This window comes from Paenibacillus agilis (genome assembly GCF_007786455.1).
Taxonomy (GTDB): domain Bacteria; phylum Bacillota; class Bacilli; order Paenibacillales; family Paenibacillaceae; genus Paenibacillus_B; species Paenibacillus_B agilis.
Genome location: NZ_VNJK01000001.1, coordinates 706016 through 763686, shown reverse-complemented (window position 1 = coordinate 763686; position 57671 = coordinate 706016). Strand labels below are relative to the sequence as shown.

At 45.4% G+C, this 57671-nt stretch carries 38 protein-coding genes, 1 pseudogene, 1 riboswitch and 1 other annotated feature (2 of these 41 running past the window's edge); of the genes and pseudogenes, 4 read left to right on the top strand and 35 right to left on the bottom strand.

Features of this window, described 5'->3' with window-relative positions; genetic code table 11:
• The 5 genes and pseudogenes from FPZ44_RS03295 to FPZ44_RS03275 all read right to left on the bottom strand — a co-directional run.
• Positions 1–4934: pseudogene (locus FPZ44_RS03295) on the bottom strand (SDR family NAD(P)-dependent oxidoreductase) (its annotated part extends 2788 nt beyond the left edge of the window); the annotation flags it as partial.
• A gap of 24 nt (positions 4935–4958) precedes the next feature.
• Positions 4959–11192 (bottom strand): beta-ketoacyl synthase N-terminal-like domain-containing protein, encoded by a 6234-nt coding sequence (locus tag FPZ44_RS03290; RefSeq protein WP_186785896.1) that lies wholly within the window; start codon positions 11190–11192, stop codon positions 4959–4961.
• Positions 11193–11345: 153 nt separating this feature from the next.
• The gene (gene hisC, locus FPZ44_RS03285) at positions 11346–12410 is read right to left on the bottom strand and encodes a histidinol-phosphate transaminase (RefSeq protein ID WP_144987358.1); all 1065 of its coding nucleotides are present in this window, start codon (positions 12408–12410) and stop codon (positions 11346–11348) included.
• An 82-nt stretch (positions 12411–12492) separates the two neighbouring features.
• Positions 12493–15786, bottom strand: coding sequence for an ACP S-malonyltransferase (gene fabD, locus FPZ44_RS03280; protein ID WP_144987356.1), 3294 nt, complete (start codon positions 15784–15786; stop codon positions 12493–12495).
• Entirely contained in the window at positions 15783–16640 is an 858-nt protein-coding gene (locus tag FPZ44_RS03275) for a 4'-phosphopantetheinyl transferase family protein (protein ID WP_144987354.1), read from the bottom strand. Before FPZ44_RS03275 ends, fabD begins: the two co-directional genes overlap by 4 nt.
• A gap of 396 nt (positions 16641–17036) precedes the next feature.
• On the opposite strand from FPZ44_RS03275, the gene loaP reads away from it, so the two are divergent.
• The gene (gene loaP, locus FPZ44_RS03270; protein WP_186785895.1) at positions 17037–17579 is read left to right on the top strand and encodes an antiterminator LoaP; all 543 of its coding nucleotides are present in this window, start codon (positions 17037–17039) and stop codon (positions 17577–17579) included.
• Positions 17580–17614: 35 nt separating this feature from the next.
• Here loaP and FPZ44_RS03265 read toward each other — a convergent pair whose 3' ends face one another.
• From FPZ44_RS03265 to FPZ44_RS03225, 9 genes are read right to left on the bottom strand one after another with little or no spacing between them, the layout of a single operon-like run.
• Positions 17615–19210: an amino acid adenylation domain-containing protein gene (locus FPZ44_RS03265; RefSeq protein WP_144987351.1), complete on the bottom strand. Its 1596-nt coding sequence runs from the start codon at positions 19208–19210 to the stop codon at positions 17615–17617.
• A gap of 19 nt (positions 19211–19229) precedes the next feature.
• Positions 19230–20192, bottom strand: a complete 963-nt coding sequence (locus FPZ44_RS03260) for a hypothetical protein (RefSeq protein WP_144987349.1) — start codon at positions 20190–20192, stop codon at positions 19230–19232.
• A gap of 20 nt (positions 20193–20212) precedes the next feature.
• On the bottom strand, positions 20213–20476 hold the full coding sequence (locus FPZ44_RS03255; RefSeq protein WP_144987347.1) for an acyl carrier protein: 264 nt from the start codon (positions 20474–20476) through the stop codon (positions 20213–20215).
• A gap of 46 nt (positions 20477–20522) precedes the next feature.
• A complete protein-coding gene (locus tag FPZ44_RS03250) occupies positions 20523–21749 on the bottom strand; it encodes a DUF6421 family protein (RefSeq protein ID WP_144987345.1) in 1227 nt (408 codons plus the stop codon).
• A 30-nt stretch (positions 21750–21779) separates the two neighbouring features.
• Positions 21780–22577, bottom strand: a complete 798-nt coding sequence (locus FPZ44_RS03245) for an ABC transporter permease (protein ID WP_144987343.1) — start codon at positions 22575–22577, stop codon at positions 21780–21782.
• Between the two features lie 3 nt (positions 22578–22580).
• Complete coding sequence (locus FPZ44_RS03240) at positions 22581–23375, bottom strand: ABC transporter permease (RefSeq protein WP_186785894.1); 795 nt, start codon at positions 23373–23375, stop codon at positions 22581–22583.
• Complete coding sequence (locus FPZ44_RS03235; protein WP_144987340.1) at positions 23347–24366, bottom strand: ABC transporter ATP-binding protein; 1020 nt, start codon at positions 24364–24366, stop codon at positions 23347–23349. The genes FPZ44_RS03240 and FPZ44_RS03235 overlap by 29 nt, the downstream gene beginning before the upstream one ends.
• A 54-nt stretch (positions 24367–24420) precedes the next feature.
• Entirely contained in the window at positions 24421–25707 is a 1287-nt protein-coding gene (locus tag FPZ44_RS03230) for a valine--pyruvate transaminase (protein ID WP_144987338.1), read from the bottom strand.
• Between the two features lie 14 nt (positions 25708–25721).
• Entirely contained in the window at positions 25722–26294 is a 573-nt protein-coding gene (locus FPZ44_RS03225) for a type 2 periplasmic-binding domain-containing protein (protein WP_144991659.1), read from the bottom strand.
• Positions 26295–26617: 323 nt separating this feature from the next.
• Positions 26618–26833 (top strand) — a binding site (T-box leader).
• 78 nt (positions 26834–26911) lie between these two features.
• On the opposite strand from FPZ44_RS03225, the gene FPZ44_RS03220 reads away from it, so the two are divergent.
• Positions 26912–28093 (top strand): aminotransferase class I/II-fold pyridoxal phosphate-dependent enzyme, encoded by a 1182-nt coding sequence (locus FPZ44_RS03220; RefSeq protein ID WP_418789119.1) that lies wholly within the window; start codon positions 26912–26914, stop codon positions 28091–28093.
• A gap of 307 nt (positions 28094–28400) precedes the next feature.
• Here the strand turns inward: FPZ44_RS03220 and FPZ44_RS03215 are convergent, their stop codons facing one another.
• The 19 genes from FPZ44_RS03215 to metA all read right to left on the bottom strand — a co-directional run bounded on the left by FPZ44_RS03215 (position 28401) and on the right by metA (position 53543).
• Positions 28401–30857: an S-layer homology domain-containing protein gene (locus tag FPZ44_RS03215; protein WP_144987336.1), complete on the bottom strand. Its 2457-nt coding sequence runs from the start codon at positions 30855–30857 to the stop codon at positions 28401–28403.
• 344 nt (positions 30858–31201) lie between these two features.
• Complete coding sequence (gene serC / locus FPZ44_RS03210; protein ID WP_144987334.1) at positions 31202–32296, bottom strand: 3-phosphoserine/phosphohydroxythreonine transaminase; 1095 nt, start codon at positions 32294–32296, stop codon at positions 31202–31204.
• A gap of 328 nt (positions 32297–32624) precedes the next feature.
• Positions 32625–34049, bottom strand: a complete 1425-nt coding sequence (gene glnA, locus FPZ44_RS03205) for a type I glutamate--ammonia ligase (RefSeq protein WP_144987332.1) — start codon at positions 34047–34049, stop codon at positions 32625–32627.
• Positions 34050–34386: 337 nt separating this feature from the next.
• A complete protein-coding gene (gene aroF / locus FPZ44_RS03200; RefSeq protein ID WP_144991657.1) occupies positions 34387–35436 on the bottom strand; it encodes a 3-deoxy-7-phosphoheptulonate synthase in 1050 nt (349 codons plus the stop codon).
• Between the two features lie 240 nt (positions 35437–35676).
• Entirely contained in the window at positions 35677–36630 is a 954-nt protein-coding gene (locus tag FPZ44_RS03195) for a 4-hydroxy-3-methylbut-2-enyl diphosphate reductase (RefSeq protein ID WP_144987330.1), read from the bottom strand.
• A 71-nt stretch (positions 36631–36701) separates the two neighbouring features.
• Positions 36702–38207, bottom strand: a complete 1506-nt coding sequence (locus FPZ44_RS03190) for a sensor histidine kinase (protein ID WP_144987328.1) — start codon at positions 38205–38207, stop codon at positions 36702–36704.
• Between the two features lie 3 nt (positions 38208–38210).
• Entirely contained in the window at positions 38211–38894 is a 684-nt protein-coding gene (locus FPZ44_RS03185; protein ID WP_028593010.1) for a response regulator transcription factor, read from the bottom strand.
• 213 nt (positions 38895–39107) lie between these two features.
• Positions 39108–40730: a S1C family serine protease gene (locus tag FPZ44_RS03180; protein WP_144987326.1), complete on the bottom strand. Its 1623-nt coding sequence runs from the start codon at positions 40728–40730 to the stop codon at positions 39108–39110.
• A gap of 302 nt (positions 40731–41032) precedes the next feature.
• Complete coding sequence (locus FPZ44_RS03175; protein WP_144987324.1) at positions 41033–41677, bottom strand: response regulator; 645 nt, start codon at positions 41675–41677, stop codon at positions 41033–41035.
• A complete protein-coding gene (locus tag FPZ44_RS03170) occupies positions 41646–42725 on the bottom strand; it encodes a HAMP domain-containing sensor histidine kinase (RefSeq protein WP_144987322.1) in 1080 nt (359 codons plus the stop codon). The genes FPZ44_RS03175 and FPZ44_RS03170 overlap by 32 nt, the downstream gene beginning before the upstream one ends.
• 3 nt (positions 42726–42728) lie before the next feature.
• On the bottom strand, positions 42729–43835 hold the full coding sequence (gene liaF / locus FPZ44_RS03165) for a cell wall-active antibiotics response protein LiaF (protein ID WP_144987320.1): 1107 nt from the start codon (positions 43833–43835) through the stop codon (positions 42729–42731).
• Positions 43836–44073: 238 nt separating this feature from the next.
• The gene (locus tag FPZ44_RS03160; RefSeq protein ID WP_144987317.1) at positions 44074–44247 is read right to left on the bottom strand and encodes a gamma-type small acid-soluble spore protein; all 174 of its coding nucleotides are present in this window, start codon (positions 44245–44247) and stop codon (positions 44074–44076) included.
• Positions 44248–44385: 138 nt separating this feature from the next.
• Positions 44386–45132 carry a 3D domain-containing protein gene (locus FPZ44_RS03155; protein ID WP_261378187.1) on the bottom strand — a complete coding sequence of 249 codons (747 nt, stop codon included), beginning with the start codon at positions 45130–45132 and terminating at the stop codon, positions 44386–44388.
• A 201-nt stretch (positions 45133–45333) separates the two neighbouring features.
• A complete protein-coding gene (thrS, locus tag FPZ44_RS03150) occupies positions 45334–47298 on the bottom strand; it encodes a threonine--tRNA ligase (RefSeq protein WP_144987316.1) in 1965 nt (654 codons plus the stop codon).
• A 443-nt stretch (positions 47299–47741) separates the two neighbouring features.
• Complete coding sequence (gene ytxC / locus FPZ44_RS03145; protein ID WP_144987314.1) at positions 47742–48668, bottom strand: putative sporulation protein YtxC; 927 nt, start codon at positions 48666–48668, stop codon at positions 47742–47744.
• Positions 48669–48813: 145 nt separating this feature from the next.
• Complete coding sequence (gene mqnC, locus FPZ44_RS03140) at positions 48814–49956, bottom strand: cyclic dehypoxanthinyl futalosine synthase (protein ID WP_144987312.1); 1143 nt, start codon at positions 49954–49956, stop codon at positions 48814–48816.
• A 256-nt stretch (positions 49957–50212) separates the two neighbouring features.
• On the bottom strand, positions 50213–51370 hold the full coding sequence (locus FPZ44_RS03135) for a trans-sulfuration enzyme family protein (protein ID WP_144987310.1): 1158 nt from the start codon (positions 51368–51370) through the stop codon (positions 50213–50215).
• A gap of 2 nt (positions 51371–51372) precedes the next feature.
• Positions 51373–52602 (bottom strand): aminotransferase class I/II-fold pyridoxal phosphate-dependent enzyme, encoded by a 1230-nt coding sequence (locus FPZ44_RS03130; protein ID WP_144987308.1) that lies wholly within the window; start codon positions 52600–52602, stop codon positions 51373–51375.
• Positions 52599–53543: a homoserine O-acetyltransferase MetA gene (gene metA, locus FPZ44_RS03125; RefSeq protein WP_144987306.1), complete on the bottom strand. Its 945-nt coding sequence runs from the start codon at positions 53541–53543 to the stop codon at positions 52599–52601. Before metA ends, FPZ44_RS03130 begins: the two co-directional genes overlap by 4 nt.
• Before the next feature lie 148 nt (positions 53544–53691).
• Positions 53692–53825: riboswitch (SAM riboswitch) on the bottom strand.
• Positions 53826–54371: 546 nt separating this feature from the next.
• Here metA and corA point away from each other — a divergent pair.
• On the top strand, positions 54372–55307 hold the full coding sequence (gene corA / locus FPZ44_RS03120; RefSeq protein WP_144991655.1) for a magnesium/cobalt transporter CorA: 936 nt from the start codon (positions 54372–54374) through the stop codon (positions 55305–55307).
• A 128-nt stretch (positions 55308–55435) separates the two neighbouring features.
• Here the strand turns inward: corA and FPZ44_RS03115 are convergent, their stop codons facing one another.
• The gene (locus FPZ44_RS03115; protein ID WP_144987304.1) at positions 55436–56512 is read right to left on the bottom strand and encodes an HRDC domain-containing protein; all 1077 of its coding nucleotides are present in this window, start codon (positions 56510–56512) and stop codon (positions 55436–55438) included.
• A gap of 262 nt (positions 56513–56774) precedes the next feature.
• On the opposite strand from FPZ44_RS03115, the gene FPZ44_RS03110 reads away from it, so the two are divergent.
• Entirely contained in the window at positions 56775–57071 is a 297-nt protein-coding gene (locus FPZ44_RS03110) for a DUF3055 domain-containing protein (protein ID WP_144987302.1), read from the top strand.
• Positions 57072–57227: 156 nt separating this feature from the next.
• Here the strand turns inward: FPZ44_RS03110 and FPZ44_RS03105 are convergent, their stop codons facing one another.
• Positions 57228–57671, bottom strand: partial view of a phosphodiester glycosidase family protein gene (locus FPZ44_RS03105; RefSeq protein WP_144987300.1) — the end only. It continues 723 nt past the right edge of the window; only the last 444 of its 1167 coding nucleotides appear in the window; the start codon falls outside the window, past its right edge; it ends in the stop codon at positions 57228–57230.

Sequence of the window (57671 nt, the reverse complement as noted above, 5' to 3'; positions counted from 1 at the left end):
CCTTCGCTTCGATAGCTGCTGGAAAATACTTGTCCTGCTATCAGCTCTGTCAGCTTGTTGGTCAGTTCATCTAAAGAGCTGACAACACACGCATAGCGCACTGCCATGGCTTCCCTTCCAACCTGCAGCGTATAAGCCAGCTCAGACAAGTTAACGGAAGGATGTTGTACGATGTTCTCCACGTTATCAATTGAAGGTGCCTTAGCAGTTCCATTAGAGGCGCCCGAAGACGCATAGATAACAGCAAGCGTATCCCGCTCATGCTCGAGCAACAGGTCTACCAACTCAATAACAGAGCTGGCTTGATACGTATATGCCTCCCAATCTGACATCTCCCATAATTCCTCAAGCCGCTCGTACAAACGATGGCGCAGCAGATGGTCCACGTTCTGCTCTACGAAATAATGTGTAGCATCCAGCTCACCTGCGGATACATGAAGCAGTTCACCTAACTGGTGCAAAATATCCGTTTTGACCTGTTCACGCAATTCAGCCGTTGGCGCATGATCGATACTAGCCGTTTTTTCCGTTAAAAAGTAAAGCAGCTGCTTGGCGCTTACCAACAGTCTATCTTCACTACGCGCAGATAGTGGAATGATTACTGCACCTGGTTCTCTCCCCGCACCGTCCCATTTATCGGATTGACTACTACTTAAATTGGGCACATATTCTTCAACAATTAGATGGGCATTGCTTCCAAAAGCACCAAAGGAACTTAGTCCAGCCCGTCTTGAATACATTTTCAATTCACCGTCGAGCGCCAACTCAGGCCGCTGCCATGGTCCTCCATCACGCTCCAGATAAAATGGAGTATCCGTGAACGGTATAAACGGATTCGCCTCCTCGGCATGAAGAGACGGGAACAACTCACCACGCTTCAGCTGCAGCAGCAGCTTCGTTAATCCAGCAATGCCCGCTGCCGCCTCCAAATGCCCAATGTTAGACTTGGAAGAGCCGATTGCACAAAATTGCTTATCCTTCGTCCAGGCAGAATAGGCACGGTTTAACCCTTGAATTTCAATCGGATCGCCAAGCGAAGTACCCGTTCCATGTGCTTCTACATAACTGATCGTTCGTGGATCAACGTTAGACTTGCCAAGCGCCTCCTTGATGACTTCAGACTGTGCAATAGGATCAGGCACTGTTGCACCAGACGTCTTGCCGACATGATTAATAGCAGAACCCTTGATAATACCGTAGATCGGATACCCTTCACGCTCTGCCCGAGCAACCGTCGTTAACAGGACAACTCCTATCCCTTCGCCTGGCACATAACCATCGCCGCCTTCACCGAAACTGCGGCAGCGTCCGTCCGAGGACAGAAATTGTGCCTGCTTCAGGAACATATATTTGTGCGGATGCGTGACTAGATTGACGCCCCCCGCAAGAGCAAAGTGACATTCCCCGTTGCGAATACTTTCACGTGCCAGGTGGATTGCAGTTAGCGAGGACGAACACATCGTATCCACCGCCATGGATGGCCCGTGCAGATTAAGGTTGTAGGATACCAGATTAGCAATTGCCGCAGGGCTGTTTCCAAAAGACATAGGAACCCCTTGATGGGCCAAATCGGCGCCAAACAGCTCATAATGACTCCAAAATACACCTGCAAATACACCAACCGTATGTTCCCCGGCAGATACGTAATGATGCTCAGCTCGGTCCTGATAATAACCAGCATCCTCACATGCCTCCCAAGCCGCTTGCAAAAATAACCGGGCCTGTGGATCTGTTGTCTCCGCCTGACGAGGTGACATATTAAAGAACAACGGATCAAACTTGTCGATGTCATCCACAAATCCGCCGAATTTATAAAATTGATCGACCTCATAGCCGAACGAATGCCCTTCCCATCTATCCTGTGGAAATCCTGTTACGCAATCACGCTTGGCGCGAAGGTTACGCTCGAATTGTTCCACATTGCCGGCAAGCGGATACCGTCCAGACAACCCGATAACAGCTATATCGTCGGGTCCGTAGCTAACCTCAATCTCGCTCGTTTCCGCAGTAAAGGAAGATGACTGACGGCTCTCGATTTTACCCATAAAAGTATCTTGGATTACGCCCGCTGCTCCATACAGCACTACTGCTTGTGCTTTACCTGCCGCAAGCGCCGCATCCAACGCCTGTAAGCCTGCTTCGTTGGGCAGTGGTCGCAACCCGGAAGATGCAAACAGCATCCGCTCCATCTGAGCGTCAATCTGCATGCCTCCATTTACCCATAATGGCCAGTTAAAAGAAACGGTCGTTCCCTGTCGTGCTCCAGCTTGTACTTGCGCATTTCGGCGCACTGCAAACACATCCATAATCGCGTTGGCGCTTGCATAGTCAGCTTGGCCGATATTTCCAATAACAGCAGAGATGGAAGAGAACAGCGCAAAGAAATCTAATCGTTCTTCGCGACTTGCCTGATCAAGCGCATACAAGCCATGTACCTTAGGGTGAAATACTGCGCTTAGCTCTTCTATATTTTTGCGTACAATATACTCGTCCTTAATGACACCTGCACTATGAATGATCCCGTTAACTGTACCGAACTGATCCTTTATACGGCTAAAAGCAGCAGTTACCTCTGCTTCATCACCCATATCCGCCTGCAGCACAATCACTTCGGTCCCTTGTTCTCGCAGCCGCCTGATACGTTCCTCCTGTGCAGGACGTACGGTAGAACGACCTATTAATGCCAGTTTAACGGGAAATTGTGCCGCAATATGTTCCGCTACCAATAATCCTAGTCCGCCTAACCCTCCAGTAATTATGTACGTGCCATTAGGCTTGTACGCTAATTCTGAGAGTTCAGATCTTTCTAGAGAGAGTGCGAGTTTGTGACTGCGGTTATTTTGCGGTATAGTCACCCATTGTCTTACATAGCGTTCTCTCGATGCGCCTTGATAAAGCACTGTCTCTTCCCCTGGGCTAAACGAGCTGGACTCCTGCTGCAGCAGCTTGATGATCTGAGGAGTGGACATTTTCAACAGACCGTCTACCAAAATTACTTTGCCGCCAATACGCGGCTGTTCTAGACTGGCGGTTTTTAACATTGCCTCCAATGCCGCAGCATAGTGTCCAAGCTCATCATCTGTATCCGCTACGATCAAATAGCGTACTTGCTCCGTTGTACGCTGCTGAAGCTCTTGCTGAATATGCTCGAGTGCCTGCTTGAACATAAGCTCAAGACGTGCAGGCACTGTCGTGAGCTCTGAATCCAGCGCAGCCACGTCAGCAGCAGCTTCGGCAGATAACACCGACTGCAGATTTGTCTGTAGTCGGGAAGCAGCTCCGAACAACCATAACTTCTGCCGCGCTCCAAGCTTAGCCGATGCAAAGCTCCCTAAGTCGCCCAAGTAGCTATTCGTCTCATCCCAGCCAACAGATTCGCTGCTAGGGATATGCTGCCACTGGCGCTCGTACAATAAGAGCTCGTCGTCCGCATCCTCAATCTGTCTTGATGCGCTATCTTCTTCCGCACGCTTGTGATTCATCAAAGAAGTCCCGATCCGTGAGGCACCCGCTGCTGAAGCGGTTTCTTGTATACGTTCACCCCGCATACTTGCTGCACTGGCTGTATCAGTCTTCGTATTCATGTCAGTCGCAGCCATGCTAGGATTGGCCGCCATCTCTACATGGCTGCTTTCTGGGCGGCCATCACGCTCATCATACAATTGTAGAAAAGCAGTAGCGTACTGTTCCGCCAAATATTCGGATAAGCGTTCAATCGTCGCATATTCAAACAAAAGCGTCGGATACAACTGTGCTTCTAACCGTCGTTCCAGCAATTTTACAAGTCCAAGCAGCTCCGTGGAATCCAGTCCTAGGTCGTAAAAGCCAGTCTGTGCATTCAAAGTTGCCGGTGGGGTATTAAGGACAAGGCCAATCTGTTCCCGTAAATAAGCTTCAGCGAGGAGCACAGGCTCTTGTTCCTCATGTTCTTCTTGTTCTTCTGCCTGACGTGCATCACCTGCACCTGGATCAACTAGTACAGATGACTGCTCTTTGTCTACAGTAACAGAAAGTGTTTCTCTGTTCGAAGATACCGTCCGATCCTGCTCCAGCTCCACCAAACGTTGTATCGATTGCAGTTCTCGAATGCGCTTTAAGGTTAAGCGTTCAAATTCAACCAACAGTTCCCCTGACTCGTCACGAATTTCCAAGTTAGTAGAAAACACATCCAGCGCTCCCGACACACTGGCCTCATCGTCAGTTGATCGATGTGTATACGTATAAATCGTAGCGGGCAACGACTTATAGATGCAGAAGCGACCAATCATAAAAGGAATGTATGCTTTTCCTTCATCAAAATAATGACTGCGTTCACCACTCAAACGGAACGAGTAGCCTGCAAAGGTTGAACCGTCAAGGAAGGCCGGATGAGCATAGAACTTTGAGCGATATTTTTCAGCCAGCTCACCTAACCGCAGCTCCATAACCTCTTCTTGTTCATGACGATAAACCTTTCCTAAGGTCTTCATAAATGTGTAGTGGTTAATGTCTGCTTCCCGTGCCACGCCATAGATATCATCCATATCCCATTTTTGATCAGCCTGACTGATCAAAGATGAGATATCCCTGAACTTATTCGTCGGATGCGTCTCCTGCCTGAGGAATAAAGTACATTCCATATTAGCCTGCCATTCAGGCTCTACGACTTGGTCGCCGCGTACCTTCCTGCTCGTCACTCTTACTTGAACATGCGTTGGTTCTGGAGTAAACGTAACGTTGACTTCCTGATCGAATTGGGGTGATGTCACTACAGGCTGAATAAACAAAATATTACGCAGTTCAATAGCCTGTGTGCCCAAATAGGGCAGGGACAGGCGATATACCATATCTAGAAGCGTAACTCCTGGCAGCGTGCGGATCTGATGGACCAGGTGGTCCCGAACGATAAAGTTGCCATGCGTAACTCGCTGCAAGTAACTCTCTTGCTTTTGCATTTGACTAATCATTAGCAATGCTCCTTACCTCGTAATCTGGACAGGCTCAAAAAATCCTGCAAATCCATCCTCTTCCACTGTCTCCTGCTCTCGCTGCAGGTCTTCTTCAACAAGCAAAGGTTGTGGCCAGAATCTCCGTCGGTTAAATTCCACCCTGCCTGCCTTTGGAACCAGCGTTGCGCGCAGTGAGTCAGGAATCCCTTCATCGCTGACAATAATGTGTGCATTGTTGCCGCCTAGTCCGAAGGAGCTAATACCTGCTCTCAGCACTTGATGCTCTGTTTTCCAAGGCCTCGCTTCCCTCACTAAATAGAATGGAGAATCATCAAAATTAAACCTTGGGTTCGGATGACTGCAATTGAGCGTAGGAGGCAATTCCCCTGCCGTCATGGAGAGCAGTACTTTAATCATGCTGGCCGCGCCAGCTGCGCTCAAAAGATGGCCCAGGTTGGTCTTGACGCTGCCGACCCCGCAATATTGCTTATTTGAAGTGTATTTGCCAAAGACTTGCGTAAGTGCCTTCAATTCAATAGGATCTCCAATCAAAGTTCCTGTCCCATGCGCCTCGACATAAGTAATGGTGTCTGGATGAATGCCTCCATCTTCGATGGCCGCCTCTATCAGTTCACGCTGTGCCTCCGGGTTCGGTGTGGTCACACCCATCGTATTGCCGTCATTGTTAATCGCCGTACCGTCAATGACACCATATATTTTGTCACCATCCTCAATAGCAGCTTGTAACGGCTTCAATACAAGCACACCGCAGCCTTCGCCCAAGCCAATGCCGTTTGCCGCAGAATCGAACGTGCGGCAGCGCCCTTCTGGCGACAATATTTTGGCTGCGCTCAAATCCAAATACATTGACTCATCAAGCAATATTTCCACGCCACCTGCAAGTGCCATCTCTGCTTCACCACTCTGGATGCTGCGTACAGCTAAATGAATCGCGGTCAACGAGCTTGCACACGCTGCATCAACAACCATATTCGGGCCCTTGAAGTTATAAATGTGGGACAAGTGGGCCGCAATAAAGTTTTGTCCTGTCGCAACGAGCACATCCTTCGAGGTAGCACAGTATTTACTACCGAAATTGCTCGTTCGGGTACCCGTAAATACACCCACTCGTTTGCCCCACAGGTCCCGTTTTCCAAATCCCGCGTCTGCAAGTGCTTCTGCGCTGACCTCAAGCCATTGTCGCTGTAATGGATCAATTTGCTCCGCCAGTGCCTCCGAAATATGAAAATAACCGGGGTCAAAATATTCGATCTGCTCCAGAAATGCGCCCCATTTGCTAAGACTCTTGCCTGTCTTGTGCCCGCTCGGCTCGTAATGGTCCCGCCAATTCCAGCGCGATAACGGGACCTCGCCGATGCTGTCTTTGCCAAGAAGAAGATTTTCCCAATATGATTCTAGACTAGATGCCTGTGGAAAGTGGCACGCCATGCCGATAACGGCAATTTTGTCGCGATTGGCGGTTTCCCTTTGTGATTCAGATGGCACGCTGCGATTCCGTATGGAGTTTACGGATTTTTTTGTACCTAGCTTACTATCGGACTGAATATTTAATTCTGTTTTTAAGTCTTTAGGTGTGTTTATGTTTGGTTTAATGTCTGTATGAAGGCTAGGGTGTGCTTCAGTATTTAAGGTTGTATCTGCGGTTGTGTTTGCTAATAAGGCCTCGCGATGATGTTCGATTAAATATTGTGTCATGCTCGCTATCGTTCCTTGTTCGATAAACGCAGCCGGATCCACAGCTACCCCCTGCAAGCTTCGATCCATCTGCCGTACAATTTGGGCCAGCATAATCGAGTCTATACCGAAGTCCTGAAATGGCACTTCACTTGCGAGCTTCGCTGGCTCTGTCTTTAATTCCTTGGCCAGCAAGGACGTAAGCCACGCTTCCGTATGCTTCAGCAGATCGGTATCTGATTCGCATGTCTGTAAAGGTTTTGTACGAGACAGCTTCGTCTTGTTGACTTCTTCATCTAGTCCAGTAGAAGCCTCAACCATGTAACGATCCAGCAATCGTGCAGGATTCCACTTATCCGGCTGGATAACCACTGGCATAACAACAGGTCCGATACCGCTTGTTACGATCGTGTCCAACCAATGCAGCCCTTCCTTGTTCGTCAAGCTGTACAGGCCTGTATCATCGTAGGCTTTATTTTTTACCTCGCCTAGACCTGTCTCTTTCCAGCTCGGCCATTGAATGCTGACGATTGGGCAAGCAGTGCGATAAGCCTCGGCGGCATAATCCAAATATGCATTCGCCATGGCATAGTCACTTCTTCCTGCACCTAGCGTCGGGATGATGGCTGATACGGAGGAGAACAGCACAAAAAATCTTAAAGGCTCTGCCTTTAAGCACGCTAGTAATACTTCGAAGCCGGTCGTCTTCGGTTCAGCCACCTGCATAAATACATCGAGAGGCTTGCGAATAAAGGCTGGATTATCCAGGTCCCAGCTTCCTGCACAATGAATAACACCCGCAATCGGACCCCACTCGGCACGAATCGCCTGTACATGCTGCTCTACAAGTTCCTGCTCTGACAACAGCAAAGCTAGCACTTTGACTTGTGCTCCAAGATCCTCAAGCTGACGAATAGCATCAACTTTCGCTTTAGCGGATGCCGTCAAGTCCGTATCCCATAGTTCACGTGGGGGAAGCTCTTCTCTACCGGTCAGCACAAGACGTTTAACGCCGTGCTGCTCGACATAATGCCGTGCGCAGAGGTAGCCTAATCCGCGTGTTCCACCGGTAATCCACAACACTTCCTCCTTGGCAAAAGCAAAAGAGCGATTACTTTCATCTCCGTCATGAAGAGTTGCTACACGTTGAGCATTAGCATCTAGCTCTGCTGCCTGAGCGATATCAATCGCTTGCAGTTCTGCCTTGTACCGTACATTCTCCCGATAGCATACTTCTACCGCTTCCCCGCCAGCTTCCAGTTCGGCAGCGATGACTTCTGCAATATGCTCTGCTGTCGCCAGCGCATCTACATCGACGTGGCGCGAGACCAAATGTCTATATTCACTTTGCAGCATCCGGTACAATGCTGCACGAGCGGCACCTGCACGATGGATAGACTCGTTATGCAGTACCTCAAGCCCTTGCGTGACGCCTAAAAGAATGAGCCCCTTCTCACGGCTTTGTTCGACGGCTTGCTGCAGCAGCGGAATCCCCTCCCATGAAGGGTGAGTCTCTACCTCCCCACAGCCTGTTATGTCAATCCAGGCGCGGAATGTACTCCAATCCTGCTCCTGTTGACCCGCTTGCGCTTGTAATGTACCCTCATGCAGCAGTACCATTTGATGAATCGCCAGCTTTTGACTAAGTGCTGACGCAATATGTTCGGTAGCTGGACTCGTTAATACCGCAATTGCCCCTTCATACAGCTTCTCTCTAACCAGAGGCTGCGGCGACCACCTCTTTTGCAGGCAGCTCCATTCTCGTTTCTCGGCCGTTGCCGAACCTTCATTCCCTGTCTGTTCTACCTGTACTAATTTAAGCTGGAGTCCTCTTACGGCAAGCTGACAGTTCCCTGCTGAGTCATACACCATCATGTCGATCTCAAGTAAATCTTCCTGCTCTTCCTTGTCACGCCGCTGCACCATAACCCACATATCAGAAGTACACGCCCCGTAAATGTCCAGTTCATGCAGGGCTACAGGTAAACCGCCTCCACGCCAAGTAAATTGGCCGGATAGTGCAGTGTCGACTTCAATCACATTCTCAATCGCCGTCTCCAACAATATGGGATGGAGATTAAATAAGTCAGATGTTCCGGATGTCAACGGTAGTTGAATACGAACGAGATATGCGTCTTCTTGAGCATAAGACTCCTTTATATAAGGTAGATGTGCAGGAATACTTGCCGTCTTCCAGCTTAAATTCAGCTCCGGCACGAGTAAGGCTTCTATTTTTTCAGCCGTCCGATCTAGCCACTGCAGTTGCCCCTGACAGTAAATAATATCCTGCCCACTCGCCACCGCATCCCGATATATTTCGTACCCGATTTTCCCATCTGCGAATGGCACTAGTGCAGTATGCACCTCATGCTGCTCTGCAGCAGCACTGATCCATTCAGGCCATAGCACATCCTGCAGCCGAATATAAAATGAATTGGATTTGTACGCCGCCCTCGTATCCGACAGTGCCAGTGCTGCACGAGCCATTTCAAGACACGATAGCGCAGTGAAGCTTGGACTATTGCATTCAGTTACGTCCGTCTGTAAACCGCCCGCCTGTCCTGTCCATATTGAACTGTAGCGATGCTCGTGCAAATTAGAAGTGTTGCGATGTAAGTAGGGATGGAGATATTCGTGTTTTGGAGGCCCATCAATTGTAGTGGAATGCTGCGCTTCGTGTGCTTGTTCAGGGCGTGGCAGCCAATGTCTTTCTTTTGCGAATGGATATGTCGGCAATGCCAACCGCCTGTAAACGGCATGTTCAAACAAAGCAGTTATGTCCAAATTTTCGCCTTCTACATATTGCTTCGCTAGTCGAATCAGCTTATCTTTGTAGGCGACACTGCTGCTTCCTTTGACGGATATCCTTTTGCGAACATGTATCTCAGTGCTGCTTTTCACTGTTGTATGTACATCTTCAGGCCCTGCATAGTATCCTTCCGTATCTTCTCCATCCATAATTTGTGCTAACTTTTGTCTAAGTTCTTCGATACTGGAGACAACAAGTGCCGCTCTTACTCCGAAATGCTCTCTGCCGGCAAGCAATGTCGCACTTATATCCAGCAACTTTGCCTCCTCTGTCCCCTGTTTCAGCCAAGCTGCTAATGCGATCTGCTTCGCCTTTAGCGCCTCTGCCGTCTTCGCCGACAAGCAAATCAGGTAATACGGATAGCTGCTCTTTCGCCCTTTCTTATGCTGTTGCTCTGGAGCTTCTTCTAGTAAAATATGCGCGTTGGTGCCGCCGAACCCAAACGAGCTGACTCCTGCACGCCGCGGCATCGCATTTCCTTCTTTGTCCCTGAGCGCTTTCCATGGCTTGTGTGTATCAAGCATATAAAATGGGGTATGTCGAAGCTTAATTCGATGATTCAGACGTTGAAAATGGTGGATCTTAGGCAATTGCTTATGTTGAAAGGCAAGCAGCGTCTTAATAACCCCTGCCATGCCGGCGGCCGCTTCTAGATGTCCAATGTTGGACTTCACTGCACCTAGTCCGCAATAGCCCTTCTTAGGTACTGCCCCTTCCTCTGTTGCAAGCTGTTTAAACGCCGTGCACAAACCCTGAAACTCAAGAGGGTCCCCTTTAGGTGTGCCTGTTCCATGAGTCTCAATATAACTAATACTTAATGGAGACACACCTGCTCGGCGATAAGCCTCACAAATGACCTCTGCTTGCGCTTCCGGATTCGGATACGTTAATGTATGCGTCTTACCGTTATGATTTATGGCGCTCCCTTTGACAATTCCGTAAATTCGGTCTCCGTCAGCGAGAGCCTGAGCTAATGGTTTGAGTACCACCATGCCTGCGCCTTCACTGCGAACGTAGCCGTCTGCACTGTCATCAAACGTCTTGCAGGAGCCTGTTGGAGACAGCATACCTGTCTTAGCGAACGAGATATGACGAGTCGGTGTCAGCAGCAAGTTGACGCCGCCTGCAAGCGCTACTTTGCACTCGCCCGCTTGCAGCGACTGAACAGCTGCATGAATAGCATTCAATGAGCTGGAACAAGCAGTATCGATCGGAAGGCTTGGTCCCTTAAAATTAAAAATGTAGGAGATGCGATTGGCGATAACCGCGGATGCAGTTCCTGTGGAATGATACGTTTGGATGACTAACGAAGGCTGTTCCTGAAGTTCCTTGTAATCGTAATTAAATACGCCGATGTATACGCCCACATTAGAACCTGATAAGCGAGAAGGAGGGATACCCGCATCCTCAAAGCTGTTCCAAGCCAGCTCCAGCATGACGCGCTGCTGAGGGTCCATCGTCTCTGCTTCTCGGGCTGACAGGCCAAAAAATTGAGGGTCGAAAGCATCCACATCGTCTATGAATCCCCCCCATTTACTGTAGCTGGTATTTCCTTCGCCATCCTGTCCTCCCCAATAAGATGCCCAATCCCAACGCTCACGCGGTATCTCATTTACACTGGAGCGATCTTCTGCGAGTAATTCCCAGAATGCATCGTAATGCTCGGCTCCCGGGAATCGACAAGACATGCCAACGATAGCAATTTCCTTTCTATCCACTACTTGCTCTGGCGCATCAACTTCGCCACTTATATGGTCCATACTGTACATTCGCCTCCTGAACAGAATTAAGACACGCCAAACAGACTGAACAGAAAAAGACGTTCAGTCTGTGCTATTCCTTGCTTTCGCATTCCGATGTGAGTGTAACCTGCTCATCCTGTCTTACCTAGATCCATCCCACCCACTGCTTCGTTATACCGACTTTACTCCAGTAAACTCATGCAAATATTTCAGCAGCACATCCATTTCTGCATCGGTACCGATCGTAATTCTCAGTTTGTCTGAGAGACGCGGAGAGTCAAAATAGCGCACGTAAACATGTCTGGCCTTCAAAAATTCGTAAATATCAATTGCGCTGCCGTGCACAGGCTTGCATAACACAAAATTGGCCTCTGAAGGCAGCACTTCAAAGCCAAGGTCAGTCAACGCCGCCGTTACCCGCTCGCGAGTTGCCACTATTTTTTTGACGGTGCTTTGTAAGTAAGCTTGATCTTCAAAAGCTGCTTCCGCCAGCAATTGGCTTAGATGACTGACATTATAGGAGTCTCTGCATTTGTCCAATGCATGCACAAGAACAGGATTAGCCAAGCTGTAGCCTACACGAATACCGCATAAAGAATAGGATTTAGAAAAAGTGCGCAGTACAACCAGATTCGGATATCGCGCTACAAGCTCGCATGCCGAGGCTGTTGCGGGTGCGAACTCTATATAGGCTTCATCAATGACAACAAGCCCGTCATATTGCTTAAGCAACTCCTCGATTTCGGTCAAAGACAAAAGCAATCCGGTCTGCGCGTTAGGATTGGCAATAAATAGACCCTTCGCTCCTGTCTGTGCTAGTGCCTGTGTATCGATGGTGAAATCATCTCGCGTGGGTACATATACGGTATGAACGCGATGGATATCAGCAATAGTTTTGTATAACGTATACGTAGGGTAAGGCGTAGCAATCGTATCCTGTTCCTCAAAACAGACTTGGAAAAGATAAGAAATAATTTCATCTGAACCATTGCCACAAAATAGATGATCAGAGGACAACTGATAATGTGCTGCAATCAATTTCCGCAAACGTTGGCTCGTTGCATCAGGATAATAACGGAGCTGAGCAAAATCAAACCCGCTCAGCAGTTGTTGCACTTGAGGTGAAGGAGGATAAGGATTCTCGTTGGCGTTGATCTTGATGACATGGCCGTCCATCTGAGGTTGAATTCCCGGCACATAGGGTGCAAGCTGCTCTATCGATTGTTTAATATACATAGTCTACCTCCAAGCCTGCAAATTGAGATGCTCCCAAAATCATAGCAATCATTGGTAAACATTTCAATTCAAATCCTATGATTTATGTCGCATACTGCAAGACTTGTCTACGAAGCAGTTCAGCCGTCTCGTCACATAGTTTACGTCCAATCTCATCTACATGACGCTGCTGCCAATGCTCCAGATGAGTGCCCCTCACCCATTGATTAAAGGCGCCCAGCGCTGGGCCGCAATGAATCTGATAGTTTACACGCTGTGCCGGATCTCCTTGAATTGCTGCTAAATTCGTCATAGCAAAATACCATTTAAAAATAAGCGCCATCTTGTACTTCGAATCCCGTTCCGCTTTTTCCAATTCTGCCTCCGACTTGTAAGCTCGAACCTCAGCGTACACCTCTTCAAACGTCTTCTGAAAAAACTTCTCCTCGATCATGTCACGTGTGCGCTCATCAATCTGTTCAATCGAATCAAAATTACGATAAAGCTCATATAATTTATTCGCCCGAGCAGAAAAGAATCCGCCCTTCTTTAATACTTGAACCTTTGCCCCAAGCTCAAACATATCACCTGCCGGAGCATAATCCATATCTTGAATATCCGCCTGCTGCAGCAGCTCTTTAACCGACTCGCTAGTATTTGCCTCTACCGTGCATTGATTGATCGACCCAGTTACGAAGTAGTCTGCTCCCATTATGTAAGCCGCGAGTGCTGCCTCAGGGGTTCCTATGCCTCCAGCCGCTCCTATCCGGATTCGCTTGCTGTAGCCGTAGCGCTTCATGCAGTCGTCCCGCAAACGGATCATAGCTGGCAGCAATGTATAAGGAGAACGGTGATCTGTATGTCCACCAGAATCAGCCTCTACCGAAATGTCATCCGCCATCGGAACTTCTCTTAGAAGTTCCGCCGACTCTGACGTGATGCTGCCTGCAAGCAATAGCTTGGATATAATTCGTTCTGGAGCGGCACTTAGAAATGAAGTCGCCACTTCCGGCCGCGAGACTTTTGCAATGAGACGATTGCCAATGTGCACACTTCCGTCTGGATGACGACTCAGCCCACGAGCGCGGTAGCGAACTAAAGCAGCATTTACCCCCATATAAGCAGAAGCCTCGACAATTTTTACACCATATTGTAAATACAGATCAACCAATTGCTCTTCCTTCTCCGGATGCTCTGGATCATGCAGTAGATTGATCCCATAAGACTCTCCGCCTGACAATTGCTGTTGAATGGTGCGAATCGCCGCTTCGACTCGATCAAGGCTTAGTCCCCCGGCTCCGAACACACCCAACATGCCTGCTTTCCCTGCTCTCACGACCATTTGTTCAGAGGCAATCCCTTTATACATCGCTCCAATCATATAAGCATACTGGAGCCCATAATCCCGCTTAAATCGAGGGTCACCAAGCGTCATCCCAATCGTCTCTTGTACCGCTCTTGATTGTTCTGGCTGAACAAGAGCAGGAATATCGTTCTGAACCAGAAGCGGGGTCGCTTCCTTACGAATTGATGCGATCAGCTTCGTCAATACATTGCCAGGCCCAATCTCCAGATATTCTTCTATCCCCAATCCCATCAAATACCGAATCGTATCGGTCCACCGTACCGAATGTGTGATCTGATTCGCTAAATGCTGTTTCAGTTGATGCTGCTCATAAGGCCTTGCCGTTACATTGGATACAACAGGGATTGTCAGGTTGCCAAAGGAGAATTCATTCAGGAAAGCGTTAAAACTGTTATAAGCTGCTGTCATCATACGAGAGTGGAATGCACCACTCACCTGCAGCGGAATGACAAGGCGCGCGCCTGCTGCTTCGCACACTTGCTGTGCTTGTAATATATCTTCTTGCGGACCTGAGATCACAATCTGCGTCAGGTTGTTGTAATTGGCGATGTCGATCTGATCAAGACCATGGTCCTCAAGCGCTTGTCGAAGCTTGTCCTCATCTAGTCCGATGACTGCAGCCATTCCTCCACCGCTCGCCTGGCTCATTAATACACCGCGACGCTGCACAAGACGAAGCCCTGTTTCAAAATCAAAGGCTCCCGCGGCGCATAGTGCGTTGTACTCCCCTAAGCTGTGACCCGCGACAATATTCGGAGGGCCATCCGCAGCTATCGCCTTCAAATAATGCAGCGCATTTACAACATACAATGCTGGTTGCGTGTATTGAGTCTGACCGAGCAAGTTATTTGGGTCCTGCACACATAATTCCTTGATTGAATACCCCAAAATGCTGTCGGCCAGAGCCGTCATGTCCGGATATTCATCAAATAATCCCTCGCCCATGCCGCGCTTCTGGGATCCCTGTCCGGGGAACACATATGCCTTCATCGGTCTTGCCTCCTTATGATTCGACTTATAACTCGATGTGCAGACCCCTTTATCCATCGTCTTATGATTCAACGTGCTTCGTGTATGAACATCCCGCTCTTGCTTCAACCTCTCCCAGTTAGTACCTTCTTGCCGAAAACGAGTCATGACTGTCTTTATTTCTGACTTGGATTGAGCAGCGAGGCAGCGTTTGGCCATGTTCGCCATTCCCCCTGATGGGCCTAGGTCCATATACACGGCTGGTCCTATATGTTCAAGCGTTGCAAAGCTTTTCTGCAATGCAATAGGCTGGCGGATAACTTGCCATAAGTAATCTAGTGGTAGTTCTTGCAGCGGTTTGCCGTCTATTCCTGATACGAGGGTAATGTTCCCAGACATGAAGTTCTTCTGCGATAAATAACGCTTAAAGGATGCTGCCGCGCTGTCGATGAGCCCGGAATGAAATGCATGAGATACAGGGAGCAGTTCCCGTCCAATATGCTGTTGATGCAAAAAAGTCTGAATCATTTGAATTTCTTCCTTGTTCCCTGTAACAACAAAGTGGGTATCCGACAGCTGAGCAGCGATCTCACTATGTTCGTGCAGTAGGCTGCTATCTGCATATATAGAGATATGATCTAAAATGGCGAGCATACCGCCTGCTGCGCAATAGGTGTCAAGAGTCTTTGCCTGCGTGACAACCATCTCTAAACCGTCTTGCCACCTTATCATCCCTGCCGCAGTCGCCGCAGCAAATTCCCCCATGCTTTCACCAAGTACATAATCTGGATATATACCATATGAGAGCATGAGCTGAGTCATTGAAATCTCAATCATATAAATAGCGGGATGCGAAAATAAAGTACGATCAAAAGGTACTGACTGTTTTTGATTGGCATTGTACAGCTTGTCGAGGACCGATTCGCCAATCATCGTTGTGGCCACCTGATCAAGACGAAGCATCCATTCGCGGAACACAGGCTCCTGCTCAAATAGGGCTTGTCCCATCCCAAAATATTGAGACCCTTGACCAGCGTACATAAACACAATCGATTTGCTCATAGGTTATCTCCTAAACTACTTCCTGGTTTTCGAGATAAGCGGCGGGTATTGACACGTAATTGCTGTGCAAATGCGGAAAGCAGAAGTGGCGAACGATCCAAAGGAACTGTCAGTGTGGCATGACGAGGAAACGTAATGGCATATGCATAAGGTCCAGCAATAAAGGAGAGGAAGCGATACTGCGGGAAAAAAGCGTAGCGGCCGTAAACAAAAGATGCATTAGCTTCTACATCAACCGTTTCATAAAAATAAGAAGGCACCGTTAATCCCGTCTTAAGCGCCTTGGAAAGTGATTCTTTGGCAGTCCAGAGCAGTGTTAAAGAAGCTGTTTGGGTAAAAGGGAGTTGTTTGACAGTGTCACATTCTCTCGCTGTAATCTGACTCAGCAGCACATCCTTTTTCTCTTGCTGGACAAGCTCCATATCAATGCCTAGCGGAATCGCTTCATGAAACGCAATTGCTGCCGCACCACCGTCACAATGTGTAATACTGACCTGGATGTTAGGATGACCATCTGCTGTGACAATCGGCTGCTCCAACTGGCCATGCCGAATCGCGATTCGCTGCAGCGGAATATTAGCGCCGATCCATGCCGCCACAGCATGTTTAGCTGCATAACGACCTGCTAAATAACTTTGGCGGCGTTTTACAAATCGCAGCTTGTCCAGATATGCTACTTCATCTGGATGGAGCCACTCGGCAGTACTTTCTCTCTTGCCTGTCGAGGAGCACACTGTCATAACCACTCGATCATATCCGCTTGCTGTATGTAGCCCTAAATAACAAGTGATGCGCTTCAGACTGGATCGAATATTCTTCAATTGTGTCTGTTCATCCCTTTCCAGACTGATCATGTCAGATAAGACCTCCCGGAATCCACTATAAATGTACACACAACAAACACGCCTGCGGACACACCTTCCCCCGTTCGTCTGCAGACATGCACACTACCTGTTCACTCTTATATGAACTAGTGTCACCTTAGCGCGCCGCAACGTCAACTAAGGGAGACCTAGTCTATCTACTTACTAAACAAGTGCATACGCTTATACTTTTTAATCCCTATAAGCATAATCTTGCACGCTTTCGTACACCTAATCTTTCACCTATACCAAAATACACGATTATCGTATCGAATAACAAAAATAATGTCAATTTATTTTTATTAATCTATAATTCGACTTTTTTTTCATTTTTTACAATATATAATATTTCCAAGTAAACCAATCCACTAATAAGGAATGATTCCATTGCACTGGTACGCCCTTTTTGTAGAGACAGGTCAAGAAGAAACAGTCCAGCGATCGCTTAAACAGCAGTTTGATGACTCCATCCTGCTTTCATTAGTACCCAAACGTAAAATTCCTGAAAAGAAGATGGGTCACATTCAGCATGTGATCAGAAAGATGTTTCCCGGGTACGTACTCATCCAGACGAAAATGAATGCTGATCGCTACCACTCATTAAGACGCATACCTCATGTTTTGCGCATATTAACGAACGGTCGAAAGAACGAGTACACCCCTGAATCCTTTCATCTTTCCTCTATCCATGACGGTGAAATCGAACCCTTACTGAAATTGCTTGATAGCACAGAAATCCTTGAGTATTCCACCTTAAAACTACTTTCCAATTCGAGTATTCATGTCGTCGCTGGTCCCCTGCATGGGATGGAAAATTTGATCACAAAAGTAGACCGCCACAAAAATCGGGCCACACTTCAACTACCTTTTCTTGGTGAGCCTAGATCTATTGCAGTGGGCGTCCATATTATGCATCCACCTCGTTCGTGAAATGAACTGACCCGATCATACTGCTCTCATTCATCTCATTCCTCATAGATTAGGATACCTCTGTTGTTAATCTTCAAGGACTGTACGAACCGGATTAACTTCTGCTTGTCCGTTTTGTCTGAAGGCAGCTTCGGCAGCTGCTTCGTTAATACGAGTCGACTCGGTACCATATAGGACGGAAGCTGGTTCTCCATACTCACCAATATCTCTTCGCCCGCAGCTTCCGTCAGGGGGACATCTACTTCAACAGCTACTACCAGAAGCTTGCCTTGGATGGTATCTTCCACTACGAATATTGTCGCGTCCGATACAATTGACTGAGCAAACAAAGCTTGTCTAATCTCATTCAGATTCATTCGACGTCCCAATATTTTGATCTCATCATCGGCTCTGCCTATGAAATGAACATCCCCACCATGATCGAGATAACAAATGTCTCCCGTTCGATAATACTGCGTACCCGACATCGTCACGATTCGCTTTCGGGTCTCCTCCACGTTGCCCCAATACTCATCTAAAATCTGAATGCCGCTTACAAGCAATTCTCCAGCCTCTCCATAAGGGAGAGGCTGCAACTGCTCGTTCACGATGCGGATATCAATGCCGGCTAATGGCTTCCCGATCGGATAAGGCTCTACTCGATCCGGCTCCAACTCCGTAATAGGATACGCCAAGCACGCACAGGTTGCTTCCGTCGGTCCATATCCATTTACGATTTTAAGGCCGGGAATTCGGCTTAACCACTGCTGTGTGGCTTTGACATTTAATACATCTGCCCCTGTCCATATTGTCTTAACACTACTCAAATTGTAATCGTCCATCGTGCCACTATCCGCAATCATCGTTAATATCGGAGCCACCGCCGTAAATTGTGTGATTCCCTCTTCTTCCACGATTCCCATTACCGATGTTGGCAGAATCAAGCCATCATATAAATAAACAGTGGCCCCCCGGTACAAGGGATAGAAAGTATCCACAACTACAGCATCAAAGAAAAATGGTGCCAAGTTCAAACATTTGGAACCCTCGTTTAAGCTCATATGCTCATTAGCTGCTTCAAAGAATGCAACTAAACTGTCGTGTCGAATGACAACACCTTTAGGCGACCCTGTTGATCCAGAGGTGAACATACAATATGCAGGAGCATCCAGACTTACGGCTGGCAATTCAATATCCTGGCTCATATGCGTCTGAGCACTCCATGGTTCTGGATTCGAATAAGAGAGCAGCTCTTCAGACGGGATATGCTTCAATTCAGGCATCAGATTGGCTATACGCTCACTAGCCTCTTCAGGTGCAACTACAGCACAAGGCTCAGCACTGTCAAGAATATACTTGATGCGCGCATCGGGATTGCCTGGATCAAGCGGAACGAAGACGGCACCTGCCTTAAAGCAACCATAAATCGCAATCATCAAACGCACATCTTTGTACGTCATTACACATACTCGTTCACCCTGCTTCATGCCCATGCTGACCAAGCGTCTTGCAAATTGCTCACTCCAGTAGTTAAGCTGCATGTATGTTAAGCTTGTTTCATCATGTACTATAGCAGCTTGATCCGGCAGCCTAGAAGCCAACTCAAATAAACGCTGTCCTATACAGCATGGCTTTAATTGACTAATCTTCATATAATAACTCTCCTCTCACCTATCCAGATACCATTGCTTGTTGACGTACAGCATACAACGCTTCCTGCTCCATCTCTTTCATCCGTTTGCATTCCTCTACCAATTCTTCACTGTCGACTTCGCCAATTAGTCCGTATCGCCTGTACATATTCGATAAGCTTTCAGCTTGCTCGCCAGCTTCATAGTAAGACTCACTTGCTGCTTGGAATCCCATGATCTTCAGGAATCTAGCATACATATAACGAGATCCTGCCATGAAGGTGTACGCCATTTCCAAGTGATACAGCCTTTCCTGCTGATCCGTGAAGCCATCGAAGCTATCAATGCCAGCGATCACTTGATCATGCAGAACGTAGTTGTCGCTGTACTGCCTCAGATGACGATGATATCCGTCCAATATTCGTTCCTTCTGAAGGCGACTGTCCGATTTAATATCAAAATAAGCTATCGCTCGATGCGTTGGCAGGCTGCTCTCGTACATTAGCTTCAAGTCAGACGCAGCGTACGGAAAGTCCTTATAATCATCTATGACAATATCCACCAAGTTATAGATCGTCTCTTTCAGCAATTCGTCAGACTGATAAGAAGTAATGACGTAAGAATGAGGGTGATGAGCGGTCTGGTAATGTTCACTGTGTGGAACATAGAAAGAATCCATCAGCAGCAGGATCGAACTCGATTGATCCGTTACCTCCGGAACAAGTGCAGCGAGTTGATCGAACGTTTCAAATCGTTTTCGCACTAGGCTAACGCCAATTAGGTGTAACTGTGCTTCGTCACGCAAGCAAGCTGTTTCATATACCCATCGGTTTTTCTTAAGCTGTATAATTTGGGCAAACACTTGATCCGAGCTTTCTAACGCATTGTAAAATAAATAATCGACAGGCAGCCCTCTACCATTCAAATAGCCGCTCATTTCGTATTTCCAACAGTTGAAATATTTACCTGCATGCTCGACTGCCTTCAACAAGCTGCTGCTCAATTAGATCCCCTCGTTCCATTTTATTCTGGTACTCTAATAGTCCCCTGCTGCTTGTTTGACAATAGCTTCATAATCTCGTCAATAGAAGTAAAGTTGCGTTCTAGCAGGTCCCTGCCTTTAAACTTCACACCAAAATGCTTCTCCACAGCAACCGCCAACCGAATCATAGCAACAGAATCCATCCCGTACTGTTTAAGTGCGGCATCCTGATCCGGCGTGTGCGAATCCGAATCTATTGCTAGAATTTTCTGTACAATCTGTCTGATCTCATTCGCAAGGTTCATTAAGTAATCCCCCCAAACCTGCTTAATGGTAATACTCTATCATTCGTTAATACGGCAATTGAGAAAAGTCAAGCAGTTTGGGTTCCCCGAATGCATGACCAATGTAGCGGGCGTACCTGTCCGGTATTGCGAACTTCTCCTTGCCAATACCCTCAGGCAAATACCGCCTTACGTAACGTTTGGCTTCTACCTTAAATTGCTCATCATCCTCGATACGTTCGATTTCCTCTACTTCACTTATTAGCCGCTTAATATCCTCTACACATTGTTCCAGACTTAAACGCAATCCTTGCTCAGGAATCTCAAAGCAGGAACCATTTTGAATTAACCATTCAAATAAAAACAACCCTGTCCCCGCATCAAAGTTCGTCTTGGCATCCGGCTGATTCGGATAACGAAGCATCCGCTCAAACAATATATACTCCGCAATCTCTCTGCCAAATGGCACATTCAATTCGCAAGCAGCTACGACTGACTGACAATCCACTTTAATTTCTTCTAAAATGCCAACAAAAAAGTTCAGCTTCACCTGTAAGTTGGTATCAAACGGACGTGGTCCATTATGATGGTAATAATCGTGTAAATATCCCCATACGGACCGGGCACGATACACCGATTCAGTAGAAAGCGCATCAGACACCCAACCTGTACCAAACAACTGCATTACACGCGGGAACGTTTCCGTCAAGTAAATCAGCTGGAATTTGTTAAAGAAAAACATGGCGAATGATTGACTCTCCACCTTTTCCTTGGCTTTAATATTTTCCGGGAAAAACACGATGCAGTTGCCCATCATAATTCCTTTAGAGCCCGTAATCAGTCGACAAGACTGGCATCCATTCTTTGGATGCGGGAGCATCGCCGACACACCTTCCAATTCCATGGGTTCCTCACGCAGCACAAGAAAGCATTCGAGAAAATGTCCTTTGGGTGCGGGCCCATTTGTCGCTACTAGAGGCGCGATAATAAAAGAAAAGGCTTGTGGAACAGGTGGTATAAAGCATTTAAGTGTATGATCAAAATAAGGAACCGAATCAAGCCCGTTTTGCCGCCATTCAGCAATATCGGCCTCAAAAGCCTCTGCCATCTCTGGCATCAACAGAATCTCATATACATGGCGCACTGACGGTAGGAGCTTATCCAACCATTCATCCGCTTTCTCAAAATTCGCCTGAACACGGCCATCTGTCTGCTGCAGCTTGCGGAATTCATTCACAATAGGCACAATATGCGTCCTTACATATTGCGCGGGCTCTATTGTTGTTAATAACATGGTTCACACCTCCATCAATATATGCGGCAACTAACTGCCCGCCCCATCATAACGTCTGACACCGTAATGAAATAATAAACAAGCTAACCCAACCAGCAGCGGACCGACCACATACGTCACCCACAACAGCGCCTCACTGCTAACGCCTCGCATCAAGATGACAACCGGATAATAGGAAACAAAAATATATGGAACAACAAAACTGACGATAAATTGCAATCCTTGATGATAGATCGAAATAGGGTAGCGTGAAATCACTTGCAGATCAACCACAACCATCATCGAAAATACGAGCGGCTTTTTGACATAAAAATTCAGTGAGCTAAGTGTGATCAAGATGGCGGATTGTACAAGTACAGAGTTAAATAACAGATAAATGCCATTGAGGATAAACGAAGGTGACAACCACGCAGAAAGGTGCTGCAAGGAGTAGGACAGCAGCCCAATGCCTACTAGGGTCTGGCCGAGAAACGTATGCTGAAAGTGACGAAACATTAAGTGGAGTAATGGATGCAGCGGCTTTAATAGAAAATGGTCAAACTGCCCTGTGATGATCAGTTGCTCCAATTGCATGACTGGAGCCCAGAACAGCATGCCAGCCAATCCCCAGGATAACAATCCAAAGCCAAACATCAACATAACCTCGTTTAACCGCCAATCATCAAGCGTACTAAAGTGGTTCATTAAAAAATAAACCACAGATACAAAGCTAAGTGAATTTATGACGTTTGCTATAATATCTAACGTAAGTGGAATTTTGTATTCCAGCTTGGCTTTTGCATATTTCACAATAAATTTGCAATACAATGCTGCATAATCGCGAATCACGGCTTACCCTCCTTGAATGACAATCCGGGATTTACAAAAGTGCCACATTATCATAATGACGCCTACAAGACCGATACTCCAAGAAAGACCGATTAAGGCTTGCGGCAGAAAGCTTGCATGATCCACATTACCTAGCAGCACGTTAATGGGATAGAAGTATAAGTAAGGATATGGGAGTAAATTAGCTATCCAAAGAAAGGTATCCGAGAAAAACCACAGTGGAATAAACACGCCGGAAAATACATTACCAATGTCCTGAACAAGAAATCGAAGCTGCCAAGTTTCGATTATCCAAAAGGCCATAAGTCCAATGATATAGTCCATACAAAAAGCGATTAACACCGCATTCATACAGCAGAAGCCAAAGTATAGCCAGTTAGATAGATTATAGGGAATCTGTATGAAAGGAGATAAAAACAAGAGACTGATGCCTAACAAAGGAAGGCCTTTCGTTATAAAATCGACCACGATCTGTGCCAACTGCTTCGCAAGAAAAAACAAAAACAAGTTATAAGGCCTAATCAGCATAAGCTCAATCTTCCCCTCCCTGATCTCCTGGGACAGTTGGTCGGAAGCAGAAGCTGTAGTAAGAAAACGGATCATCATGCCGATAAAAATATAGGTCATCATCTGCGACATCGTGGTACCCTTTGGTTCATTTACGGCAAATACAGCCGACCAAAGTGAAAACTGAAGAAACACAAACACGAAGTACGCCAACATTGGCATATAAAAATTAGATCTGTACACAAAAGAGGTAGAGATCGTTTTATGAAAAATGCGAATATACGACTTCATGGACGTCATCCCTTTTTCCCGTTTGATACACTTGCTTGATGATACTTTCCAAATCTGCTCCGCGGATCTGAATATCAGTAACCTCATAGCTGTTAACGATACGCTTGATCACTTCCTGCACGTCCTCGCTGCGTTCCACTGCAAAACATATCTGGTTGCCTTCCCTCCACTGCACTGTCGCATGCAGCAGCGGCGGCAGCCAATCAATTGCTTCCTTAAACGTAACAATGATTTGCTTTTCCTTGGTGTACAACTGCTCCAATTCTTTCGCTGAGCCGTCAAACGCCATCTCGCCGCTGTTAATAATCAAAATACGATTGCACAGCCGCTCGATGTCAATTACGTCATGTGTCGTCAAAATAACCGTCGTCTTGCGCTGCTTGTTCCATTGCAGAATAAAGTCCCTAATCTTTTCCTTCACCATAATGTCAAGACCTATAGTGGGTTCATCCAAAAACAAGATTTGGGGGTGATGCAACATAGCGGCCGCAAGCTCCATTCGCATACGCTGGCCTAAACTTAGCTGACGTACAGGTGTATGTGCAAACTCGTGCAAGTCTAACAATTCGTTAAACTCGTTGAGACTTCGCTTGTAGCTCGTCGAAGATACTTTATAGATGTCTTTGTAAAGCTCCAAGGAGTCAATCGCAGGCAAATCCCACCACAATTGACTCCTTTGCCCAAAAACAACTCCAATCGTCATGGAGAACTTGCGACGTTCCTTGTAGGGGATGCAGCCATTAACCTGAATATGGCCGGAGCTTGGATGCATGATACCACAGAGCATCTTGATCATCGTCGATTTGCCGGCACCATTCGGACCCAAATATCCAATAATCTCCCCCTCCTCCACAGAGAAAGAAATATGACGAACGGCCTGACGGGTAACGATATGTGGACGAACAAGACTGCGCAGCTTCCCTATGACACCTCGCTGCTTCACTTCTACCTTAAACTCCTTCGACACAGAATCCACTGTGATAAATGCCAAGGCTTTACCCCTTTCTATCCATCGTGTTCTGTCTGGACAATCTCTCTTAATGTGTTATCTGGTTGTAATACCGGCCCGTTGATATACACGAGCAATGACTTTAGCCAGGATAGCCACACCTCGTTCTAATTCCTCTTCACTTGCCGTCAAACTGATTCGAATGCACTCCTTGATATGGCTCCAGGGTTCGTTAAGCCCGCTGAAGAACGTAGAACCTGGAACCACGATCATGCCTTCTTGCTTAAGCTCCACATATAGTTCCGCATCGCTTATTGGCAAATCTTTAAACCACATCCATGCAAAGATCGATCCCTCTCCTACATGTAGATGCCAAGGCACATCGTCCGGCATCAGGCGATCTAACGCCGATTCCCAAATCAGGAAACGCTTATGGTAGAACGTCTTAATGACGTTCGTAGACACTTCTGCCAGTTCACCCGACATGATAGCTCTGGCTGCTAGCGCCTGACCGAATCGTGAAGAATGAATATTCATGTTCGACTGGAACGCTTCCAGCAATTGAATGTACTTCTCGCTTGCAATCGCTACGCCAATCCGCTCACCTGGAAGCCCTACTTTCGACAAGCTGACACAATGGATCACGTTCTCTCCCCATACCGGAGTCATATCGGTAAATACCATGTCCGGAAATGGTGGCGCATAAGCCGAGTCGATAATGACCGGCACATCCTGTTCCGCGCACATCGCTACAATCCGATCCACTTCCTGCTCCGTCATTAAGTTGCCGCTTGGATTGCAGGGACGGGAGAACAAGACGGCACCTACGCTCTTATCAATTGTCAGCTTTTCAATATCCGGCCGATACTTAAAACGATGCCTCGCTTTAATATCAAGCGTTGGCTTATACGTCTTCAACACGTCCTTGGACAACACTACGCCGCCATAGCCTGTGTAGTCAGGACATAATGGCAGAACCAGAGAACGCTGGTTGCCTGCTTCATCAGGTCCGCTGAAAGCATTGGCCGCCATAAAGTACAACGACTGACTACCTGGCGTAACGAGCACATTATGCTTCGTTAAGTTCCAGCCGTATTCCGCATTAAACCAGTGTACAATGGCATCAATGAACGGTTCATACCCTTGGCTGGAGCCATAACGACCGATAATTTCACCGAATTCCTGACCATCAAGCAATTCATGTGCATATTTGCGCCATAACGCCTCAACCTCAGGCAATACTAACGGATTGCCTGCGCTAACGTTGACATAATCTCTTGGCTTGTCCGTTTCATTTGTCTCCTTGATATCTTTCATGATCGAACGAACGCCTGTTAGTTCTGACATTTTTAGTCCTGTTTTGCTCAGTTGTACGTTGGACATCGTGAACCTCCCATTTACCCATGTTCTGTCGTCGTATGGGCATGTATCGTAAATCCCATGGGTATTTCGCCGTAATCATGCATGATGTGTAAACCTTGTCGTTCTGCTGCTGAAATGGTCGTAATGCAGGCATCTGAAACCCCTGCTGCGCAATCAATCGCGGCTTGAGCATTGCTCGGAACGAGGCGAATATTGGTAGTGTGCTGTGCGGCAAGTCCTGAAGGGGCGGGATGAGAAGCTATTAAAGGGTTTTGGTGCAGGCTGCTCGAATTGGAGGCAAGAACCATCTTGTAAGTGGGCATAATAAAGCAGTCTACTAACGCAAGCTTATCCAAGTTGGAAAATACGATCTTGTGCAAATCGGGATACACCACGCATCCCAGCAGGGCTGTTCCTGGTTGACCCCTTACATCGACAATCGCCTCTTCCAAAGTTGGATATAATAATATGGTACCTGACTTTCCCATCCGATCAAACCAGGTTCTTGCAGCAAGCTCACAATTTGTATGCTCAGGTCCTAGTGTGCAGATGGTATGAATACTATTCAGAACAGACGAATGGGTAATGTTGTGCAGCGCATACGCCATAGACAAGGTAACCTCACTTTCTAAGTCAAGAGTAGAGGTATAACCCATTGATTTACAAAAAATATGCATACCCGTATAATAGATTTATGATCTTTTTTTGTTAAATCAATAGGTCGTAACCAGACGTTTGCTAAGATTCCTCGCCAAAGTATGTCTTAGCAAACGTTTATTTATTAATGATATAAAATAATTATGCAATTAATTAAATAGCATTTTTTAGTCACATAATCAAATATTACTAGAAATCTATCACACTTTACTTGAATAGTAAAGATTGACAATACAAATCTTTTCGTGATATATTTTTCCTCAACTTATAACCGATATGAACGTTGATGGGAAAAGTAAGTAAGGCTGTCGATTGCAAAGCGACCGGTGATAGTGAGAGCCCGGGAATCCCCCTTACTGAAAGCCCTCCCTGAGTTGCACTCTGAACTTGAGTAGGAGATTGCCGGCTGCCCGCCGTTATCGGGATCGAGGTGGGCTGTATCTGTCAGCCAACTAGGGTGGTACCGCGTGAGCATGCTCTCGTCCCTTTTAGGGATGAGGGCTTTTTTGTTGTCTCTGGGTCTTTAGTGCGGTAAAAAACTTCGTTAATTCTATTATGGAGAAGGTTGGTGGTTCACTTGTCATTAAAATGGAATGCTTTGATATCGCCTGTTATTCTGGATTTGCCGCCCTCTGGCATCCGTCGTTTCTTCGATCTGGCTACAGAGGTTACAGGCATCATCTCGCTTGGTGTGGGCGAGCCGGACTTTGTTACGCCTCGGCTGATTCGAGAATCAGCTTGTTATTCGCTGGAGAAAGGGTACACCATGTATACTGCGAATGCAGGTCTGCTGGAGCTTCGTGAAGAGATTGCTGCCCATCTACAGAATCAATACAGCGTTCACTACGAACCGCGAGATGAGGTATTGGTCACGGTTGGTACTAGTGAAGCGTTGGATCTGGCGCTGCGCGCCATCATATGCCCTAGTGATGAAGTACTTATCCCAGAGCCGTGCTACGTATCATATGCTTCCTGCACCATTATGGCGGGTGGCGTGCCCGTGCCGATTCGCACAACGGCAGAACAGCATTTCCAACTCACAGCAGAGCAGGTAGAAGCGGCGATTACTCCGCGTACCAAAGCAATCATTATCAACTATCCTAACAATCCGACTGGAGCGATTATGGGGAAAGCCGAGCTTGAGCGAATTGCTGCCGTTGTAAAGCGGCATGGTCTGATTGTGCTTTCCGACGAAGTATACGATAAGCTGACTTATGAAGGTACCCATACATGTTTTGCAACGCTTCCCGATATGAAGGATCATACCATTCTGCTTAATGGCTTCTCCAAAGGGTATGCCATGACCGGTTGGAGGCTCGGCTATGTGTGCGGCAACCGCGAGGTAATTGCTGCCATGACCAAGATCCATCAATATACGATGCTGTGTGCGCCGATTATGGCCCAAAAAGCAGCCATTGATGCGCTTAGACGAGGTCAAGAAGATATTATATCGATGGTCAACTCCTACAATCAACGCAGAAGGTTGGTAGTCAAAGGCTTGTCCGACATTGGGCTACCATGCTTTGAACCAAAAGGAGCGTTCTACGCTTTCCCTTCTATTTCCCACACGGGCCTTTCCTCCGAACAGTTTGCAGAGCGGGTATTAAGAGAAGCTAAAGTTGCCGTTGTGCCAGGCAATGCGCTAGGGGCAAGCGGCGAGGGACACATCCGTATATCTTATGCCTCTTCAACGGAAAATCTCGTGGAAGCACTGGATCGAATCGGAAAGTTTTTGAAGACGGTCCTCTAGGGGACCATCATATTGCTAGTCTGGTATAATCAACGCTCCGGCAACCCTACTCAATAATATTTATATATACCATGTGTTTCTTTTACTTTGCGCCCCAATGGATCATATGCATATTATCCATTGGGCTGTTTGCGTCTGTGTAGGAAAGCAAACGTCCTGTTACTGAATCATACTTGACCTTCTCCACAATGCTAGAAACTTGTCCATCTGCATTCGTGACATCTACTTCTTGCTGCTCACCTTGCTAAATTGCGAAAAAAACTACCTCTCCATCTATACAGACAGAGAGGTAGCCTCTTCAAAAATTTTATTTATTCAATAAACGATACAAAATAACTGCGGACTCCGCACGATTCGTAGAGTCATTTGGTTTCAACTTGCCTTTGTCGCCCACGAGAATGCCTTTCTCAACCGCTAGTGCAACGTCTGCTTTGAGAGAAGGATGGATCGACTTGTAATCTTTGAACTGCTTCAGTACTTGATCTGGATCCGCTACATCTTTCCAACCATGCTTCTGTTGCAATAAACGCACTGCAGTGGCTGCGAACTCTGCACGGCTAATTTTAGCTTCCGGCTTGAATGTACCACCCGGATATCCACTCAAAATACCTTGATCTGCTGCTGCACGAATATACTTCGCATACCATTTCGAACTGCTTACATCCGTAAATGTTTTAGAACCTTCTTTCTCCTTCAGGTCAAAACCAAGTACGAACATTTTCGCCACTTCACCACGCGTTGTCTGCGCTTTAGGTGCGAAGCGATTGCTGCCTACACCTTCCATAATGCCCAATGCAGAGATAAAGTCGATTTTTGGACCAGCCCATGCACGGACTTTGCTAATATCGTTGTAAGATACACTGCGTCCTGTAATCGCAAGCTCTTCATTGCCATTCTTAATCGCATATTCATAATTGCCATTAACAGGCTTCACTGCAGTACTACCCGCAGCTGCTACAACCAATGCACGGCTAGGCAGCTTGAAAGATGAGCTCAATGGAAGTGTTGCTTTTACAGCGCCGCTTGGAAGCTGTTTACCATCTTTCAAAACAAACTCGTATTTGTATACATCGGAAGCAACAATCGGGCTGTTATTGAAGCGAGTTTCTTGTCTCGATGTCGTTTTCCATTCTACATCTTCTTGTAGAGAAGCAACATGTAAAGTCGTACGCAAGCCGTTTGTCAATACGGATACATCTGCTGCTTGCTTAGACTTGAAGAGTTCTTGCAATGCTTTACTTAAAGATACATGATACTTCTTCACATCATGAGTGCCTGCATCTAGAGTAAGTGCGAATGCTGGAATCGTAATATCGGACTTCACATTTTTGAACAATCCAGCCCACTTCTTGAACTGTGTTTCTACCTCATTTACGTAGCTCTTCAGATCGCTGTCCGTCAGCTTCAGTGTTGCCACACCGTCTTTTACAACAACAAAGCGCTTCACATTAAGCTTCGTTACTTCAGCAAATGATTTATTCAACAGTGCGTTCAATTCATCTAGCACGCGATTTTTCTCTTCTGTAGAGACAGCGCTAGCAAGACGTGATTTAAGTGCAGCCAATTGCTTCTCAAGCTCTTTGAAATAGTTGTTGTAATCAATGAGGACACCATCAGAAATGCTGCCTCCACCGCCGCCAGGTCCGCCAGGGTAGAATCCACCACCGTTATTATTGTTAGAACCAGGTGCAATATAACGAACAGGGATGCTCACATTACTAAATAGAACTTCATCCCCAGAGAATGCAGTACCAGCTTTTCTAATATAAGCTGTTACGTATGCAACCCCGTCTTTCTTATCCGTCGTCTTCAGTGTACCGTTCTCTAACTTAACACCAGTACTGTTATTCTCAAGCTTCAATTCAATATAGCGGTTGTAATCCGAATACGTGACTTGAGACACGGTGCTATACACATTTGTATATACACTTTCCGTAACACTTCCGTATACAGCCCCATATACACTTAGCACAACATTCGTGCCTTCTTTTGTATCATTTCCAATTAGGTTCGCATGTGCCCGCACTGCTGCCACAGCCAATGATTCAATAGCTTCGTTATAAGTGGACACTTTAGAAGCCAATTGCTTATCTGCTTCGTTTACAGCGCTCCAATCGAACTTGTAAGTTTCCGCGATCGCACTGAATTTATCAGACTCCGCAATTGCGGATTGAACTACTTTCTGCAGCTTCGTATTGAAACTCTTCCCGATTTCTGCTGGATTGCTCAGCAATACTGCGAAGTCTTTACCTTGGAACTCTTTTAAGAAGTTCCCCTTAACTTTCGCTGCCAGATCCTCGTAATCTGCTTTCGTCAATCCATTTGCTAGACCTGCGTCTTTGGCTGCTTGCTGCAACACTTTGTCATATGTAGTACTCAAAGCACCCAAAGCCTGTGCGTCACCAAGCGCAAACAACTTCAACTGCTTGTAGATGCCGAAAACATTTTCTTTTGTAACAGCATCTTTCTTATATTCAGTCGGGATGCTATTCCAGATCGGATCAACAACCGATCCATACGTCGAATACGTAACTGTGCTCACACTTTCATATGTGGCACGCACAACCGAACGCTCTTTATCGTTCAATGCACCGTGAATTTGCTTTGATTTATTTTCCAACCAAATAATTGGCGACTTGGACGCTTGCGTAGCTTGAATCTTGCTAAGCGCCTCCGCTGTTGACATAGCATTCACAGGAATACCTGCGAGTGAGCCAACAACTAAGCTCGCAGCTAAAGCTGTACTTACGATTTTCTTCTTCATGAAACCTTTTCCCTCCACGATTGTTATTTATGGATAACTTATTTGCAAAAAAATAAGCTCCCAACGATCCTAGTAGTGAATCAGCCACAATCTAGATGTAAAAGTGCTCAAAATGAAGGCTTTTCCACGATTCCAAAATATACCTCAAAATGTTTATATTCATGTTTTCATATAAAGTTTCTCTCATTATCCAAATTCATGGAAACTTTTTGTGTTCCTTGCTAGATTCTCATCCATTTTTTACACCTTTTACAGAAAAACGAAACAAAAATAAAAAAGAAGAAATCCGACGTCTAACTATAAGACGCAGATTTCTTCCATTTAGTTGCAAGTATGAGTAAAAATTATCCGTTTTTAAGTCTAAAGTCTTCCATAAACTGTACTAAAGCCTCACAGCTAGAGCGTGGAACCGCGTTATAAATAGAGGCTCGAAGCCCACCTACACTGCGATGACCTTTCAACCCTATGAAGCCAGCTTGTTCCGCTTGAGCAGCAAACGCCTTCTCCAATTCTTCGGTTGCCAGACGGAATGTTACATTCATAATTGAGCGGCTATTTTGCTCTGCACAACCACGATAGAATCCGTCACTGTTATCAATTGCATTATAAAGAAGTTGAGCTTTATACTCATTGGCTACTTGAAGCGCACTCAGGCCGCCTTGCTCTTTAATCCATTCCAATACAAGCTTCACCATATAAATAGAGAAAGATGGAGGCGTGTTGTATAACGAGTTGTTTTTGTAAGCTGTGCTGTAACGCATCATTGTCGGTATCGTCTTTGGACTAGTGGCAATGAGCTCTTCCTTAGCAATGACAACGGTAACGCCAGATGGACCAAGATTTTTCTGTGCACCAGCATAAATCATGCCGAACTGAGATACATCAATTGGGCGACACAAAATATCACTGGACATATCTACGATAAGAGGCACATTACCTGTATCAGGGTAAGCGTGGAACTGAGTACCTTCTATCGTTTCGTTCGATGTCAGATGCAAATACGCGGCTTGTTCAGGCAATTGTAGATCAGATAAGGATGGTATGCTCATAAATTTGTCCGCTTCGGATGACGCAACAACTTGTATTTCCCCCACTAGCTGTGCTTCTTGAATCGCCTTCGTAGCCCAGCTTCCGGTATTCACATATGCACCGACCTTGCCTGGGGCGAGCAAATTAAGTGGAATCATCGCAAATTGAGTACTTGCTCCACCTTGCATGAACAGCACGTCATATCCTGCTGGAATGTTAAGTAGTTCCTTCATGAGGGACTTCGCTTCATTGTGTACACCTTCATATACACCACCGCGATGTGACATTTCCATAATCGACATACCTGTCCCAGCAAACTCGACGAATTCCGATTGCGCACGCTCCAGCACTTCAAGCGGCAACGCTGCTGGTCCAGCATTGAAGTTGTAAGCTCGTTGACGTTGTTCCATATGTACCCCACCTTTTTCCCATTATGGCTTCCGAAATATTATTGTAATGATATCAGGTAATGACATCTCCTTCAACCACATATTTTACGAAATATAGTTTGAATCCATATCAATATTGTTCGGTTATAAACATAATTCACGAATGGTTTTCTTCGAGTCCACCCCACACATCACTTATTTCCGAAATAAAAGAACCCCTCTCCGAGATTGTCGCTACGAATGGCGTTTTCTCTCAAAGAGGGGTATTTGTGTACGTTTTGAAAACTACTACGAATGATTGCAGCTACGAAAAATATGCAAGCTTTGTATTAAGCAATTCCACCTTTTATTAGCAGTCAAAGTATAGGCTGTACTCTTGCGGATGAATACGAATCGCGACTGACTTCGCTTCACCACGCTTGAAGTTAATGTAGTTATTTATGAAGTCTTTGGAGAATACGCCACCATCGAGCAAGAACTCGTGATCAGCTTCAAGTGCCGCAAGCGCTTCTTCCATTGTACCTGGTACGCTGCGAATCTCATGCTTCTCCGCATCAGACAATTCGTAAATGTTTTTATCAAATGGACCATAGCCAAGTGCACGCGGGTCCAACTTGCGCTTAATTCCATCCAAGCCAGCCATCAACATAGCTGCGAATGCCAAGTATGGGTTAGCTGTAGAGTCAGGCGTACGGAACTCGATGCGACAGCCTTTTGGCGTTACCGCTGCAACTGGAATACGGATCGCAGCAGAACGGTTACCTTTGGAGAATACCAAGTTAACTGGCGCTTCATATCCAGGAACAAGACGCTTAAAGGAGTTCGTCGATGGATTCGTGATTGCAAGTAATGCTGGTGCATGATGCAAAATACCGCCGATATAGTGCAATGCCATTTCGCTCAGGTTTGCATAGCCGCCTTTTTCATAGAACAACGGTGTATCACCATCGAAGATCGATTGGTGAACGTGCATACCGCTACCGTTATCACCGAACAACGGCTTAGGCATAAATGTTGCTACTTTGCCGAATTGACGAGCAGTATTGTGAACGATGTATTTGTATGTCAACAAGTTATCAGCTGTTTTTCTTAATGTATCGAAGCGGAAGTTAATCTCGCCTTGACCTGCTGTTGCCACCTCATGGTGATGACGCTCAACACGAAGGCCAGCATCTTGCAGCAAGCGGCAAATTTCACTGCGCAAATCTTGTTGTGTATCAACTGGAGCTACAGGCACGTAACCGCCTTTTGTAGGAATTTTGAAGCCAAGGTTACCGCCCTCTTCCTTACGGTTCGTGTTCCATGCAGCTTCTTCGGAATCAACAAAGAACGAAGAGCTGTTCATAGAAGTCTCGTAGCGCACATCATCGAAAATAAAGAACTCGGACTCAGGAGCGAAGTAAGCTGCAGTACCAACACCAGCTGTTTGTAAAAATTGCTCTGCTTTCTCAGCAATACTGCGCGGATCACGATCGTAACGCTCGCCATCTGGCGTATGAATGTTACACATAATGATTAGTGTGGCATGAGAAGTAAATGGATCAACATAACAGCTATTTGTATCAGGCATCATAACCATATCGGATTCCTCGATACCGCGGAAGCCTGGAATAGAAGAACCATCAAAAGCAACACCATTTACGAACGTTTCAGCTTCTACTTCTGTTGCAGGCAAGCTAATATGGTGTGCACGACCACTTAAGTCTACAAAACGGAAATCTACAAACTCAATAGCTTTTTCCTTCATTAATTCCAATACACGGTTGACTGACATCTTAATTCCTCCCCAATTCCGAACATTAATAAGTTATTTGCATCTGATTGTTCACTTCGTTTTTTGATATTGAAGTTATTATAGAACCTCAGAATATCGTCCGTCAATACTCATGTCAGGTATTTTTTTATTTTGTGTGAGGTTTCCTAACACCCTTATTCAGGAAGTATTTAACCGTCGTACAATTTCACCTTGTAAACAGCTTCGATTTCCTTCATTCCACATCCTTACTAAACAAAAAAACGACCCATTTACAGGTCGTTTTTAGTCATTCTTTAGTTATTAAATTCCGTATCATACACCGAGTACCAAACGATTATCACACAAACCGTTCATTCTACGCGAAGTAAGCAGCTTCTTGCTTCTGTGTATTAAATGTAGTTCCACACAATGGAGCAAGCTGCTCCAACTCACGAAGCAAGCGAGCAAACTGATCCGGGAACAACGATTGAACACCGTCACCCGTCATCGAGTTATCAGGATCTGTGTGCATTTCGATAATAAGACCGTCTGCTCCAGCTGCCACAGACGCCTTCGTCATAGGTTCCACCAACTCGCGACGACCAGTACCATGGCTCGGATCAGAGATAATTGGTAAATGAGTCAGCTGTTTCATGACAGGAATGGCAGCTAGGTCCAATGTATTACGAGTATAAGATTCGAATGTACGAATACCACGCTCGCACAGCATAACGTTCGGATTTCCACCCGCCAAGATGTATTCCGCCGCATTCAGCCACTCATCGTAAGTTGCACTGAAACCTCTCTTCAATAGTACAGCGCGATTGCATTCGCCAAGCTTGCGCAGCAAATCGAAGTTCTGCATATTGCGCGTTCCGACTTGCAAAATATCAGCATATTGCGCGCAAACATCTACATATTCGGGTGACATAACTTCAGTAATAGTAAGCAAACCATGTTTCTTGCCCGCTTCCGCCATCATCTCCAACCCTTCCACACCAATGCCTTGGAAGCTGTATGGACCTGTGCGTGGTTTAAATGCACCCCCGCGAAGCACTTGACCACCCGCAGCCTTTACGAGACGAGCAATCTCATCAATCTGTTCTGGAGACTCAACCGCGCATGGGCCGCCCATTACGACAAGCTCCCCGCCTCCGATGCGCACATCGCCAATTTCAATAACTGTGTCTGCTGGATGGAAGTCTCTGCTTGCCATCTTGTATGACTTTGTAATCTTCACGACTTGCTCTACACCTTTCATCTGACGCAATTGTTCTGCTGTCTTCGGATCTACTCCACCTACGAGTCCGATCACGGTTTGCTCTGTGCCTCGCGACAAATGAGCTTGCAGTCCTTTGCCTTCAATAAATGTGATAATCTCTTCTATTCGTTCATCTGAAGTACGATTGGATACAACAACGATCATGGGGTTCACCTTCGATTCTACGTTATTTTCTTCCATACTTAAACGCTTGTTCGCGTCTACGCTTTTATCCGTTAAAGATAGTCTATCTTGATATTCCATTTTCGTCAAGGGTAAAACCACCAATTCACATTGTTGTCAAATTATTATCCAAATATAAAATAACCGCCTTAGAATAAATTCTAAGACGATTATCGTACGGTCTTTCTATTTTTCAGTTCGTTGTTTCAACTGCTTTTTCAACTATTTATTAATGGACTTCGTACGCACGGGCGGAAGAAGCTTCTGCATATTTACCGTACGCTCAAGCGGCCATGTAGATTCATCATCTTTGTCGTACTGCTCTAAATAAGCCACGACTTCTTTCGTAATCGGAGTTGGAGTGGACGCACCGGACGTTACTCCTACGACCTCTACCCCTTCCAGCCATTCACGCTCAAACTCAGACAAGTCCGAAATCCGATATGCACGCGTACCCGCAATTTCTTCGGACACCTGCGCAAGACGATTAGAGTTATTGCTGCGTGGATCGCCCACAACGATTACAAGATCACATTCTGATGCCTGATCAGCTACAGCCTGCTGACGAACTTGTGTTGCCATGCAAATTTCATTATGAATTTCCGCATGCGGATAGCGCTGTATAAGCTTATTCATAATATGCTTAATATCCCATTGGCTCATCGTCGTCTGATTCGTAATAATGATGCGTTCGGCTTTGATCGTCAGTTGATCAATTTCTTCTTCTTTCTCGATAAGATGAACGTGATCAGGAGCAACACCGATAGCGCCTTCTGGCTCAGGATGCCCTTTCTTCCCGATATAAATGACTTCATAACCCTGTTCCGTCATTTCCTGAATCAAAGTATGCGTACGGGTTACATCCGGACAAGTAGCATCTACTGTCGTCAACCCTTTCTCACGCGCTCTGCGGCGTACTTCAGGGGATACACCATGCGCAGTGAAAATAATCGTCCCGGACTCAACTTGGTCTAGAATGTCCAAGCGATTCTCGCCATCCAACGTAATAATACCAGCATCTTCGAATGCATTTGTAACATGGCTATTATGAACGATCATACCGAGTATATATATAGGACGGGGTAAATCCAAATTACGAGCTGTCTGCTGAGCGATAACCATCGCATCTACAACGCCATAACAATATCCCCGCGGTGTAATCTTATGAACTTTCATTTTCTTCACCAGCTTTCTATGTGAATCTCCTCTCAAAGGAGCCTTTCACTCCATTATAGCGGAAATACGCCCTAATGTCCTTCATCGCTTTCTACGTTGCCCACTTCCGTCGGTTCCTTGATCCATTCATCAGGAATATGAACAAGCGGCAGCCAAACAATAAATGTAGTACCTTCTCCAGGCTGCGTCATAACCTCAACAGAGCCACCATGCTCATCAATAATCCATTTGGCAATCGATAAACCTAGCCCCGTTCCCGATGTAATGCCACGAGATACATCAGCACGATAGAAACGCTCAAAAATATGTGGCACTTCATGCTCATCCATGCCGATACCACTGTCCTTGATACGCAAGCCCAATTGATCGTCCTGAACAACTGCTATCAATTCCACACTACCGGAAGGCGTGTATTTAAAGGCATTCTCAATAAAAATGAATAGCATTTGCTGCAAATAGTCTTTATTGCCACGAACAAACTTATTAGACAACTCTTCGTTTTCTTCAAAAATCCAGTCCGATGTTCTTGGCAGGAATTGAGCCCTACGTACGACTTCTTCGATGAGCCCCTTCACTTCAACGACTTCTTTCTCCACCTTGTAACCTGCATCCGCACGTGCTAGAGAGAGCATATCGTTTACAAGATTACTCATGCGCCGCGCTTCATCCCCAATGTCGCGCAATGCTTCCTCAGACATTTGCTCACGTTCATCTTTCGACAATAGCAATTCATTCGTATTTTTCGTTGACCGCATTTTCTCTAACAAATCTACATTGCCTCGAATCGTAGTAAGCGGCGTTCTTAGCTCATGCGATGCATCCGATACGAACCTACGCTGCGCACGATAAGCATCATCCAGTTCATTATAAAAGGTCTCCATTCGACCTAACATGCTATTAATCGTTTCTGTTAGCTGGCCAATCTCGTCTTCCGGAGGACCTTCACGTGGAATACGGACGCTTAGATCCGCCCCCTTCTGTACACGATTCGTCGCCCGAATGATATTTTCGATGGGACGCAATGACTTCTGCGCTAAGAACAACCCAAGTGAGAATGCTATAACGACTGTCACCATCGACGCAAAAATAAGAATCGTACGAAGTAGCTTGAAGAAGGCAGCATGATCGCCGGTATAGGCCCCTACTTGAATAAGCGCAACGACTTCCCCATTCATGTCAATCGGCTTTTGATATACGTAGAACTCATTTCCACTTACATTTAACCGTTTAAATCCCTCTACTACATCTTTCGGCGAAGCAGGGAATGGAAACTTCATTCGCAAATCTTGAAGATTTTCAGAGAACCCATATTCATTACTTGTATAATTATAAATTTGAATGTACAGCTCTTCAAAAGAATTACTCGAGCCAAGCGATTGGGTAAGTCCGATATACATCTTTCCGTTCAGGTCTACTTTCGTTTCAACTCTTATTTGACTCATTTGATGCTTAAGCCTGTTTTTGATATCACTGTACATGTTATAGTCAACAAAAGCATATATCGAAATGCCGAACACAAACAACGTAAATGCCAACAATGCAGAATACCATACTGTAAGCCTAAGGCGAATCGACATTCACTAGTCTCCTCTCAATACGTAACCAGTACCGCGAATCGTTTGAATGAGGCGCTTATCGCCATGCTCTTCCGTCTTTTGACGCAGCATCGCAATATACACCTCAAGCACATTTGATTCTCCGCTATAATCATATCCCCAAATTTTTTCCATAATGACATCTCTCGGAAGTACTCGCTTCGGATTCTGCATAAATAGATGCAGCAGTTCGAACTCTTTTGCAGTCAGTTCTACTGGCTTGCCATCCCGCTTCACTTCACGAGTATGTAGATCCAGCAAGAGATCTTCGAACGTCAAGCGATGTCCTCCGCCTTCTTGCTCTGGACGACGACGCAGTAGCGCACGCACACGAGCCAGCAGTTCTTCCAACGCAAACGGCTTCACGAGATAATCATCTGCTCCCGTATCCAAGCCTTTCACTCGATCCTGCACTTCATCTTTCGCTGTTAGCATCAGGACAGGGACACTGATCTCCGCCTCACGTAACCGTCGACACACTTCCCAGCCATCGACTTCCGGCATCATTACATCAAGAATTACAAGGTCAGGCTCTCGAATAATCACTTGTCGCAAGCCCTCCGCACCGTTTGGTGCTGTCTGCACCTCATAACCATCGAACACAAGACCACGTCTCAACATCGACGTTATTTTTTCATCATCATCTACAATTAAAATATAAGGCCTCATATGAAATATTCTCCCTTTCATCCTTAACGTTTATGAATAGCTCCAACGTTGAGTTAACTGACTCATACGTATTATATCTACGTCTTGCTCTACACCATAGGTCAGACTTACATTGTACCATGACGTATGGACAAGCGAAAAGAAAGCGAAGGATACGCTTCATATCACCTCGCTTTCTTCTCTCCATATATCCTTATAACTAACGTTTTCGATTTAAGGCTGAGGCTGTTCTTGTGTCGCCTGTTGGAATTTGTTCTTATCGCCAATCTTCACGTCCACATTTGTTTTCTTGCCTTTACGAACAACTTCAAGTTTAACCGTATCGCCTACTTTTTTTGTTAGAATCTGTTCACTTAATTCTTCCCTCGTCGCTATCTCCTTACCGTCAATAGCTGTAATGACGTCATAAGCACGCAATTCTGCATCATAAGCCGGCGAGCCGTACACAACTGTATACACTAATGCACCAGGAGTATTTTCGATACCGATGTTTTTCGCATATTCTTCCGTCATCGTAATCAAGTTCGTTCCGATAAATGGAACCGGCTCTTTTGGAATTTCTTTATTCTGTTTCAAAGGCTCTACAACATTCAAGATGACATTAGCAGGAATGGCGAAGCCGATACCTTGCGCTTCTTTACTTACCGCTACGTTCATCCCAATAACTTCACCCTTCATATTCAAGAGCGGACCGCCAGAGTTACCTGGGTTAATGGATGCATCCGTTTGAAGCAAATGTTCATAGGTGCGCGGCTGACCGTTATCATTCACGGTAATCGAACGTTCTCGAGCACTCAATACGCCCGTTGTCACCGTGTGATCGAATCCAGACGGGTTACCAATTGCAACCAACTGCTCTCCTACTTCCGTTGTATCGGAGTTACCAAGCTTGATTGTCGGGAAGTCAGCGTCTCCTTCAATTTTCAATACAGCCAAGTCAAGATCACGGCTCTTGCCAAGTACTTGAGCTGTAAACGGCTTTGTATAGCCTTCTATATTAACTCGTACCATTTCAGCACCATCGATTACGTGATGGTTTGTTAAAATAAAGCCATCTTTTTCAAAAATAAAGCCTGTACCAAGACCTAACGGCTGAAGAGATTTTTCGGATGGCGTGTCACTGTGCTGGCTCTCAGGATTGCCTCCGAAAAACTGTCGGAAGAATGGATCATCCATCCATGAATTTCTCCCCCCCGTACTACTAGGTGAGCCGAATGTTTCAATTTTCACTACCGCTGGACTTGCCATCTTTACAACATCAGATACATTCGCTGTTCCCTCTGGGAAAGGTGCAGGACGCTTGTCTACTACTTGCTGAGCTGCTTCTGTTCGTTCAGTTACACCTGACAGAATCGCACCGTCACCTGTGAACCAGTTGTAATAATCAGATGCTCCCATTAGACCACCGATTGCAATGACCCCTGCCATAAAGGACGCAACCACCGTACGGAATGAGGTACGACGACGTTCCGGCTTCTGCTGGAACTGCCATTGCTGATTAGCGCGTTCACCGTCTTTGAAGTTGCCACCTCCATTTGAGGAAGATCCTCCTGCAAACGTAGGTCCATTATGCGTTGCACTCGAGAATGGCATCGGTTTAATTGCTTGAGGTGGGGTAACTGGCACATCACTCGAATTACCGTATGAATCACGTGATACTGTCGAGTCTTGCTCACTTCGCGATGATTGGTATGGCCCGTAAGCATAATAGTAAGGTTGCTTATTATCCTGTTCCTTAGAAGCTGCTTGTTCATGACCTGCATGATTTGCCTCAGATTGAGGTCCTGTATAAGAATCCTTGTCGGGATGAGAAAAAGAATTACGTTGATCGCTCATGTGATCTCCTCCATTACTGTTAGTGTTACTGTGTCGTTTCCATGTTCCCTTTATCATTGGGAAGCTCAATACCTTATGTAGTTATAATGGACTAGTAACCTTAAGCACACCTTAAAAAAATTATAAAACAAAATAAAACCGATATTAGCATTCTTTTTTTAAATATTTACATAACAATAGCCCATTCGACGGCATGCGAATAGGCGAATAACTACGATATGTACAACATAGATATAAACATTTTCAACATATAAAAACGTATAAGCAGAGCGTTATTATGTAAAATTAAATATTAACTTTTACTATGCCCATCCTTTGCGATGCGCAAACACAGCTAACTGCGTTCGATCCTGCAGCTCACATTTCATTAATAGATTCGAAACATGTGTTTTTACCGTCTTTATACTAATATGCAGTTCATCTGCAATATCTTTGTTTGTTTTCCCATCTGCAATAAGCAGGAGCACTTCCTTTTCTCTCTCAGTCAATCCATCACGCTCCGGCTCTGCAGCCCGCTTACGCAGACCACGAGTCAGCGCCTGAGATACTTCTCCGCTCATTACAGGCATGCCTCGATAAGCACCGCGAATCGCATAACATAGCTCTTCAGCAGATATGGTCTTTAATACGTAGCTAACCGCACCCGCTTGAATCGCAGATACTACTTGTTCATCCTCCATAAAGCTCGTTAACATAACAATTCGGAGCTGCGGATAACGAGCGATCAATCTACTCGTCGTTTCCACTCCATCCATATCAGGCATCATCAAGTCCATTAATACAACGTCAGGGAGATTGTCTTCCATCGCTTCGAGCTTATGCAATGCATCCTGCCCTCCACTCGCCTCTCCCAGCACATCAATCTCCGGATCAAGCATCAAGTATGTCTTTAAACCTAGTCGAACCATTTCATGATCATCTACAAGAAAGACTTTCATCTTGTTCATCCTGATTCATCCCCTCAGCTTCAAACAGTGGAATATATACCCGAATTGTCGTGCCGGCACCTGGTTGGCTAATCAACTCCATATGGCCGCCAAGCTTATCAGCACGTTCCTGCATTGTTGTTAAGCCATAACTTCCAGCATAAGAAGTCCTATTATTGCGATCGAACCCTACACCATCATCCGCAATCGACAATAACATGCGATTCGCAGACTCCTGCATACTAAGTGTAACCTGATCAGCTTTGGCATGCTTAACAATGTTCGCCATTGCTTCTTGAATCATCAAGAAGCATTGATGCTCCTTCGCTTCAGACAGGTCATTTTCAACATGGATATCAATCTTGCCCTGTAAGCCGTTCTGGCGGCAATAGTCAGGAAACCAAATCCCTAGCGCTTCTTGCAAGGAACGCCCATCCAACTCAATCGGACGGAGCTGCGCAATTAAGGCTCGCATTTGGCGTTGGGCATTGTGCGACATTTCAATTAATTGTGCTACAACAAGCTTAGCGCGCTCTTCATCTAGGTCCATTACTTTAGGCAATGAAGAGGAAGACATATGAATCGCAAACAACTGTTGGCTGACCGAGTCATGAAGATCACGCGCCAAACGCTTTCTTTCTTCTTGCACGATCTGTTCGTTGTAGATTTCTCGTTCAATGACTTGCTGTTCGGTCAGCTTTTGCAGCAGCTTTAATTTTTGTTCCGTTGTTTGCATCATACTATTGAAGTGCTCGTATAACGAATCAAACGATGTATGTTCATTTTCTTGAATTCGAACCGACCAATTCCCCTTGGCAACCTGCATCATACTTTCATTAAGCGTATCGAGCTTGCGTTGGATTCTTAATCCCGTGATGTAGCCTGTTATTAATGAGACGATAAGAACCGTCATGATACCAAACAGCCACTGGACCCATCCCGTATACCACCCATCACCAAAGCTAAAAGCAAGCCATAAGCTAGCAACGATAATACTTCCTGAAATGATAAATGAACATAACAGCTCCCATTTCAGATTATTGGCACGCCACAAGCGTATATATCCCATGCTTTAGCCCACCCTTATCACTTTTACATCACCAATAAAGCTATTTACTTCAATAAGCACTTTTTTGCTGGATTCGTGAAAAAATGGTGTTTTGGCTTCGAGATCGCGCATAAAGCCGGAGTACTTCTGATCGAACACTTTCATATCTCCCAAGAATGAATGTGAAGATACAAACACACCTAACTCTATATCGTTGGGCACATACACTTTCACATCACCGATGAAGCTGCTTACATTTATACTCGTTTTTCCATAAGGTACTTGCGCCTTCGTCAGATCGATAATCGTATCCCCAATAAAGTTCGCTAAACTAGATGGACGCAGCTCCCAGTAATCATGGCCTAAATGAATATCCCCGATAAAGCATGATTTTTCAATTTCGTCTTTTTTCTTTTTCAATTTCTTAGCAGAATGCTTTAGTTTCTTCTTATATGTTTTGTAATCATAATCGCCTTGGCCACTGTAATCATCATCGTCGTAATCGTAATCATCATCTTCATCACCCAAATCAAAATCAAGATCTAAATCGTCATCATATTTATTCTTTTTACTAAAAGACGTATAATGCGGTGGCGTAGGGGGCTTGGGATGCTTTGGTATGTTAATCTTAACGTGCTTTACTCCTCCATGCTCTTTATTTCCTTCTACATCATTAGAAATTGGATTCTGCTCAGCGTTTAAGTTTTTGACATAATCGGCAAATGGATCTTCGTATTCAGGCTTCTTCCATTCTGTAGATTTCGTAGACGGATTCCATTCTGGCTCTTTATGTTTGGATGTTTTAAATTTACCCTTAACACCAAAGAGAACAATAAGCCCTACCGCTATAATAATCAGGGGAAACGCTCTTCGAATGGCTTCACCGAGCGACATGTGGATAATTCCTAAATTCGATAGTAAAAAGAAACCGCCAATACCTAGAACAATCAAACCTGCCCAAGTACCGCTCACGAGCATGCTGACTCCAACAAACAATAAAATAAGCGGCCAAAATATAGATACGAGATCTCCGATATTAAAATGCAAGAAACCCCATTGCTGCAGCATAAACAGTACGCCAACAGTAACAAGCATTGACCCGCCAATCCAGCGTCCTTTGTTGCCTGACATCTTTATCCCTCATTTCTTATTGCAGCCCATTCACTGCAAATGAACTTGTTCGATATTTGTATTGTATAGCAGTTCCAATACTTGTAACAGATCCGAGAGGTTGAACTTTATCTCGGTCTAGAGACTGAGATGATTATCGCCGCATTCACATTTATTTGATTAAGCACGAAAAAGAAGGCAATCTGCTGTGACCAGCATGATTGCCTTCTTCTGCCGCTTTTAACGGTTTCACGCGATGTTACTGTTGTGCTTTTTGGGATTGGCCTTTCGCTGCTTTACCAGCAGCACCAGCTGTACCTGCCACACCAGCACCTGCTTCTGCTGCAAACTCAGCATCAAAGTTGTTCTGTTGTTGTTGTTGATTTTGAGAAGAAGATGCACCAAACTTGTTCTTTTGGTTATGGTTGCTCATCGCATTTCACCTCCTGCGGCTCGAATCTTCATCCCTGATGAAGATTGCAAAGTATATGAAGGAAACATCTCGTTTCCACATCACATATTATGCGATCAGCAATCCCGCATTATGCGCTACGCAATCGACTGACATGAATTACATATTCAACTTTGTTAATCGTTTATTTTTCATAACAGCTGTATTTAATTCATCAATCATATGCTCTGTTACCTTTCCATTTCCTTTACGAATCACTTGAACCTCTACGTTCTTCTTACCCCATTGCTTATATACCTGTTTGGTTGTGTCGAAGTAAAGATCAATATGGGGGCCCTTAATTTTACCGCCTATATCCGCCACAATGCCATATCCATACCCAGGTATATACAAGATGGAGCCTAACGGGAATATACCTAGGTCAGCGGCTATCGTTGATACATAGCCACGGCGCACCTTTACGCCAGAATAGGTTATACCATACGATGGATGACCTGGCAGCTTACCCGTAGATTCAATCCCAGCCGTATAGCCAGTCGCCGTTACGGTCATCGCACTGAGTACTTGCTCTTGCTGTGGGGCGAGCAGTTTATCTGCAAAAACAACTGCAGCAGTCGTTGCCGTCTTGCTGCTCTGTTTATTACTCATTTCTTTCTTATCTACGCCTTCAGATGCAACTACTTTTGCACCCGCATCAGGTTTAGATGTAAATGACTGAATTCGCATTTGTATCGTGCCTAGACGATGTTCCGCCATCGACTTGATGAACTGCGTATTCCAGCTCCAATCGCTATATGCCCCTATTGGCATCGTCCCCAGTTGAGCTTCTACTTGTCCTTCCCAACTAAATGTTATAGCTAACATGATCGTCGCCATTACTGCGACCCAGCATAACCATTTCTTCATCTTCACGCTGCTGTCACTCCGTCTTGTTGATATAGATTAAAGAATCGAAACTATTGTAAGATCCAGCATATAACTCTAGTTGTAAACAAATGGTTATACACTTCTTTAATCGGAAGGATTTCCTATGACGTGAACATTTATGCATGGGACGAAAAAAATAAAACCCGCCCTATAAAAACATAGGACGGGTATATATTCAACTTACTTCTCTTCTGTTGGAACAGTTGGCAGTACGCGACGACGAATCTCGTCTTGAAGCTGCTCAACCGCTGCTTGAATGGACATGACACCAAGATCGCCTTCACCGCGCTTACGTACGGATACAGCTCCTTCGTTCTTCTCATTTTCACCAACAACGAGCATATACGTCACTTTTTCAAGCTGCGCTTCACGGATTTTGTACCCCAGCTTCTCATTGCGCAGATCTGCATCTACGCGAATGCCAGCTTCACGCATTTGCTCTGCAACTTCTTTCGCATACGCTTCATACGTTGGTGATACAGGAATTACTTTTGCTTGAATAGGAGCAAGCCAAAGCGGCAAGGAACCTGCGAAGTTCTCAAGCAAGAACGCAGTCATACGCTCCATTGTACTAATGATACCGCGGTGGATAACGACAGGACGATGCTTGTTGCCGTCTTCCCCTACATACTCAAGCTCGAAGCGCTCAGGAAGCAAGAAGTCGAGCTGAGCTGTCGAAAGCGTCTCTTCTTTACCTAGTGCTGTCTTGATCTGTACGTCCAGCTTCGGACCGTAGAACGCAGCTTCACCTTCTGCCTCATAGAATGGCAAACCAAGCTCTTCTACTACTTCACGAAGCATGCGTTGGGACATTTCCCACATAGCATCATCTTGGAAATACTTCTCTGTATCTTGTGGATCACGGTAGGAAAGACGGAAACGATATTCTTCAATACCGAAATCTTTATAAACGCGTTGGATCAACTGTACAACACGAGCAAATTCTTCTTTAATTTGATCTGGACGACAGAAAATATGTGCATCATTCAACGTCATTGCACGCACACGGTGCAAACCAGTCAAAGCTCCGGACATTTCATAGCGATGCATCGTACCCAACTCTGCAACACGGATCGGCAATTCACGATAGCTGTGCGGCTCGCTCTTGTACACCATCATATGGTGAGGACAGTTCATCGGGCGAAGCACAAGCTCTTCATTATCCATCGTCATTTTAGGGAACATATCTTCACTGTAGTGCTCCCAGTGACCAGAGATTTTGTACAATTCTACATTCGCCAATACTGGCGTGTAGACGTGGCTGTAGCCCAGACGCTCTTCCATATCTACGATGTAACGCTCCATTGTACGGCGCAATGTCGCACCATTCGGCAGCCAGATCGGAAGACCTTGTCCAACTTCACGAGAGAATGTAAAGATTTTAAGTTCTTTACCAAGCTTACGATGGTCACGTTTCTTCGCTTCTTCCAGAAGGCGCAAGTACTCATCCAATTGAGCTTTCTTCGGGAAAGCAGTACCGTAGATACGCTGAAGCATTTTGTTCTTGGAATCTCCGCGCCAGTATGCACCAGCAAGATTCAACAATTTGAACACTTTCAACTTGCTTGTAGATGGTACGTGAGATCCACGGCACAAATCAAAGAACTCGCCTTGATCGTAAATCGTAATTTCGGAATCTGCTGGCAGGTCATTAATCAACTCAAGTTTCAAGTTGTCACCTAGCTCCTCATAAATACGAAGCGCTTCTTCACGGGAAACAACGCGGCGGCGAATTGGCAAATTCTCAGAAACGATACGATCCATTTCCTTTTCAATCTTCTGCAAGTCTTCAGGCGTCAACGAAATGTCCATATCGATATCGTAGTAGAAACCATCTTCAATAACAGGACCGATACCTAGCTTCACATTCGCATCTTTGTACAAACGCTTAATCGCTTGAGCCATCAAGTGCGCTGTACTGTGACGAATCACTTCTAGTCCTTCTGCAGACTCAGGCATAATAATCTCTACTGCTGCATCTGCTTCGATTGCAGTGTACAAATCAACAACTTTGCCGTCCAATTTACCAGCGACTGCATTTTTCTTCAATCCGCTGCTAATGGAAGCAGCCACATCTTCAATTGTGCTTCCTTGTGCATATTCACGCACAGAACCATCAGGAAGTGTTACTTTTACGATAGACATCTTTATATCCCCCTTATTGATGAGTTGTTAAAACAGTATAGATAACCGACACTGCTCCACAACATTGACTACTGTACATGTTAACCCTCATGAGCACACAAAAAAACACCCATCCCATAAAAGGGACGAGTGTTGTTATATACCCGTGGTTCCACCCTCATTCAACAACATCAGCACTCTGTACTAAAAACAATACAATGCAACCATTTGCTGTCCTTGAGTCATTTGATATCGGAAATGAACCGTCGAACGTTACTACTGATGCATAACTGAAGATGTGAAAATGTTCAGTCCATCAAGTTCCCGCTCAAAGCTCAGAAGTGGTAAATGTAGATGTGTGCCGAAAGGATTTGCAGCCTTGATCCTTCTCTCTGTACGGTTCCATTCCGCATTCATGTCTTCGTCAACGCTATAACGTATTAATATCCGATATTATATGTGATTCAATCTGCTAGGTCAAGTGTTAAGCCTTTATCTGCAACAAAGAACGCCTGGCACGAACTGCAAAATTCGCATACATCGACTCTTGCTTCAAATATTTGCTGAATCGTCTTAATCACTTGAGACTCTGCATCACTCGTATGGATGACAATTCGTCCCGGGGATACGTTAATGAGCGTGCTCACAATCATATCCTCCATTTCCATATCACCATCAAGCATTTCCACAATCATACCTTCAACGACATGCACAGGCTCAAGCGGCTCCCATTTCTCATTCATCAGCTCAAATTCATGCCCGCCTTTATGCATAAGATGAGCAAGCGGAATTTTGGTATCCTGTATATACACAAAATATTTCAATAAACTGATAAATTCTTGATATTGCCGCTCCAAAATAAACTCATCTACTGCATATTCCACAACTTCCCGGAGCTCGGACAAGTAGCTCTCCAGCCGAAATCGTATAAACCCATCCAAATGCAATGTCGTGTGCTCAGACAAGTATGCTTGGATCATACGAACAAGTTTAGCTTTGCGACGATGCCTGGATTCTCGTCCGCCGATATCTTCAGCACCATTTAGCAAATGCATGCAATAGTCTTGTATTTTATCGTGTTCTGAGTCGTCAAGCTGCTTTACTTTTCGAATGATGGAACGAACGAGCGGTTCCTCTTTTACAGTCAATACATATTCCGCTACCGCTTGTGCTGCACTCTGCCATACTTGCTCTCCTTGGTTAGACAACTGAAACCCAGGAAGCACTCCTCTGCACGTAATCCAATCTAAAGAAGAAGACTGCCCTCCCTCCTCGATCAATACAGCTTGTGGATGTGTATGTAAATCGCCCAGTTCCTGTTGTAGCAAGCCGTTTAATTGCTGCGGCTCATGATTGTCAGCACGGGGAATGATGATGGTGAACAGTTCCATGAACTCACTCCTTTCTGTTCCTTATCAGTATATGGGGGGGAACAGAGAGATATACGAAGAGGGTTCTGGCAGTATAACCAAATTAAAAAAGGCCTCCCAGAAATCAATCTGGAAGACCTTAGGATATTAAATTTAAATAATCTAATTAGTTCTGCATAACAAAATCGCGCTCAACATTCGTTACGCCTTCTTCAAACACACGCAATATATCATACTTCGTATTACGCTGCGCTGGAATTTTGCCTGCCTCACGAATAAGACGAAGAATACTCTCAATATTTACTTTATGAGTGGCACCTGCTGCAGATACAACATTTTCTTCGATCATCGTGCTGCCGAAGTCATTACAGCCGAAGCTCAATGTCTTCTTACCAATCTCAGGCCCCATTGTTACCCAGGAGGACTGGAAGTTTGGAATATTATCCAAGAACAAGCGGCTGATCGCCAATGTTTTCAAATATTCTTCCGGACTCACACGTTCTGCCTTCATGTTCGTATTGTCTGGCTGGAATGTCCAAGGAATGAAAGCAAGGAATCCTTTAGAAGGATATTTCTGATCCAAGCATTCATCTTGTGCAATGCGCACCCGCTCCAAGTGAAGTGCGCGCTCTTCCATGGATTCACCAAATCCGATAACCATCGTAGCGGTTGTATTCATGCCTTCTCGATGCGCAGTCTGCATGACATCCATCCAGTCACGCCACGAGCCTTTTAGACGACTAATCTTGCGACGTGTGCGGTCATCAAGAATTTCAGCACCACCACCAGGCAAGGAATCAAGACCAGCCTCATGAATTTGTCGAACGACTTCTTCTAATGACAGCCCATTAGATACTTCCTTCATCTTCATAATCTCAGCAGGAGAGAAGGAATGCATCGTAATATTCGGGAAACGAACTTTGATCTCTTTAAGCAAGTCCGTATAATACGAGAACGGCAGATTCGGGTTCGTTCCACCCTGCATTAATATCTCAGTTCCACCAACGTCAATTGTTTCTTGAATCTTTTGGAAAATAACTTCATCAGGAAGTACATATCCTTCACCCGACTTCGGTGAGCGATAGAACGCACAGAAGCGGCAAAAAACATCACACACGTTCGTGTAGTTAATATTCCGTCCAATAACAAAAGTTGTAATTGGATCTGGATGCCACTTCTCCATGATTTTATTGGCTGCGTAGCCCATCTTCTCTATTTGGTCGGATTCAAACAGCGTGACACACTCATCCGAATTTATGCGTTCGCCGCGCAAAGCCTTGTCTAAAATGCGGTCAATCGATGAACTCATCGTTACCGTCACTTCCTCTCATGTTAGGATGTACGGAGACGACAGAAACAATCTGCCGAACATGAATGTTAACATGCAGGTTGGTATATGACCCTGATCTCGCGGGTCTATTTCGATTCCATAAACCAAGCCTGCCTTTCCTTCATCCTATCATAGTTTTCTTCATAAAAATACCCCTCCAGCTCCCTGCAAAACGTCATTTTGGTGTCAACTTTGCCATATATAAAAGGGTCGGAGGGGCTGTATTCAATTTGTTTTATCTGGATAACGACAAAGCTTGCTCCAAATCTGCAAGTAGATCATCAATATGTTCCAGACCCACAGAGAAGCGCAAAACTCCGTCTGTAATTCCTCTTTCCGCTCGTACATGCGGCGGCATAGCGGCATGTGACATCATAGCCGGATAAGACAAAATGCTTTCCACAGCTCCAAGGCTAACCGCTACAAGCGGAATCTGTACGGCATTGAGCACTTGCTTCGCACGCTCGCCAGAGCCGACATCAAACGAAACAACTGCGCCATAGCCAAGCGATTGACGCTCGTGAATTTCACGTCCTGGATGATTCGCTAATCCAGGATAGAATACTTGCGCGATATCATCCCGTTCACTTAGCCATTGCGCTAGCTTGCCTGCGCTTACCTCGCTATGACGCATACGAGCTTCAAGCGTCTTCATACCGCGCATAAGCAACCAGCTGTCTTGAACACCTAAGACGGTACCAAGACCATTTTGCAGCATTTTTACACGCTTCCCTAGTTCTTCATCGTTCGTCACCGCCAGCCCTGCTAGTACATCACTATGTCCGCCAAGGAATTTGGTTGCACTATGAAGAACAATATCGACCCCATGCTCAATTGGACGTTGATGGTACGGCGTCATAAAGGTATTATCGAGCAGCGTCAACAATCCTTTCGACTTCGCCCATGCGGTAACAGCGGCAATATCCGTTATTTTCAATGTAGGATTAGATGGCGTTTCCATATAAATCGCCTTTGTATTTGGACGATAGGCGGCTTCCACTTGATTTAGATCCGTCATATCCACAAATGTCGTTTCAATTTGCATCCGATTCAGAATTGAGGTTAGCAAACGATAGGTACCGCCATAAACATCTTCTGTCACGATCACGTGATCTCCAGCCGACAACAGCAGCAGCGTGGAAGAAATGGCCGCCATACCAGATGCAAATGCGAATCCACGTGTACCACCTTCTAATAAGGCAATATATCCTTCCAACGCTTCGCGTGTCGGATTACCCGAACGTGAATAATCATGAGCAGGAGGATTAAATATATCTTCATGATGGAACGTGCTCGCTTGATAAATCGGCACGCTTGATGCACCTGTATGTTCGCAAACTTCTTTGCCAAAGTGAATGAGCTTCGTAGAAAATTGATTGTGATCGCGGCTCATACCTACACCCCTTTTCCTTCAGCAACAGGTTCTTGTACAGCAGCTGCGTCAAGCTCAGCGATTTCTACCTTCGCTTTGCTCAATGCCTGGTCGAGATCCGCAATAAGGTCATCTACATGCTCAATACCAACAGAGAAACGTAGTAAACGATCATCCACACCAATGGCTTCGCGAATTTCTTGCGGGATGTCGGCATGTGTTTGAACAGCCGGGTATGTCATCAAAGATTCCACCCCACCTAGACTCTCTGCGAAAGCAATCAAACGAATATGACGCAAAATAGGCTCTACATAACGAGCATCTTGTAAACGGAAAGAGAAGATCCCCGTATTGCCTGACGATTGACGCTGCTGGATCTCATAACCAGGATGATCTTCCAATGCTGGATAGTATACCGCCTCAACAGATTCATGGTCACGAAGCCAAACTGCTAATCTTGTCGCATTGTATTCATGTCGCTCCATACGAATGGCAAGCGTCTTCATACCACGCATAAGCTGATAGGAATCAGCAGGGCTTAATGAAGCCCCGATTGAGTTGTGCAGGAACGCCATCTCCTCCGATAGTTCCTTGCCCTTGGTTACAATTAATCCTGCCAGCACATCATTATGTCCGCCCAAATATTTCGTCGCGCTATGTACGACAATATCAGCCCCTAGCTCTAATGGACGTTGGAAAAATGGTGTTAGTAATGTATTATCTACGATCGTCAGCAAGTTGTGGGACTTCGCCCATTTAGCAACGGCTTCAACATCGGTAATCATCATCAATGGATTCGTAGGCGTCTCGATCAGAACCGCCTTCGTAGCTGGCGTACGCACAGCTTCCATAGCTTCGATATCATTTGTATCTACATAAGAAGCGTCCACACCAAAGCGCTTCATAATGCGCTCCAGCAAGCGATACGTTCCTCCGTATAAATCTAGAGAGACGATCAAATGATCGCCTTGGCTGAAAAGGGCAAAGACGGTTTGAAGCGCCGCCATGCCCGAACTACAGGCAAAGCCTGCATCTCCACGCTCTAACAATGCTGCCGCATCCTCAAGTACGGAACGAGTCGGATTTTTTGTACGCGTATAGTCAAATCCTGTACTTTGACCAAGACGAGGATGACGATATGCTGTCGCATGATAAATCGGATAAGTTACCGCACCTGTCTTCGGCTCTGATATAGAGCCTATTTGCGCTAATTGACTTTCAATTTTATATTCCTTCTCATCACGTTCAATCATTTTGCTCCCGCTCCTTCCATCCGATCAGCTGCCGTACCAAGTTGGAATGGTGTCTCTTGGTAGACATAATAGTTCAACCAATTTGAGAACAACAAATTCGCATGTGCTCTCCAAGTAGAATAAGGACGCTTAGTTGGATCGTCATTTGGATAATAGTTGACCGGAACATCCATTTCCATGCCTTTTTGAATATCACGGTCATATTCCCATTTCAACGTCTCCGCGTCATATTCGGAATGACCTGTAACGAAAACTTGCTTGCCGTCTTTGCTAGCCGCCAAATATACCCCGGCTTCTTCGGACGTAGATATGATCTCCAAGCCTGGCGCTTTCTCCATATCCTCTACACGGACTTCCGTATGACGAGATTGCGGCACGAGGAACTGTTCGTCGAAGCCGCGAGTAAGACGAGTATTTTGCTTACAAAGCGTATGATAGAATACACCGAAACACTTCTTCTCCAACGGATGCTTAGGAACACCAAAGTGGTAATACAAGCCTGCTTGAGAAGCCCAACATATGTGCAGTGTCGATGTCACATGATGTTTAGACCATTCCATGATCTTGCATAGCTCCTGCCAATACGTCACTTCATGAAATTCCAATTGTTCGACTGGAGCTCCCGTAATCACTAAACCGTCGAATAACTCATCTTGTATATCTTCAAATGTTTTGTAAAACGATGTTAAATGCTCAGCGGATGTATTTTTAGAAGTATGTGTTGCCGGATGGAGCAGTGTAACATCGACTTGCAAAGGAGTATTTCCAATTAGTCGCAACAGCTGCGTCTCCGTCGTTTCTTTAGTTGGCATCAAATTCAAAATGATAATCTTTAGAGGTCGAATATCTTGTTGATAAGCACGTGTCTCATCCATCACAAAAATATTCTCTTGGGACAAAATTTCTTTAGCCGGCAAATGATCAGGAACCTTAATTGGCATAACGAAAACCTCCTACATCGATATGTCGTCCCTCATCTTGGACACCATGTTTAGCACAATCTGTTTAGAGGAGAAGTCACGGTGGTAATGAAACAAAAAAGACCTTTCTCAAATTGAGAAAGGTCGCGACTTATACATACTAGCGCCTCTCTCATCTCTCAGAACGACCAATGTCTACGAACATCGGTATCCTGCAAGAATTAGCACCGTTGCGCTTCGCATAAGCTAACGCCGGTTGCCGGGTATCATCGGGCTTGTCCCTCCACCTACTCTTGATAAGATTGCATATGTTATGGAATTGTCTTCATGTGGACTTGGTAATAATTTAAGGCATGGGAAATGATTCCGTCAAGGGGGAAGAACCAAAAATCGCAAAAAAACATACAGTAGTACTGTCTACTTATGGAATTCAATAGCTTGATCGTAACGAAATATACGTATATGTCTATTGTTTGGTTCTTGAAACAAGGCAATCAAGCCGTATATACTAGACAAGTGCAATTTGCACAAATAAGAGGAAAGACACAAATAGCAGAGGTGAGTTCGCATGGAAGGCGACCCGAGGATGAGCTGTCGCGATTACGGACAACCGAATATGACGATTCGACGAGGACGTGTTGCTTTTGCTCACGGTTGTCGTCCAATGTTCGTGGGCACATTATGTTTGTGTCACCTTTATGCTTAGTCTGGTTTCTCTCATGCATTGATTAGATGTAATGTCTGTAATTAAGCGAAGGCAAGACGAACGGGCCGACATCACTCTGGTGAATCGTCAAGTACAAGACGACACAAGCTACCAATGCAAGGTGGCAAGAAGGAGTGATTATGATGAAGATTCGTCTCGTCAACGAAGGTATATTTACACCAATTGATGACATTCATACCACATTAACCGCACCAGAAGAAGGTTTTTATTGGATTGATGCGGATTTGGATGACCTTGTCATACTCCAGCCGTTATTTCAAATGCACGACTTGGCTGTAGAGGACTGTCTAAATGATGAAGAACAGCGCCCGAAGATGGAAATTTATGAAGGCCATTATTTTATCGTGATCAACAGCATTCGATTTGACGATGAAGAAATATTTCTTCGCGCATTGAATATATTTTTGGGCAAGCACTATATCATTACCATCACCAAACAAAAAATTAACGAACTCCGCACAGTTAAGCCTCTCTTGTGGGAACAGGAAGTAAGCTCGGCTGACCGGATGCTATATCTTGTTATAGATACAGTTGTAGATAGCTACTTCAAAGTTGCTGATCGGATTGAAGCAAAGATCGAGAACTTGGAAGAAGAAGTGCTCGTCAATGCTAAAAAATCGCATTTGAACGAAATCATCAGTCTGCGTAGCGAAATATTGTGGGTGAAGAAAGAATTAGCACCTCAGAAGGAACTTTTGCTCGTTCTTTACCGCAAAGATTTGCGTTTAATTGATGATAACTTGCAGAAATATTTTAGAGATATTTATGAAGATGCAGTTAAAGTTGCCGAAACATTCGATACGTTCCGCGACTTAATGGCTAACTTACGAGAATCTTATCAATCCAGCATTGCTAACCGCGCGAATGAAATCATGCGTGTATTTACAGCAATGACGACGATATTCATGCCACTGACGTTCATTACCGGTATATACGGAATGAACTTCGATAATATCCCATTTATTCATTATAAATATGGGGCCGTGTTCCTAATTGGATTTATGTTCATGTTAGGGACCATCATGTTGGTCTGGTTCAAAAAGAAAGACTGGCTCTAATAAATGGACAATGCCCGCGATAACGCGGGCTTTTTTGTATAGTTGGAATAGTAAATGTGCTATGTAACATTTCATTTCGATTCGCTCATATTCTCGTTTCATAAGAAGTCATAATAATTACTAAAGCACTATACGGCCTTCGCTTCAACATCCATTCGCAACTTCGTAGAATTGTGTCGCTGTCGCGTGGAGCCTTGTTCCGTACGACCAAGATTGCGTACCTGCATACGGATGAGTCGAATATATTCGTAGCGTCGTTGAATAACTGCAGAGACTTCCTTTAACGCTTCTTGACCAAATATTTGAATATAGATCGGTTTCAAATAATCCATCCCCATCTCTTGCAGCGAATCTTCAATCCGACTGCGCGTCTCAGCATCGATCTCGCTCAGTACATGATCGGCATATGACATCATATCATACCCTTCTTCGGACAATGCTTCGATACGAACAAGCAACTCTCGACGATCAACATTTAAACGTTCCATCATTACTTCGGGCTCCAATTTCAGCTGAACAGCTTCAATTAGCGTTCGTTTATCTACAAGACGATTTAATTCGCCCGACATCTTCTGTTCTTCCTGCTGATATACCCACTGCAGAAATGCCGCAGGACCTACCGCTGCACTTACCCAATCCAATGGGAAAGTCGTCCTGCGTGGAACCGGTGCAGTAATCGCAAGAATGGCTTCGCCATAGGCATGAACTTTCGCCTCTCCAAAACCAGGAAGTTGCTTTAGCTCTTCAAGTGTTTGCGGTACGAATGCACTCACAAGCCTTAGCATACGATTCGTCGTAATCCAGTATGGGGCACGGCGAATGGAAGAAGCCACTTCTTTGCGCCACTGCACTAGCTTATGATACAGCTCATCATCTACATTGAGATCGCCAAAGCAATGAATCCATTCGTTGCGCTCCTTCATCCGACGTTCATGCTGCTGCGTATCTGGCGTAAATCCAAGTGTTGGCTGATAGCCTTTGCGCATTAAGCTAGCCACACCGCGTCTTAGCGCTGCGCACATTTCTGCCCATATTTCGCCTTCGTACCAAGTAGAATTGGCATCCTCTGTGTGATGAGTCCACTCTCCGTCTTGTTCCCATAAAACAAGCCACTTTCCTTCTTCTTCGCCAACTGTAACTAAACCGCTCTGTACTTGTCCGGACACTTCCGTCTTTTCTAAACGCGACATCCACACAATAATCATGTTCATTCTCCTTTTCATCCTAATAATATGTCATTCGTAACACATCACAACGAAGGAATGATACACAAAAAAAAGAAGCACCTCTCCCATGTCGTCAGACATAAAAGAGGTGCTTCCTCATTCCGGTTATGAATTTATTTCCATTATAGGCAATCGCATTATTACTGTCAATGATCTCAATCTATCTAACCCACGAAGATTCCCTATTCAACTCTGCTTGTGCTATGATGTAACGTATTGAGAATGAGGAGGTACCAACCTTATGAGTGCTGAGCCATTGGATTTCTTATCAGACTTTACCGAAAATACATCCACCCGCTTTGTCACGTTCATCGGTGAAAGCATGCATCGTTTTGATTTAGCAGTCACAACAACAAGCCGCTTCTACGGCAAGAAGCTTGTAACTGATCTCCAATCAGGATTGACCGCTATTCTTGGACAAGACGACCTTGAAGAGGAAGGTTATTTAGAATCATTTTATCGCCTTGAAGATGATGCAGCAGAAGATTTGCGCAGATTCTTAACACTCGTCGTAGGAGAAGCACATTTTACAGATTAATCTCTGGCGTTGTACGGCATATGTAACATATGTACAGCACTGCTATGTTTAACACCACTATACGAACATAACAAGAGCCTAATCGCCTTGGAAATGATGGAGTAGTTATACTTGCATCACTTCTAGCGCGACTAGGCTCTTTACCCAATCCATTTGTTATTTAGGTTGTTTAAACAGGAGTACATTGCTGAGCAGTCTTCCTGGTGAAGTAATCACTTTATTGTTTGCATATAAACCTGTTGAAGCTCCCCCATCCAAGTTCATCGCCTGCTTAGCACCAAGCTGCTTCCATACTTCAGCCCACTGCTTCATCGTAGCACTGCCTGTTGTCGCAAGCATAATCGAACCATCTGGCATAATGCCAATCCCGCTTCGAGTAGCGGACAAGGTAAGTATTTTGTCTTGCTGGAAACCTTCTGCCGCTGGTTGAAGCGCGACACGGCCATCTTTCACTAAACGAGGCCCTGCTCCTACCGCGGTCTGAACGTCTTGCCAGTCAATTGCTTGTCCGTCTTTGTTCGTATATTCGAAGGCTTGTGTTACTTTGTCGCCTTTCTTGAAACGCTCCGCCATCTTCTTCTCTTTACCTGTATAGACGAG

Bases quoted from the DNA above. Each gene is read 5' to 3' on its own strand.
- FPZ44_RS03290 (WP_186785896.1), bottom strand. From the start codon at position 11,192: ATGGACCATATAAGTGGCGAAGTTGATGCGCCAGAGCAAGTAGTGGAT.
- hisC (WP_144987358.1), bottom strand. From the start codon at position 12,410: ATGTATATTAAACAATCGATAGAGCAGCTTGCACCCTATGTGCCGGGA.
- fabD (WP_144987356.1), bottom strand. From the start codon at position 15,786: ATGAGCAAATCGATTGTGTTTATGTACGCTGGTCAAGGGTCTCAATAT.
- FPZ44_RS03275 (WP_144987354.1), bottom strand. From the start codon at position 16,640: ATGATCAGTCTGGAAAGGGATGAACAGACACAATTGAAGAATATTCGA.
- FPZ44_RS03265 (WP_144987351.1), bottom strand. From the start codon at position 19,210: ATGAAGATTAGTCAATTAAAGCCATGCTGTATAGGACAGCGTTTATTT.
- FPZ44_RS03255 (WP_144987347.1), bottom strand. From the start codon at position 20,476: ATGAACCTTGCGAATGAGATCAGACAGATTGTACAGAAAATTCTAGCA.
- FPZ44_RS03250 (WP_144987345.1), bottom strand. From the start codon at position 21,749: ATGTTATTAACAACAATAGAGCCCGCGCAATATGTAAGGACGCATATT.
- FPZ44_RS03240 (WP_186785894.1), bottom strand. From the start codon at position 23,375: ATGAAGTCGTATATTCGCATTTTTCATAAAACGATCTCTACCTCTTTT.
- FPZ44_RS03230 (WP_144987338.1), bottom strand. From the start codon at position 25,707: ATGTCCAACGTACAACTGAGCAAAACAGGACTAAAAATGTCAGAACTA.
- FPZ44_RS03225 (WP_144991659.1), bottom strand. From the start codon at position 26,294: ATGGCGTATGCGCTGCACAACATTACCCATTCGTCTGTTCTGAATAGT.
- FPZ44_RS03215 (WP_144987336.1), bottom strand. From the start codon at position 30,857: ATGAAGAAGAAAATCGTAAGTACAGCTTTAGCTGCGAGCTTAGTTGTT.
- serC (WP_144987334.1), bottom strand. From the start codon at position 32,296: ATGGAACAACGTCAACGAGCTTACAACTTCAATGCTGGACCAGCAGCG.
- glnA (WP_144987332.1), bottom strand. From the start codon at position 34,049: ATGTCAGTCAACCGTGTATTGGAATTAATGAAGGAAAAAGCTATTGAG.
- aroF (WP_144991657.1), bottom strand. From the start codon at position 35,436: ATGATCGTTGTTGTATCCAATCGTACTTCAGATGAACGAATAGAAGAG.
- FPZ44_RS03195 (WP_144987330.1), bottom strand. From the start codon at position 36,630: ATGAAAGTTCATAAGATTACACCGCGGGGATATTGTTATGGCGTTGTA.
- FPZ44_RS03190 (WP_144987328.1), bottom strand. From the start codon at position 38,207: ATGTCGATTCGCCTTAGGCTTACAGTATGGTATTCTGCATTGTTGGCA.
- FPZ44_RS03185 (WP_028593010.1), bottom strand. From the start codon at position 38,894: ATGAGGCCTTATATTTTAATTGTAGATGATGATGAAAAAATAACGTCG.
- FPZ44_RS03180 (WP_144987326.1), bottom strand. From the start codon at position 40,730: ATGAGCGATCAACGTAATTCTTTTTCTCATCCCGACAAGGATTCTTAT.
- FPZ44_RS03175 (WP_144987324.1), bottom strand. From the start codon at position 41,677: ATGAACAAGATGAAAGTCTTTCTTGTAGATGATCATGAAATGGTTCGA.
- FPZ44_RS03170 (WP_144987322.1), bottom strand. From the start codon at position 42,725: ATGGGATATATACGCTTGTGGCGTGCCAATAATCTGAAATGGGAGCTG.
- liaF (WP_144987320.1), bottom strand. From the start codon at position 43,835: ATGTCAGGCAACAAAGGACGCTGGATTGGCGGGTCAATGCTTGTTACT.
- FPZ44_RS03160 (WP_144987317.1), bottom strand. From the start codon at position 44,247: ATGAGCAACCATAACCAAAAGAACAAGTTTGGTGCATCTTCTTCTCAA.
- FPZ44_RS03155 (WP_261378187.1), bottom strand. From the start codon at position 45,132: ATGAAGAAATGGTTATGCTGGGTCGCAGTAATGGCGACGATCATGTTA.
- thrS (WP_144987316.1), bottom strand. From the start codon at position 47,298: ATGTCTATCGTAAAAGTAACACTTCCTGATGGTTCTGTGCGTGAATAT.
- ytxC (WP_144987314.1), bottom strand. From the start codon at position 48,668: ATGGAACTGTTCACCATCATCATTCCCCGTGCTGACAATCATGAGCCG.
- mqnC (WP_144987312.1), bottom strand. From the start codon at position 49,956: ATGAGTTCATCGATTGACCGCATTTTAGACAAGGCTTTGCGCGGCGAA.
- FPZ44_RS03135 (WP_144987310.1), bottom strand. From the start codon at position 51,370: ATGAGCCGCGATCACAATCAATTTTCTACGAAGCTCATTCACTTTGGC.
- FPZ44_RS03130 (WP_144987308.1), bottom strand. From the start codon at position 52,602: ATGATTGAACGTGATGAGAAGGAATATAAAATTGAAAGTCAATTAGCG.
- metA (WP_144987306.1), bottom strand. From the start codon at position 53,543: ATGCCAATTAAGGTTCCTGATCATTTGCCGGCTAAAGAAATTTTGTCC.
- corA (WP_144991655.1), top strand. From the start codon at position 54,372: ATGAAGATTCGTCTCGTCAACGAAGGTATATTTACACCAATTGATGAC.
- FPZ44_RS03115 (WP_144987304.1), bottom strand. From the start codon at position 56,512: ATGATTATTGTGTGGATGTCGCGTTTAGAAAAGACGGAAGTGTCCGGA.
- FPZ44_RS03110 (WP_144987302.1), top strand. From the start codon at position 56,775: ATGAGTGCTGAGCCATTGGATTTCTTATCAGACTTTACCGAAAATACA.